52 protein-coding genes (1 of these 52 cut by a window edge) are annotated in these 57,409 nt (G+C 67.3%); 29 read left to right on the forward strand and 23 right to left on the reverse strand.

Annotated features, from left to right (window positions below):
- Positions 1-1,316: 1,316 nt before the first annotated feature.
- Complete coding sequence (locus tag A5759_RS26215; protein WP_231984492.1) at positions 1,317-1,985, reverse strand: hypothetical protein; 669 nt, start codon at positions 1,983-1,985, stop codon at positions 1,317-1,319.
- 449 nt (positions 1,986-2,434) lie between these two features.
- The gene (locus A5759_RS00495; RefSeq protein ID WP_082961896.1) at positions 2,435-2,848 is read right to left on the reverse strand and encodes a type VII secretion target; all 414 of its coding nucleotides are present in this window, start codon (positions 2,846-2,848) and stop codon (positions 2,435-2,437) included.
- A 308-nt stretch (positions 2,849-3,156) separates the two neighbouring features.
- On the opposite strand from A5759_RS00495, the gene A5759_RS00500 reads away from it, so the two are divergent.
- On the forward strand, positions 3,157-3,822 hold the full coding sequence (locus A5759_RS00500) for an O-methyltransferase (RefSeq protein ID WP_066848237.1): 666 nt from the start codon (positions 3,157-3,159) through the stop codon (positions 3,820-3,822).
- Here A5759_RS00500 and A5759_RS00505 read toward each other — a convergent pair whose 3' ends face one another.
- Entirely contained in the window at positions 3,823-4,494 is a 672-nt protein-coding gene (locus A5759_RS00505; protein WP_068192493.1) for an IclR family transcriptional regulator, read from the reverse strand.
- Between the two features lie 66 nt (positions 4,495-4,560).
- Between A5759_RS00505 and A5759_RS00510 the strand changes: the two genes are divergently transcribed.
- The 5 genes from A5759_RS00510 (at position 4,561) to A5759_RS00530 (ending at position 8,262) form a co-directional block, all read left to right on the forward strand.
- Entirely contained in the window at positions 4,561-5,898 is a 1,338-nt protein-coding gene (locus A5759_RS00510) for an FAD-binding oxidoreductase (protein ID WP_068192496.1), read from the forward strand.
- Between the two features lies 1 nt (position 5,899).
- Complete coding sequence (locus tag A5759_RS00515) at positions 5,900-6,673, forward strand: DAPG hydrolase family protein (RefSeq protein ID WP_068192499.1); 774 nt, start codon at positions 5,900-5,902, stop codon at positions 6,671-6,673.
- 25 nt (positions 6,674-6,698) lie between these two features.
- On the forward strand, positions 6,699-7,211 hold the full coding sequence (locus A5759_RS00520) for a hypothetical protein (RefSeq protein ID WP_068192502.1): 513 nt from the start codon (positions 6,699-6,701) through the stop codon (positions 7,209-7,211).
- 37 nt (positions 7,212-7,248) lie between these two features.
- The gene (locus A5759_RS00525; protein ID WP_068192505.1) at positions 7,249-7,656 is read left to right on the forward strand and encodes an SRPBCC family protein; all 408 of its coding nucleotides are present in this window, start codon (positions 7,249-7,251) and stop codon (positions 7,654-7,656) included.
- 138 nt (positions 7,657-7,794) lie between these two features.
- Positions 7,795-8,262: a hypothetical protein gene (locus A5759_RS00530; protein WP_369816148.1), complete on the forward strand. Its 468-nt coding sequence runs from the start codon at positions 7,795-7,797 to the stop codon at positions 8,260-8,262.
- Positions 8,263-8,292: 30 nt separating this feature from the next.
- Here A5759_RS00530 and ilvD read toward each other — a convergent pair whose 3' ends face one another.
- On the reverse strand, positions 8,293-10,023 hold the full coding sequence (gene ilvD, locus A5759_RS00535; RefSeq protein ID WP_068192508.1) for a dihydroxy-acid dehydratase: 1,731 nt from the start codon (positions 10,021-10,023) through the stop codon (positions 8,293-8,295).
- 80 nt (positions 10,024-10,103) lie between these two features.
- Here ilvD and A5759_RS00540 point away from each other — a divergent pair, with 80 nt between their 5' ends.
- Positions 10,104-10,718, forward strand: coding sequence for a DUF305 domain-containing protein (locus tag A5759_RS00540; protein WP_068192511.1), 615 nt, complete (start codon positions 10,104-10,106; stop codon positions 10,716-10,718).
- Between the two features lie 2 nt (positions 10,719-10,720).
- Positions 10,721-11,011, forward strand: a complete 291-nt coding sequence (locus A5759_RS00545) for a metal-sensitive transcriptional regulator (RefSeq protein WP_068192514.1) — start codon at positions 10,721-10,723, stop codon at positions 11,009-11,011.
- On the opposite strand, the gene A5759_RS00550 is transcribed toward A5759_RS00545, so the two are convergent.
- A complete protein-coding gene (locus A5759_RS00550; protein WP_068192519.1) occupies positions 11,008-11,301 on the reverse strand; it encodes an MTH1187 family thiamine-binding protein in 294 nt (97 codons plus the stop codon). The two genes, A5759_RS00545 and A5759_RS00550, sit on opposite strands and share 4 nt — an antisense overlap.
- A gap of 223 nt (positions 11,302-11,524) precedes the next feature.
- Between A5759_RS00550 and A5759_RS00555 the strand changes: the two genes are divergently transcribed.
- The gene (locus A5759_RS00555; protein ID WP_066848199.1) at positions 11,525-12,595 is read left to right on the forward strand and encodes a L,D-transpeptidase; all 1,071 of its coding nucleotides are present in this window, start codon (positions 11,525-11,527) and stop codon (positions 12,593-12,595) included.
- A 54-nt stretch (positions 12,596-12,649) separates the two neighbouring features.
- Here the strand turns inward: A5759_RS00555 and A5759_RS00560 are convergent, their stop codons facing one another.
- The gene (locus A5759_RS00560; protein WP_068192521.1) at positions 12,650-14,653 is read right to left on the reverse strand and encodes a M13 family metallopeptidase; all 2,004 of its coding nucleotides are present in this window, start codon (positions 14,651-14,653) and stop codon (positions 12,650-12,652) included.
- Complete coding sequence (locus tag A5759_RS00565; protein WP_156616758.1) at positions 14,650-15,963, reverse strand: glycosyltransferase; 1,314 nt, start codon at positions 15,961-15,963, stop codon at positions 14,650-14,652. Before A5759_RS00565 ends, A5759_RS00560 begins: the two co-directional genes overlap by 4 nt.
- A gap of 122 nt (positions 15,964-16,085) precedes the next feature.
- Between A5759_RS00565 and A5759_RS00570 the strand changes: the two genes are divergently transcribed.
- Together A5759_RS00570 and A5759_RS00575 are read left to right on the forward strand one after the other, a co-directional pair.
- Positions 16,086-16,676: a hypothetical protein gene (locus A5759_RS00570; protein WP_068192524.1), complete on the forward strand. Its 591-nt coding sequence runs from the start codon at positions 16,086-16,088 to the stop codon at positions 16,674-16,676.
- Positions 16,673-17,362: a hypothetical protein gene (locus tag A5759_RS00575; RefSeq protein ID WP_068192527.1), complete on the forward strand. Its 690-nt coding sequence runs from the start codon at positions 16,673-16,675 to the stop codon at positions 17,360-17,362. The genes A5759_RS00570 and A5759_RS00575 overlap by 4 nt, the downstream gene beginning before the upstream one ends.
- Positions 17,363-17,367: 5 nt before the next feature.
- Here A5759_RS00575 and A5759_RS00580 read toward each other — a convergent pair whose 3' ends face one another.
- From A5759_RS00580 to A5759_RS00590, 3 genes are read right to left on the reverse strand one after another with little or no spacing between them, the layout of a single operon-like run.
- The gene (locus A5759_RS00580; RefSeq protein WP_068192531.1) at positions 17,368-17,763 is read right to left on the reverse strand and encodes a CoA-binding protein; all 396 of its coding nucleotides are present in this window, start codon (positions 17,761-17,763) and stop codon (positions 17,368-17,370) included.
- Positions 17,764-17,788: 25 nt separating this feature from the next.
- Positions 17,789-18,310 (reverse strand): hypothetical protein, encoded by a 522-nt coding sequence (locus tag A5759_RS00585; RefSeq protein WP_068192534.1) that lies wholly within the window; start codon positions 18,308-18,310, stop codon positions 17,789-17,791.
- Positions 18,307-21,213 (reverse strand): MMPL family transporter, encoded by a 2,907-nt coding sequence (locus A5759_RS00590; protein WP_068192536.1) that lies wholly within the window; start codon positions 21,211-21,213, stop codon positions 18,307-18,309. Before A5759_RS00590 ends, A5759_RS00585 begins: the two co-directional genes overlap by 4 nt.
- A gap of 337 nt (positions 21,214-21,550) precedes the next feature.
- Here A5759_RS00590 and A5759_RS00595 point away from each other — a divergent pair, with 337 nt between their 5' ends.
- Complete coding sequence (locus A5759_RS00595) at positions 21,551-22,126, forward strand: hemophore (protein WP_082961893.1); 576 nt, start codon at positions 21,551-21,553, stop codon at positions 22,124-22,126.
- A 190-nt stretch (positions 22,127-22,316) separates the two neighbouring features.
- Positions 22,317-22,691: a heme-binding protein gene (locus tag A5759_RS00600; RefSeq protein ID WP_066848178.1), complete on the forward strand. Its 375-nt coding sequence runs from the start codon at positions 22,317-22,319 to the stop codon at positions 22,689-22,691.
- Between the two features lie 86 nt (positions 22,692-22,777).
- Here the strand turns inward: A5759_RS00600 and A5759_RS00605 are convergent, their stop codons facing one another.
- Genes A5759_RS00605 through A5759_RS00615 form a run of 3 tightly spaced genes read right to left on the reverse strand, consistent with a single transcriptional unit; the run spans position 22,778 to position 25,438 of the window.
- Complete coding sequence (locus A5759_RS00605) at positions 22,778-23,155, reverse strand: DUF3054 domain-containing protein (RefSeq protein WP_068192540.1); 378 nt, start codon at positions 23,153-23,155, stop codon at positions 22,778-22,780.
- Complete coding sequence (locus tag A5759_RS00610; RefSeq protein ID WP_068192542.1) at positions 23,142-24,392, reverse strand: M23 family metallopeptidase; 1,251 nt, start codon at positions 24,390-24,392, stop codon at positions 23,142-23,144. The genes A5759_RS00605 and A5759_RS00610 overlap by 14 nt, the downstream gene beginning before the upstream one ends.
- Positions 24,377-25,438, reverse strand: a complete 1,062-nt coding sequence (locus tag A5759_RS00615; RefSeq protein ID WP_068192547.1) for a YbhN family protein — start codon at positions 25,436-25,438, stop codon at positions 24,377-24,379. Before A5759_RS00615 ends, A5759_RS00610 begins: the two co-directional genes overlap by 16 nt.
- 75 nt (positions 25,439-25,513) lie before the next feature.
- On the opposite strand from A5759_RS00615, the gene A5759_RS00620 reads away from it, so the two are divergent.
- The gene (locus tag A5759_RS00620) at positions 25,514-26,647 is read left to right on the forward strand and encodes an AI-2E family transporter (protein ID WP_066848169.1); all 1,134 of its coding nucleotides are present in this window, start codon (positions 25,514-25,516) and stop codon (positions 26,645-26,647) included.
- A 19-nt stretch (positions 26,648-26,666) separates the two neighbouring features.
- On the opposite strand, the gene A5759_RS00625 is transcribed toward A5759_RS00620, so the two are convergent.
- From A5759_RS00625 to trmB, 3 genes are read right to left on the reverse strand one after another with little or no spacing between them, the layout of a single operon-like run.
- A complete protein-coding gene (locus A5759_RS00625; RefSeq protein WP_068192550.1) occupies positions 26,667-30,041 on the reverse strand; it encodes an MMPL family transporter in 3,375 nt (1,124 codons plus the stop codon).
- 50 nt (positions 30,042-30,091) lie between these two features.
- Positions 30,092-30,790, reverse strand: a complete 699-nt coding sequence (locus A5759_RS00630) for an NYN domain-containing protein (protein ID WP_066848165.1) — start codon at positions 30,788-30,790, stop codon at positions 30,092-30,094.
- A gap of 52 nt (positions 30,791-30,842) precedes the next feature.
- Positions 30,843-31,625 (reverse strand): tRNA (guanosine(46)-N7)-methyltransferase TrmB, encoded by a 783-nt coding sequence (trmB, locus tag A5759_RS00635; RefSeq protein WP_082961894.1) that lies wholly within the window; start codon positions 31,623-31,625, stop codon positions 30,843-30,845.
- Positions 31,626-31,766: 141 nt separating this feature from the next.
- Here trmB and A5759_RS00640 point away from each other — a divergent pair, with 141 nt between their 5' ends.
- From A5759_RS00640 to A5759_RS00650, 3 genes are all read left to right on the forward strand, one after another.
- On the forward strand, positions 31,767-32,774 hold the full coding sequence (locus tag A5759_RS00640) for a hypothetical protein (RefSeq protein WP_369816147.1): 1,008 nt from the start codon (positions 31,767-31,769) through the stop codon (positions 32,772-32,774).
- A complete protein-coding gene (locus tag A5759_RS00645; RefSeq protein ID WP_068192557.1) occupies positions 32,771-34,276 on the forward strand; it encodes a hypothetical protein in 1,506 nt (501 codons plus the stop codon). The genes A5759_RS00640 and A5759_RS00645 overlap by 4 nt, the downstream gene beginning before the upstream one ends.
- Positions 34,277-34,486: 210 nt before the next feature.
- Positions 34,487-36,310 carry a phosphoenolpyruvate carboxykinase (GTP) gene (locus tag A5759_RS00650; protein ID WP_068192563.1) on the forward strand — a complete coding sequence of 608 codons (1,824 nt, stop codon included), beginning with the start codon at positions 34,487-34,489 and terminating at the stop codon, positions 36,308-36,310.
- Positions 36,311-36,416: 106 nt separating this feature from the next.
- On the opposite strand, the gene A5759_RS00655 is transcribed toward A5759_RS00650, so the two are convergent.
- Positions 36,417-39,074 (reverse strand): adenylate/guanylate cyclase domain-containing protein, encoded by a 2,658-nt coding sequence (locus A5759_RS00655; protein ID WP_068192565.1) that lies wholly within the window; start codon positions 39,072-39,074, stop codon positions 36,417-36,419.
- A gap of 114 nt (positions 39,075-39,188) precedes the next feature.
- On the opposite strand from A5759_RS00655, the gene fadD4 reads away from it, so the two are divergent.
- Together fadD4 and A5759_RS00665 are read left to right on the forward strand one after the other, a co-directional pair.
- A complete protein-coding gene (fadD4, locus tag A5759_RS00660) occupies positions 39,189-40,715 on the forward strand; it encodes a fatty-acid--CoA ligase FadD4 (RefSeq protein WP_068192568.1) in 1,527 nt (508 codons plus the stop codon).
- Positions 40,712-41,626 (forward strand): enoyl-CoA hydratase/isomerase family protein, encoded by a 915-nt coding sequence (locus A5759_RS00665; RefSeq protein WP_068192570.1) that lies wholly within the window; start codon positions 40,712-40,714, stop codon positions 41,624-41,626. Before fadD4 ends, A5759_RS00665 begins: the two co-directional genes overlap by 4 nt.
- On the opposite strand, the gene A5759_RS00670 is transcribed toward A5759_RS00665, so the two are convergent.
- Both A5759_RS00670 and A5759_RS00675 read right to left on the reverse strand, forming a co-directional pair.
- Positions 41,596-42,333, reverse strand: a complete 738-nt coding sequence (locus tag A5759_RS00670; RefSeq protein WP_068192574.1) for a GntR family transcriptional regulator — start codon at positions 42,331-42,333, stop codon at positions 41,596-41,598. The two genes, A5759_RS00665 and A5759_RS00670, sit on opposite strands and share 31 nt — an antisense overlap.
- 3 nt (positions 42,334-42,336) lie before the next feature.
- Positions 42,337-43,485, reverse strand: coding sequence for an acyl-CoA dehydrogenase family protein (locus tag A5759_RS00675; protein WP_068192577.1), 1,149 nt, complete (start codon positions 43,483-43,485; stop codon positions 42,337-42,339).
- A 31-nt stretch (positions 43,486-43,516) separates the two neighbouring features.
- Between A5759_RS00675 and A5759_RS00680 the strand changes: the two genes are divergently transcribed.
- From A5759_RS00680 to A5759_RS00690, 3 genes are read left to right on the forward strand one after another with little or no spacing between them, the layout of a single operon-like run.
- Positions 43,517-44,509, forward strand: a complete 993-nt coding sequence (locus tag A5759_RS00680; protein WP_197505911.1) for a MaoC family dehydratase — start codon at positions 43,517-43,519, stop codon at positions 44,507-44,509.
- A 44-nt stretch (positions 44,510-44,553) separates the two neighbouring features.
- Positions 44,554-45,681 (forward strand): CoA transferase, encoded by a 1,128-nt coding sequence (locus tag A5759_RS00685; RefSeq protein ID WP_068192584.1) that lies wholly within the window; start codon positions 44,554-44,556, stop codon positions 45,679-45,681.
- Complete coding sequence (locus A5759_RS00690) at positions 45,675-46,979, forward strand: amidohydrolase family protein (protein WP_068192588.1); 1,305 nt, start codon at positions 45,675-45,677, stop codon at positions 46,977-46,979. The genes A5759_RS00685 and A5759_RS00690 overlap by 7 nt, the downstream gene beginning before the upstream one ends.
- Position 46,980: 1 nt before the next feature.
- Here A5759_RS00690 and A5759_RS00695 read toward each other — a convergent pair whose 3' ends face one another.
- Positions 46,981-47,883, reverse strand: a complete 903-nt coding sequence (locus A5759_RS00695; RefSeq protein ID WP_068192591.1) for an alpha/beta hydrolase — start codon at positions 47,881-47,883, stop codon at positions 46,981-46,983.
- 97 nt (positions 47,884-47,980) lie between these two features.
- On the opposite strand from A5759_RS00695, the gene A5759_RS00700 reads away from it, so the two are divergent.
- Genes A5759_RS00700 through A5759_RS00715 form a run of 4 tightly spaced genes read left to right on the forward strand, consistent with a single transcriptional unit; the run spans position 47,981 to position 49,795 of the window.
- Positions 47,981-48,487, forward strand: coding sequence for a hemerythrin domain-containing protein (locus A5759_RS00700; RefSeq protein ID WP_231984493.1), 507 nt, complete (start codon positions 47,981-47,983; stop codon positions 48,485-48,487).
- A 26-nt stretch (positions 48,488-48,513) separates the two neighbouring features.
- Entirely contained in the window at positions 48,514-48,705 is a 192-nt protein-coding gene (locus A5759_RS00705; RefSeq protein ID WP_066848112.1) for a ferredoxin, read from the forward strand.
- A 14-nt stretch (positions 48,706-48,719) separates the two neighbouring features.
- Complete coding sequence (locus A5759_RS00710; RefSeq protein WP_066848378.1) at positions 48,720-49,364, forward strand: metalloregulator ArsR/SmtB family transcription factor; 645 nt, start codon at positions 48,720-48,722, stop codon at positions 49,362-49,364.
- Entirely contained in the window at positions 49,361-49,795 is a 435-nt protein-coding gene (locus A5759_RS00715; RefSeq protein ID WP_066848109.1) for a hypothetical protein, read from the forward strand. The genes A5759_RS00710 and A5759_RS00715 overlap by 4 nt, the downstream gene beginning before the upstream one ends.
- Here the strand turns inward: A5759_RS00715 and A5759_RS00720 are convergent, their stop codons facing one another.
- A complete protein-coding gene (locus tag A5759_RS00720) occupies positions 49,796-51,964 on the reverse strand; it encodes an acyl-CoA dehydrogenase (protein WP_068192594.1) in 2,169 nt (722 codons plus the stop codon).
- Between the two features lie 150 nt (positions 51,965-52,114).
- Here A5759_RS00720 and A5759_RS00725 point away from each other — a divergent pair, with 150 nt between their 5' ends.
- Positions 52,115-53,338, forward strand: coding sequence for an alpha/beta hydrolase (locus A5759_RS00725; RefSeq protein WP_068192597.1), 1,224 nt, complete (start codon positions 52,115-52,117; stop codon positions 53,336-53,338).
- A gap of 26 nt (positions 53,339-53,364) precedes the next feature.
- Positions 53,365-54,783 (forward strand): wax ester/triacylglycerol synthase family O-acyltransferase, encoded by a 1,419-nt coding sequence (locus A5759_RS00730; RefSeq protein ID WP_068192601.1) that lies wholly within the window; start codon positions 53,365-53,367, stop codon positions 54,781-54,783.
- Positions 54,784-54,803: 20 nt separating this feature from the next.
- On the opposite strand, the gene A5759_RS00735 is transcribed toward A5759_RS00730, so the two are convergent.
- Positions 54,804-56,084, reverse strand: coding sequence for an alpha/beta hydrolase (locus A5759_RS00735; RefSeq protein WP_068192604.1), 1,281 nt, complete (start codon positions 56,082-56,084; stop codon positions 54,804-54,806).
- Positions 56,085-56,126: 42 nt separating this feature from the next.
- The gene (locus A5759_RS00740) at positions 56,127-56,936 is read right to left on the reverse strand and encodes a lysophospholipid acyltransferase family protein (RefSeq protein WP_064399990.1); all 810 of its coding nucleotides are present in this window, start codon (positions 56,934-56,936) and stop codon (positions 56,127-56,129) included.
- A 108-nt stretch (positions 56,937-57,044) separates the two neighbouring features.
- On the opposite strand from A5759_RS00740, the gene A5759_RS00745 reads away from it, so the two are divergent.
- Positions 57,045-57,409, forward strand: the 5' end (the start) of a protein-coding gene (locus A5759_RS00745; protein ID WP_068192607.1) for a serine/threonine-protein kinase. 841 nt of this gene lie beyond the right edge of the window; 365 of the gene's 1,206 nt are visible here — the first part of the coding sequence; its start codon is at positions 57,045-57,047; its stop codon lies off the right edge, out of view.

Below are 57,409 nucleotides of genomic sequence, written 5' to 3' on the forward strand. Positions count from 1 at the left end.
GATGTGTATAAGAGACAGGGAGTGGGTGGCGGGCCCAGCGGTACGGGTGGAGTGGGCGCACCGCCTGGTGAGGGAAGCGGCGCGACGGGCGCTTGGCCGGTCGTCGTCGGGCCCGCGGCGGGCGGGGCAGTGGTCTGGGATGGCGTTGTCGGGGGAGTGTCCGAAACTGGGGGAAGATTGGACGGCTGCATGGCCGATGCGGCAATCGGCGCGGATTGCGGTGGCGGAATCGGTGCCTGAGCAACAGCTTTGGCGGCCGATTCGGCCATGGTTGATTGGAAGTCGGCCATTGGCGTCTGAGTCGGCGCGGCGGCTGCGGGATTGACAGTGCTCGGCATGCTCGGCGAGGTGGACGCGGGCGGTGTGGCTGGGACCGACGGTGTCGACGAACCGGCGCTCGATAGCGGACTGGTTGGAGCGCTGATGCGCGGAGGTGCGGGTGCCGCGGGACCCGTTGGGGTAGCGGGTATTCCGGAGAAGGCTGGCGGAACTGCGCTCCCCGCGCCCATCTCTAAGTCAGTCGAGATTGCAGTCGGGTTTTGAGACGGAGCTGAAGGTGCGACGTCATTGACTGCAATGGTGTCCGGCGCGGGTGACGGTATAGCTGTCGGTAGTTCGTCTGGCGCACTAGGCTCGCTGGAACTGAGACCATCCGTCTCAACCCCACCCACGGCTTGTTCACCCGCGGGGGAATTCGGGATGCTCGCGGGACCCTGCGAGTCCACGACATTGCTGGCGGGGACAAAGGCAGGCTGCTGTTCCGCACCCATGTCCTGAAGCAGATGTAGATCATCCCTGTCCGAGCTATCGGAGTTGAGTGCTGAAGGTGCGCCTGAAATGCCGGCTCCGGCGGTCGCTATAAGCGAGATGTTCTCGCTGCGGATAGCGGCGATTCCTTCATTGATCGCAGCAGTCTTGGCGTCTTCAGGTATGTCCTCCCTAGTCCGAATCCAGTCGAGAATCTCATTTGCGATTTCGACGGTATGAGTTATTGCATTCTTGGTGCTGACCGTCGCGGAAACGCTTTCACCCAAGAGCTTCGCCGCGGTGTCCAGATTCCTCTTCGCTGACTCGAGAGCCGAAATACGGTCATTGAGAGTTCTTGACGCGATGTCGGCGGCGATACCAGACCATAAGCCGCTGCCACCGAACAATTGCAATCGTTCTCGGTGGGCATCGGTGAGTTGCGCGCCAACCCTACTTGAGACGTCTTCGAATGCGGTTGCGTTCGTCCGAAGGAGATCCTCGTCGACTTCGGGCCACGCCGGCGGCGCTGTCAAGTCATACGGATCGTATGGTCGAGGAATTCCCATGCCTTACGACTCGGCCGATTCGCAAGCTTCGTAGATCGCCGACGCCGCATTCCGAGAGGTGCTTGTCAAGAACGAATCCGCTGGCGTGTAAGAGGGCAACGCCGCTGCATAAGCCCGCCGGTATTGTGCGGAGAGCGTTGCGAAGTCTTGGACAACCGGGTTGACGCTAGTGCGTCCTATCTCTTCGATGCGGTCAGCAAAGCGCTCCATAGTAGGGATGGCAGCATCGGCGGTCGCACGCTCCTGTGGCGTCCAATCGCTTGCGGCCTTAGATGAATCGAGGGCTTGCCACGCCTTCGTATCATCGTTGAACTGGTTAAGAACACGCTCCCAGTCGGAACAGATTGGGTCGGGATTGAGCATGAATCGTTCAGAATCCCGTGGCGGCGAAAGTGGGGACAGCTTCGTCGGGGGCCCCGGAGTTCCGATCAGCGGCGCTCTTGCAGCGGCGGAGCCGTAGTCCGCTGCTGCGCAAATGTAGACAACCATGGCGCCCGTCGAGGTAAAGACGCGTGCAAGGTGGTCATCAACTGGCGTATACGACGGTACTGCATCGCTGTACGCCCGGGCATACGCGATGAATTGCTCATAACTTTCGCGTAGTACTCGATGCGGTGTTATCTGGGCGAGTCGTTCCGCTTGATCAGCGGCCTTGCGCGCCGCGTCGGCCACTTCTAGATGCTGCTGGCGTTCGTCAGCGGTCCATCGGGTGGACGGGACGGAGGGATCACGCCGATTCCAACCTCTTTTCTGGACGGAGGCAAACGTGTCGTTGATCGGCCCCCAAGCAGCGCAGCTCGGGTCCTCGGTAATGATATTTGCGGGGCCTGTGTCGTCGGCGCTTGCTAGACCGAAGGTCTCTCCCGACGGTGTCGCATCGTTGTCGCCTCCGCTGTCCGAGGTCACCGAAATCGTAACTGCCACAGTGACTCCGATGACAGCTAACAGCGCCACACCACCGAGCAGCCACTTCCAGGCGTTGCCACGCTTCTTCGGCGGCGGACCCGCTGGCCACTGCTGCTGCCACGGCGGCTGCTGTGGAGGCGGACCATACGGCCCCGAATAGCCCTGTGGCGGACCGGGATTGCCCGGTGGCGGACCTCCGGGCGGTGGAGGATAATTCACAGCGCCGGCCCCGGTCCCTCCCCGACCGAAGGCGTCGCGTCCGAGGATGACATCGTCCCCAACGCGGCACCCGACACACCGCCGACCGCGCCGCCCGCCCCTGCCGCATCACTGATCGATTCGACGCGCTTGCGTATGTCCTCGGCGATCTGGCGGTCAACCGCGTCATAGGTGTTGGCAGCGTTGACGACGTTCTGCGCGTACTTCGCCAACTCTGCCTTGACGACCGGCAGCTGAGCGATCGTCGGGTCGACCACTTCAGCCACCTTGGCAGCGATCGCCGTCGACAAAGCATCTTCACCCGCCGGCTTGAACGAAGCCGGCGGCTCGGGGATGGCATCCGCGACCGCACGCAACCGCCCACCGGCTTCGAGCACCAGGTCGGTATCGATTCGCAGCGTCTCAGTCATCGTCATTCCGCGCACGGATCAGCGTCGCGCCGATCGGTTGGCATGCCCCCTCAGGCGTCACCCGGCAAATGCTACCCGACCCCCAATACCAGCCATCGCACCAATTCTCACCACTCTGGCGCACCCGTTCTGACGTAGATTCCCACGCTCGACACCTCCTTCAAGCGTGCCTGCCACGCACGGCGAGCTACCGACCGACGCCGCGTCTGGCCCGAACCGTCACCGGACAACCGGACACAGCTACCGCCGCCAGCAAACCCCGACTACGCCCGTCGCCACCCGGAAGCACTTCCGCTATCGTTCCGCAGATGTCCGACCCCGACTCGAAGACGCTCGACGAGCTTTTCAACCGCATCCTGCACACCGAGGACGACGCCCTGCGCGCCGCGCGCGAGTCCGGCAACGCCGCAGGCATGCCGCCCATCGAGGTGTCCGGTCAGCACGGCAAGCTTCTCTACCTATTGGCGTCGCTGTCCTCGGCCACCCGCGTCCTGGAGATCGGCACCCTTGCCGGCTACAGCACCATCAACCTCGCCCGCGGCGTCGGGCCGGACGGCCACGTCGTCACCTTGGAGTACGACCCCAAGCACGCCGACATCGCCAAGGAAAACTTCGCCCGCGCGGGCGTACAGGATCGCATCGAGATCATCGTCGGCGCAGCCCTCGACACACTGCCGATGCTCGCCGACCGCGGCGACGTCTTCGATCTGGCCTTCATCGACGCCGACAAGGAGAACAACGTCGCCTACGTCGAGTGGGCCATCAAGCTCGGCAAGCCGGGCTCAATCATCGTGGTGGACAACATCGCTCGTTTCGGCCGCGTACTCGAGCCGGCAGCCGATGACGCCCAGGCCCGCGCCGTGCGCGAGATGCTCGAGATGATGGGCGACCATCCGCAACTGGAAACCGCCGCGATACAGACCGTCGGGCTCAAAGGCTGGGACGGCTTCGCCGTCGCCCGCATCGTCGAATAGTCATCTCGACCAGGGCGCCGTCGCGGCCGCCGCCGTCAGCGCGGCGACGATTCGCTTTTCGTGGGTCGCGAACCGTTCGGTCGGCGCGGGTACCGAGATGGCGACGACGTGTCCGCCGGCCGTACGCCCGGCCACGCCGGCGGCCGAAATCCCGACGGTGTGCTCGTCACGGTCGAACGCCACCTCGGTCGACCCGTTCAACAGCGCCGTCGCCGCCTTGCCGTTGGCCGTCGACTCCAGCGGAAAGCGCATGCCGACCGCCGACACCGCGCGCAGCCGATGCGCCGACTCCAGCTGGTCGATGAACAACATCTCGCCGCCCCGCAGCACCGACAGATCGACTGTCTCCTCAGTGGTCGTCGCGACCTGCTCGAGCGTCGGGCGGAACAACGCTGCCAGTCCCGCCACGTCGGCGCTTCCGAGGCCGAGCAGCCGATCCCCGAGCGAGAAGCGGCCCTGGTCATCGACCGCCGCGAAGCCGACCTCCACTAATCCGACGAGCAGTCGGCGCGCCGTCGACTTGGCCAGGCCCAGCTGAGCGCCTAGATCCACCAGCCGCAGGCGGCCGGGTGCCGCCGCGATCTCGTCCAGGGCGGCTGCTGCGCGGCGCAGCACCTGAATGCCGTCTTCCCGCCCCGCATCGGTTCGTTCATTTCGGTCCGGACGAGTCACGCCCTCACTATATTGATCCGCATACCGGTTCACAAAGATTCGGTATATGGACCAAGGAGGTCCCCGATGCCACTCCCATCTGGTCGTTCCTTCACCCGCTCCGACGACGGATACGAGGCTGCCCGGTGCGCGACCGTCTGGAATGCGCGCACCCCGGCCCGCTATCCAGAAGTGGTGGTCCAAGCCGCAGACGTCGATGACGTCGTCGCCGCGCTGCGCTATGCGGCCGCACACGACCTCCAAGTCGGCGTCCGCTCGGGCGGTCACAGCTGGGCCGGCAATCACGTGCGCGACGGTGGCATGCTGCTCGACGTCAGTCGCCTGAACGACTGCACCATCGACGCCGAGCGCATGACCGCGGTCGTCGGGCCCGGAAAAGGTGGCAGCCTGCTGGCCGCGGACCTGGAGGCGCAGAACCTGTTCTTCCCGGCCGGACATTGCAAGGGCGTGTGCGTCGGCGGATACCTGCTGCAGGGCGGATACGGCTGGAACAGCCGCATTCTCGGACCGGCTTGCGAAAGCGTCATCGGACTGGATGTGGTGACCGCCGACGGCGAGCGAATTCACTGCAGTCCGGACAGCCACCCCGAAATGTACTGGGCCGCACGAGGTTCAGGGCCCGGATTCTTCGGTGTGGTGACCGCATTCCACCTCAAGCTGTATGCGCGCCCTGCCATCTGCGGCAGCAGCCTTTACGTGTATCCGATCGAGTTGGTTGACGAGATCTTCACGTGGGCCAGGGCGATCAGCGCCGACGTCGACCGACGGGTGGAGCTGCAGATCGTCGCGTCGAAAAGCGTGCCCGGCGCCGGAATCGAGCAGCCCGGGATCGTCATGGCGTCACCGGTGTTCGCGGATTCGGAAGACGAAGCGTCGCAAGCGTTGGCGCTGCTCGATACCTGCCCGGTGCGCGACCGGGCCGTCGTCGCGGTCCCATACGCGCCCGCCGACCTCGCGACTTGGTACGAGGGGGTGATGAGCAACTATCCGACCGGCTACCGCTACGCCGCCGACAACATGTGGACGTCGGCATCCGCGGACGACCTGCTACCCGGGATCCGCCGCATCATCGACACTCTGCCCCCGCACCCGTCGCATTTCCTGTGGTTGAACTGGGGCCCTTCGCCGGCCCGCCAGGACATGGCGTACAGCCTCGAAGACGACATCTACCTCGCCTTGTATACGGTTTGGCGCGACGCCGCCGACGACGAGCGCTACGCGGACTGGGCCTGCTCGAACATGGCGGCCATGGCGCATCTGGCCACCGGCATCCAACTCGCTGACGAGAACCTCGGACAGCGACCGGCCCGATTCGCCACCGACGACGCGATGGCCCGCCTCGACCGCGTGCGCGCGCAGTACGACCCCGACGGGCGCTTCCACAGCTGGATGGGCAGGGTGTGACATGAAGTCCTACCTCGGTTACCGCGACGATGACCTCGGCGTCGAGTTCGCGGCGTTCTACAACCCCGAGATGTCGGCTCTTCCACGACATGTCGTCGGGGCACTGGAGCACGGCCCTCAGGCCGAGCCGACACTTCCGGCGTTCGAGGATCTCGTCGCGATGCGCGTCGACGGATACCAACAGACCGAGAACGGCTACGGCGTTCTGCGTGACGGCGGCATTCAGGTGTCGGTTCGCACCGACATGCCCAGGGTCACACCGGCCATGTGGGACTGGTGGTTCGGGTGGCACGGCCACGACTCACACCGCTACAAACTGTGGCATCCCCGCGCGCACGTGTCCGCCCGGTGGGACGACGGCGGCGGCGAAGGCGGGTACGTCGGTCGGACATCTCTAGTGGAGGAGTACCTCGGCTCGTCCTTCACCCGGCCTGCGATCCGGTTCGTGCAGCCGTCCGAACTGGGGCTGGGCGACCTGAGCGACGGTGTGGCGATCTGCGCGCGGCTCGGATCGGGCGACATTCCTGTCGATGTCGGCTGGCTGGTGCACCAGGTCCGCGGGACGCCGGACGGCGCCGAGATGCGTTCGCGGTTCTGGATGGGAGGCAGGCATGTCCGCGTTCGGCGCGGTAATCGATTGACTGACAGGGTCATTCGTCCGGTTGCGGCGCGACAGCTTCCGGATCCACGCGACTTGATGGTGCACTGCGCGCAGGAGATGAACCACCTCGCCGGATTCCTGCCCGAACTTTTCGATCGATTCTCCGGGCACTGATCTTCTCGACGTGTTACCCAGTCTTATGTCGAAAACCTTGCCGGCAGCCGTCTTTGCCGCCGCAGCCATGGTCGTGGCGCCCGTCGCACACGCGGACCGCGCCGAACCGCCGCCGCTGTACGGGTTCTACGACGTCTTCATCGACTTCTCGAAGCAGACCTTCAACGGTCGGCCGACGCCGATGAACCCGATCAACGTGCCCGTCGAGTTGACGACTCGTTGCGACGTCGACGGGTGTGTGGCGCGATGGAACAACGAGGACGACCATGCCCGCAACCCGGGCGCTCCGCAGTTCTATGAATATCGGTGGACCGGCGACCGTTGGTCGACAAGCGGTAAGTATCCCTACATGTGCGATCGCCACGACCCGAGCAGCGCCGTGAAAGCCACCCGCTCGGACTACCTGATGCCCAACCCGGACGGCAGCTTCTTCGGGGAGCGGACGCTCCTCATCGAGGGGGCCGGGTGCCCGGGAGAGGGTCCGGGCACTCACTGGCTGCCTTTCTCCCTGACTCCCATCGATCCGCCGCCCACCTAGTCGTTTAGCGCGCGACCGACCGGGGCATCAGCCAGAGATGGACTTCGGATTCCGACGCGGGATGCCGACGGTGGAATTACTCAGCGACGCTGCTCCCGAAGCCGTGTGGGACGTCATAACCGACCTCGAGACGTGGCCGAAGTGGGGTCCGACCGTGTCGGGCGCCGAACTGGACGAGGGCGGCGCCATGCACCTCGGCTCACAAGGCAGGGTGTTCACGCCGATCGGTGTGGCGCTGCCGTTCACCGTCACCGAATTCCGCCCCGGGCGCTGCTGGGCGTGGAAGGTCGCAGGCGTCGGCGCGACGCGCCACGAGGTGATTGCTGAAAACGGCGGATCCCGAATCGTGTTCGGGGTGCCGTGGTGGGCGACCGCGTACCTTCCTGTGTGTGCGATCGCCCTGCCGCGCATAGCCGGGCTGGCGTTCGCGCGCCAAACCCGCTGATTCGGCGACATCCGACGTTGCTCTGTGTTATCCAGAGCCCCTAGAGTTCTCAGTCCGCCGAGGGCTCCGGCCAAAGGAGCTCCGGTGAAGTCGAAAGCATTGTCCGTCGCCGTGGGCCTCGGCTGCAGCACGGTGGCACTGGCACCTCTTGCCAACGCCGACCGCCCCGAGCCGGTACCGATCTACGGCTACTACAACGCTCTACTCGATCACGCGAGACAGACGTTCAACGGTGCACCGGCTTCGGCGGGTCCGGCCACCCAGCTCGGCCTCTTCACCACGCACTGCGACGTCAACGGCTGCCTCTCCCGCTGGTTGAGGGAGACGGAAATCTCCCAAGACCCCAACGCGCCAGCGCAATTCGAATACCGGTGGAACGGCGACCGGTGGGAGTCCGCCGGTGATTACCCCTTCTACTGCAATCCCGACGGAAGCGGCGGCACCGTGACGACGCAGCGTTCGGACTGGCTCAAGCCCAACGGCGACGGCAGCTTCTCCGGTGAGCGCACATTCACCGTGCCCGCACCAGGATGCCCGGGCCAGGGGCCCGGCACGTACTGGCTGCCCATCGCGCTGACGCCGACCGATCCGCCGCCGCCTCGATAGCCGTTCGATAGCGCGCTCGAGCAGCCAGCGCTATCCGCAGACCGCGCCGACGGCTGCCGATCCGACCAGCTTGGTGTACTTGGCCAGCACGCCGGTGGTGTAGCGCGGTGGCAGCGGCTCGAAACCGGCCTTGCGGGAATCGAACTCGGTGGGATCGACGAGGATGTCGAGCGTCCCGTTGGCGACGTCGAGCCGGATGCGGTCACCGTCGCGGACGAACGCGATCGGCCCACCGTCGACGGCTTCCGGCGCGATATGGCCCACACACAGGCCCGTCGTGCCGCCGGAGAACCGTCCGTCGGTCATCAGCAGCACGTCCTTGCCCAGGCCCGCGCCCTTGATCGCGCCGGTGATCGCCAGCATCTCGCGCATCCCCGGCCCGCCCTTAGGGCCTTCGTACCGGATCACGACGACATCGCCGTGCGTGATCGTCCCGTCTTCCAACGCGTCCAATGCCGCCCGCTCGCGCTCGAAAACCCTTGCCGTGCCCTCGAACACGTCGGAGTCGAATCCCGCCGACTTCACCACTGCCCCCTCCGGCGCGAGCGAACCGTGGAGGATCGTGATGCCGCCGGTCGGGTGGATCGGGTTGTTCATCGCCCGCAGCACCTTGCCGTCCGGGTCCGGGGGAGCGATGTGCGCCAGGTTCTCGGCCATCGTCTGACCGGTCACCGTCAGGCAATCGCCGTGCAGCAGGCCGGCATCGAGCAGCGCGCGCATCACGACGGGCACACCGCCGATCTCGTCGACGTGCTTCATCACGTGCCGGCCGAACGGCTTCACATCGGCCAGGTGCGGCACCTTCTGGCCGACCCGGGTGAAATCCTCCAGGGTCAGCTTGACGTTGGCTTCGCTGGCGATCGCCAGCAGGTGCAGCACCGCGTTGGTCGAACCGCCGAACGCCATCACCACCGCGATGGCGTTTTCGAACGCCTCCTTGGTCAGGATGTCGCGGGCGGTGATGCCGCGGCGCAGCATCTCGACGACGGCCTCACCGGAGCGGCGGGCGAACTCGTCGCGGCGCTTGTCTATGGCCACCGGAGAGGCGCTGCCCGGCAACGACATTCCGAGAGCCTCGGCGGCTGAGGCCATAGTGTTGGCGGTGTACATGCCGCCGCAGGCGCCTTCACCCGGGCAGATGGCGCGCTCGATGATGTCGACGTCCTCACGCGACATCAGCCCGCGCGCGCAGGCCCCGACCGCTTCGAAGGCGTCGATGATCGTGACTTCCTTCTCGGTCCCGTCGGTCAGCTTGGCCGTGCCCGGCATGATCGAGCCGTTGTAGAAGAACACCGACGCCAGATCCAGCCGTGCCGCGGCCATCAGCATGCCGGGGATCGACTTGTCGCAACCGGCCAGCAGCACGGTGCCGTCGAGGCGCTCGGCCTGCACGACGGTCTCGACGCTGTCGGCGATCACCTCGCGCGACACCAGGGAGAAATGCATGCCCTCGTGGCCCATCGAGATTCCGTCGGACACCGAGATGGTGCCGAACTCCAGCGGGAAGCCGCCGGCGGCGTGCACGCCACCCTTGACCGACTGCGCGAGTCGCTGCAACGACATGTTGCACGGCGTGATCTCGTTCCACGAGGATCCGACGCCGATCTGGGGTTTGGCCCAGTCGTCGTCGCCCATGCCGACCGCGCGCAACATCCCGCGGGCGGCGGCCTTCTCCAGGCCGTCGGTGACGTCGCGACTGCGGGGCTTTATATCGGGCTCCGCCTGATGGCGGGCTTCGGTGCCGGGAGTTTCTGAGGGCATCAAACAAGTATGCCTCCGGTGTTTTGCCCCGGCCAAACCGTTATCGATACCCCGGTGGGGTATCCGGTACCCTCGACTTCATGACGTCGCTGATTGCTCGCCTCACCGCCATCCTGATCGCCCTCGCCACCGCGATGTTGCTCACATCGTGCACCAGCAGCCCGGCCTCTGACGGACATACCGACCACCAGCATTCCGACGAACCGGTGATCAGCGGCCAACCGGCCGGCTACAACGCCGACGATGTCGCGTTCGCGACGAACATGATCCCGCATCACGAGCAGGCCGTTGAACTGTCGGCGCTGGTTCCGGACCGCTCCACGAATCCGGAGGTGAAGGCGTTGGCCGACCAGATCTCGAAGGCTCAGGAGCCCGAGATCCGCACCATGCAGGTGCTGCTCGTGCAGTGGCAGGAGAACCCCGACGCCGACACCGGGCAGGGCGGCCACGAGGGGCACGGCGCGATGCCGGGCATGGTCGACGACGCCACCATGGCCAAGCTCCAGACGCTCTCGGGCCCCGAGTTCGACACCCTGTGGCTGGAGTCGATGATCGCCCACCACCAGGGTGCGATCGAGATGGCCCGCGCGGAGCTTGCCAACGGCGAGAACGTCGACGCCAAGCGGTTGGCTCAGACCATCGTCGATACGCAGCAGGCCGAGATCGACCAGATGAATCAGATGTTGAGGGGCTGAAGATGACTGCGGCGCACGGATATTCGCAACAGAAGGAAAACTACGCCAAAAGGTTGCGTCGGATCGAGGGTCAGGTTCGTGGCATCGCGAAGATGATCGAGGACGACAAGTATTGCATCGACGTGCTCACCCAGATCAGCGCCGTCAACAGCGCGCTGCAGTCGGTCGCGCTCGGCCTGCTCGACGAGCATCTCGGGCACTGCGTGGCACAGGCGGTCGCCGAAGGCGGTGACCAGGCCGACACGAAGCTGGCCGAGGCCTCTGCAGCCATCGCGCGGCTGGTGCGCTCCTAGCCGCCCAGGGCCTCGTCGATCCGCCTGACCTTCGCCGTCAGCTGATCGGTGTGGCCGGGGCGGATGTCGGCCTTGAGCACCAGGCTCACCCGGGGTGCGGCCGCGGCCACTGCGTCGACGGCCCGCTTCACGACGTCCATCACCTCGTCCCACTCGCCCTCGATGTTCGTGAACATCGCGTTGGTCTCGTTCGGAAGCCCCGATTCGCGAACCACCTTGACCGCATCGGCGACCGCGTCGCCCACGCTGTCGTCGCCACCCGTCGGGCTCACGCTGAAAGCCACAATCATGCGACCAGCCTGCCACCGGCAGGCCCGATCAAGTCATGCCTGTTGTCGGCGGGGCGAGCGATCCGGTAGCTGGGTGTTAACAGTGAGCGCCCATGACCGATGAACAAGGCAGGTCACGAGTGTGGATTGAGCGTTTGCCCAAGATGGAGAGGCCCGCCAATGGCCGGGGACGCCCGGGGCGTTATGCCACACTGGTTGGAGTTCTGCGACTGGGAGGTTGTGTATGCGCAGGGTAAAGCGCAGTCGGCTGCTCACTGCGATAGCGGCGGCGAGCGTCGTAGGGGGGATGCTCGCGAGCCCGTCAGCGCTCGCTCAGCCGGGTGTTCCGCCGCCACCACCGCCGGCGCCGGTCGATCCGGCCGTCGCCGCGGCACCGCCACCCGCGCCGGTATTTCCGCCGCCGCCGCCCCCACCGGCGGACCCGTTCGCTGCACCAGCGCCACCGGCGCCGCCGGCCCCGGCTGCCGAGGCTCCGCCGCCTCCGCCGCCGTCGAACCCGTTCTTCGCCCCGCCCGATCCGCTGGCTCAGCAGCAGCCGATTCCGGAGGGCACCCCGGCCGGACAGAATCCGACGCCGTATGTCGGCGCACCGGTGTTCGCGCCGCCGTCCTTCAACCCGACCAACGGGTCAATCGTCGGCGCGGCCAAGCCGATCTACATCAACTTCCAGCGGCCGATCGCCAACCGCAAGATGGCCGAGGACGCGATTCACATCTCGTCGGTGCCGCCCGTTCCCGGCCGGTTCTACTGGACCAGTGACACCCAGGTGCGGTGGCGTCCACAGGACTTCTGGCCCGCGGGCACGAAGGTCAACATCGACGCGTCGGGCACCAAGTCCAGCTTCACCGTGCCCGAGCAGCTCGTCGCGACCATCGACAACGACTCGCTGCAGATGCAGATCCACCGCAACGGGGAACTGGAGAAGACGTTCCCGGTGTCGATGGGCAAGAAGGGCCACGACACCAAGAACGGCACCTATTACGTGCTCGAGAAGTTCGCCGACATCGTGATGGACTCGTCGACATACGGCGTGCCCGTGGACTCACCCGAGGGCTACAAGCTCAAGGTGAAGGACGCGGTGCGCATCGACAACAGCGGTGTCTTCGTACACAGCGCCCCATGGTCGGTCGGTTCACAGGGCGAGAGCAACGTCAGCCACGGCTGTATCAACCTGAGCCCGGCCAACGCGAAGTGGTTCTTCGACAACTTCGGCAGCGGTGACGCCGTGGTGATCAAGAACTCGACCGGTATCTACAACCAGCCTGACGGCGCGTCCGACTGGCAGATGTTCTAAGGCGGTTTGGGTGTAGTTGGTCGCGGTGAGCGCGACCAACTACACCGAAATCCCCTAGTTCCAGATGTGTACTCGCTGTTCGGGTTCCAGGTAGAGCTTGTCGTCTTCGGTGACGTCGAACGCCTCGTAGAACGCATCCATATTGCGGATGACGCCGTTGCAGCGGAACTCCGGTGGTGAGTGCGGGTCGATCGCGAGACGCCGGATCGCTTCGGCGTCACGCGATTTCGTCCGCCACACCTGAGCCCAGCCAAAGAACACCCGCTGCTCGCCGGTCAGCCCGTCGAGGACCGGCGCGGGCTCACCCTTCAGCGACAGTCGGTAGGCCAACAGCGCGATCGACAGCCCGCCGAGGTCACCGATGTTCTCGCCGACGGTGAACGCGCCGTTCACATGCGGAACAGGGGAGTGCCCGTTTCCTAACTGCCGGGGCACGTATTCGTCGTACTGCTTGATCAACTTCTTTGTGCGCGCGCCGAACTCGGTGCGGTCCTCGTCGGTCCACCAGTCGACCAGGTTGCCGTCACCGTCGTACTTGGCGCCCTGATCGTCGAACCCGTGCCCGATCTCGTGGCCGATGACCGCACCGATGCCACCGTAGTTGGCGGCGTCGTCGGCGTCGGCGTCGAAGAAGGGCGGCTGCAAAATCGCTGCGGGGAAGACGATCTCGTTCATGCCGGGGTTGTAGTAAGCGTTGACGGTCTGTGGCGTCATGAACCACTCGTCGCGGTCGACGGGCCCGCCGAGCTTGCGTAGCTCCCGCTCGTACTCGAACGCGTAGCCGCGACGGTAGTTGCCGTAGAGGTCGTCGCGCTCGATCACCAGGCCCGAATAGTCGCGCCACTTCTTCGGATATCCGATCTTCGGCGTGAACTTGTCGAGCTTGGCCAGCGCCTTCTCCCGCGTCTGCGGCGTCATCCACTCCAGCGAGTTGATGCTCACGCGGTAGGCCTCGCGGACGTTGTCCACGAGCTCGTCCATCCGCTCCTTGGCGTACGGCGGGAAATGCCGCTCCACGTAGAGCTTTCCGACCGCGTCGCCCAGCAGCCCTTCCACCACCGACACCGCGCGCTTCCACCGGTCGCGGATCTGCTCGGTGCCCGAGAGCCTGCGGCCGTAGAACGCGAAGTCCTCGGCGACGAGGTCGTCGGTCAGCAGGAAGGCGCGGGCATGGATGACGCGCCACCGCAGCCAGCTCTTCCAGTCCTCCAGGTCCCCGCCGGACCACTCGGCGGCGAACGCGGTGAGGTAGTCGGGCTGTCGCACAACGACTTCGTCCGGCCGGCTGCGGTCCCCGAAAACGTCGGTGCCCAGCCCGGACACCCAGCCGGACCAGTCGAAGCCCGGCGCTTCGGTAGGCAGGTCGGCGAAGGCGCGCAGGTTGTAGGTGAGGTCGGCGTCGCGCCGCTTGACGACGTCCCAGTGCGCGGCGGCCAGCTTGGTCTCCAACGCCACGATCCGTGCGGCGGTTTCGGCGTGATCGCCTGCGCCGTACACCAACTCGAACATCGCCGTGATGTGCTGCGGATATGCGGCGAGGATTTCGGCGTGCTGTTCGTCGCGGTAGTACGACTCGTCGGGCAGGCCCAGGCCCGACTGGGTCAGGTGCAGCAGGTAGCGCGTCGAGTCCTTGGAGTCGGTATCGACGTAGACGCCGGTTCCGCCGCCGATTCCGGTGCGCTGCAACGCGCCGAGCACGCGCGCCAGCGACTCGGGGGAGTCGGCAGCGTCGATCGCCGCCAATTCCTCGAGCAGCGGTTGCACACCCCGCGCGGCGACGGCCTGCTCGTCCATGAAGCTGGCGTACAGATCGCCGATGCGCTGCTGGTCGCTGCCCGTCTCCGCGTTCGACGCCGCCGCCTCGGTGATCAAATCACGCACGTGCACCTCGGCGCGGTCGTACAGCAAGCGGAACGCACCGTCGGTGGCTCGGTCGCCGGGCATCTCGTACTCGGTCAGCCAGCGGCCGTTCACGTGGCCGAACAGATCGTCTTGGGGGCGGGCGTCGGCGTCGACGTAGCTGAGGTCGATGCCGGATCTGATTGCTTCTACCGTCACCCCACCAGGGTGCCAGAACGCGCGGCCGGCTCCCCTGGCCGCTGCGGCACCGCCAGACCCGCCAGCGCTTCGGCGATGCGGTCGAAGGCGTTCTCCCCGCGGATCTCGCGGCTCAACCGGCGCGCCGTGGCGCGGTAGGCGCCGGTGCCGAGGACCGCGTCGAGCGCGCCGACGATCTCGGCGCGGCCGGGCCGTGAGGTGCCCAGGTTGATGCCGGCCCGCGCGTAGCCCACGCGAGCGGCGACCTCCGGTTTGTCGGCCGAACCGCCCGCGACGATCAGGGGGATGCCGTGCGAGAGCGCCTGATGCACGCCACCGTATCCCCCGTTGGTGATCATCACGTCGACGTGCGGCAGGAGTTCGGCATAGGGCAGGAAGTCGGTGATGCACGCGTTGGCGGGCACGGGGCCGGGAAGCGTCGTGCGCCCCTCGCGCCCGGTCGTCGCCACCACCAGCAGATCTTCGCGGTCGGCGAGCGCCTCGACCGTGGGCACGACGAGCGCGTCGAGGTCGTCGTTGTCCCACGTGCCCTGGCTGACATGAACGACCGTGCGCGATTCGCCGGCCGGATCCCACGGCAGTCCCCGCTTCTGAGTGGCGGGTTTCGGTATCACCGGGCCGGTGTAGGAGACGTTCGCGGGCAGATCGCTGCGGGGATACTCCAGCGACGGCACCGTGAACTGCAGAAGCCGGTCGGCGAGCACGGGCCAGTCCGTCAGGAACACCGGAGACGGCGGAGCGCCGACGGCGGCGAGCGCGGCGTTCAAGTCGGCACGGACGTCGCCGAACAGCACCCGATGCGTCACCCAGGTCATCGGTTCGTAGTTGGTGTTCGAACGCGGCGCCCACGCGGTCCCGAACGGCGGCGCGTCGGCGCTCGACAGGGTCAACGGGCCGACCCCGCACACGAGAATCCACGGCCGCGGCCGGTGGCCGGTCAACAGCGGCAGGGCGCCGGTGAAGGCGACATCGCACAGCACCGCGTCGAAGTCGTCGCGCTGAAGCGCCTTACGCAACGACCAATACTGCGCAGCCAGTGGCTCGATGAACACCGAGCGCATCTCGGCGCGCCCTCGATACCAGCGGTCGAGCAACCCGGGTAGACCACACAAGCCGCTGTCATCTCGCTTCGGCCGAGCCGCATCGGGCAGCTCCAGCGCCCCCAGCCCCCGCTCGAGGACCGCACCTTCGTATTCGGCGCCCGTCAGCACGGTCACGCGGTGACCGCGCTCTCGCAGGTCGGCGCCGACGTGCAGCAGTGGCATGACATGCCCGGGGATCGGGCTGGCGGCAATCAGATAGTGGGCCACGCATCCCTTTCACTTCACCGGTCGCAAGCCTGCATACCCGTCTTGTCGAATCTCCAGCACCCGGTGGGTGTGACATTGACCGCTCACCGGCGTCCGGCCCACAGACCGGTACCCTCACGCGCATGCCCGAGGACGAGCCCACCGCAGTCGAGGACGGTTCCGTCTTCACCAAGTACGGCATCGCATCGGCGGTACTGGGACTGGTCGCGGTGGTGGCGGTCGCGCTGGCCGCCCTGATCTGGACCCAGCACCACGACCACACCGACGAGTTGCGTTACCGCGCCCGCGCCATGCAGACCGCGGTCGACTGGACCAACGTGCTGATCAACATGAACAAGGACACCGTGCAGGCCGACATGGTCCGGCTGCACGAAGGCACCGTCGGCCAACTGAACGCGGACTTCGACGCGGCCGTCGAGCCGTACCGCAGGCTCGTGCAGACCCTGCAGTCGCGCACCAGCGGGCAGATCGACTCGGTTGCCGTCGAGTCGATCTATCACCCGCCGCCCGGCCCGGACGACGCGCCGCCGCGCCGACCCCAACCCGAGATCTCGGAGTTTGCGTCGCGCACCGACACCGTCATGGTGGTGGCGACATCGGTCAGCGAGAACGTGGGCGGGGAAGAGCCCAGGACGGTGCGCTGGAATCTGCGGCTCGACGTCTCCGATGTGGACGGCACGCTGATGATCTCGCGCTTGGAGCCGATCCGATGAGGAACGTCTTGCGGGTCGCCGCGTTCGACGTGGCGCCTCCGCTGGCCGCGATCGCGGCGCTGGTGTACATCGGCATCGCGCTGGCGTGGCCGCTGTGGTGGGTTTCGGTCTGCTCGGTGCTGTGCTTGTTGATCGTCCAGGGCGTGGTGGTCAACGTGGTGCTGGCGCGCCGCGATGCGGTGACGGTCGGCACCGACGACGACGGTCCTGGCCTGCGGCTGGGAGTGGTCGCTGTCGCGACGGCGGCGGTGGTGGCCGCGGTGCTCGTCGGCTATCTGAAGTGGACGGTGCCCGATCGCGCGCTGCGCAACGACAGCACCGAGGTCGTCGGCATCGCCAGCAGTGTGGCCGAAGCGTCGGCGACGTTCACCCCGCAGAGTCCGACGGCGTCGATCGACCGGGCGGCGGCCATGATGTCTCCGGAACGCGCTGATGCGTTCAAGAATGAGTTCGCGACGGTGGCAAAGGATTTGGCGAACCGCAACGTGTCGGCCCAGGCCAGTACCGTCTCGGCGGGCGTCGAGGCGATCGGCCCGAGCGCCGCCAGCGTCGCGGTGATCCTGCACGCCACGCAGAGTTCGCCGGGGAAACCGGCGGACACCGCGGTGCTGGCGCTGCGGGTCACGTTGTCCAAGACCGACGGCCGGTGGTTGGTCGACAACGTGTCGCCGATCCACGCGCGGTGAAGGGGCTAGCGCAGCAGCCGGGCGTGGTCGACCTTGATGCAGCGGTCCATCACGACTTGTAATCCGGCCGCCTCGCCGTCACGGGCGACCTGCTCGTCCCACAGGCCGAGTTGCAGCCACAGCACCTTGGCCCCGACGGCGATGGTGTCCTGCAGCACCTCCGGCAGGTGTTCACGCCTGCGGAACACGTCGACGAGGTCGGGCACGACCGGCAGATCGGCCAGCGACGGGTAGACCGGGGTGCCCTCGATGTCGCTGACGGTCGGATTGACCAGAAACAGGTCGTAGTCGGCGGCCGCCTTGAGGTAGGTCCAGATCTCGTGGCTGGCGCGGTCGGGGTTCGGCGACGCGCCGACGATCGCCACCGTGCGGGTCTCCCGCAGAATCTCTTCGAGGTCCATTCCCGGCGTATACCCAACGGGTCCGTCAACCGTTGGGTCGGCTCGAACGCATCCGGGCGAACCGCTCGGACAGCCGCTTCATCCGCACCATCAACGCCGCCGACGGGCTCGTCTGGCCGCTGAGGAAGGACGCGAACTCATCGGGGGGCACGCCGATCCGCGATGCGAACTCCTGATGTCCCAGCCCGGAGTGCTCCAACAGTGCCTGGATGTGACGGGCCACCTCCGCGCGCTCGTTGGCCTCCAGATGTTCGCGCGTGCGGGTGAGCACCTCGGCCAACGCCTTGGACACGCCGTATGGCCGCGCGGTCTCGAGGACTTCCTCGACCTGACGCGCGGTACGGCCGAACGGGTCCCGCTTGATCGCCGCGACGATGCGTTGCCAGACGGCGAGGTCATCGGTCTCCAGGGCCGCGCGGATGGCCGCGGTCGGCCAGAATTCGACCGGGCGATCGTCGACGGACGGCGTCGCGGGCGGCCTCGTGCTCTGCTCCGCGGAGACAGCCTCTCGGCGGCGGGTATCCCGGATGTCGGGAGTCACCGTCACCTCGCCTCCTCCAGCATCGCGACCGCCACCGAAAGGCAGCGCTCTCGAACTTTTGCCCACTCGGCCTCCGCCTCCGGACCGGACATCCGGGTGTCGTGCTCGTCCGAAGGCGCAGGGTCGGCCAGTCGGCGCACCAGCTGAGTCGCCACCCACTGCTTTCTTGACTGTGAACCAGAGTAGTACCGGTCCATTGTGCTCAACACTTCCGCCGCCGTGCGCGCGTCCATGCACTCGACCAGATCGGCGAATTCCGCGTAGTCGCGTGTGGTGTTGCGGCACATGATGAGGTAACCCTTCAGCCGCAGCGTCTCCGCGCCCGTCGGGATCTGCAGCCGGTCGCCGGTTGGCAGTTGGACGTTGGTGGTTTCCATCGGGCTGCGCCGCTCCATCGTGGCGTGCTCGCACTCCGATGCGGTCTCCAGCGCGTCCAGGGCCACCGCCAACCGGCCCCGCCACATCGTCACCGGATGCACCGGGGGCGGGGCGGTGGCCAACGCGGTACCTCCGCCGCCGCCGCGGTGTCCGGCGTTGAGCCGACCGACGCTGCGCATCTTCGTGGTCGGCGCGTCCGGGCTGCAGCCGCTGAACGCCAGCGGATCGGCGACCGTGACAGCTTGCGGTACAAGGGTTTTCAACTTCGCCGCCGACTTGACGACGGTGCGTAGCTCGGAGCCCTTCGGTCCCAGCGACGAGAGGTCGTCGGGGATGATGATCAGATCGGGGGTGTCCACCTTGGGCAGGGGCTTCTCGAAATCCACCGACGGCAGGATGCGGGCCAGCCAGTGCGGCAGCCACCAGTTCCACTCGTCGAACATGGCCATCAGAGCCGGTACCAGGACCAGCCGAACGACCGTCGCGTCCACCGCGATCGCCACCGCGCAGGCCACCCCCAGCTGAGCGACCAGTGGCATGCCCGCGAACGCGAACCCGATGAACACCGCGATCATGATGAGCGCGGCGCTGGTGATGGTCCGAGCGCTGGTGCTCACGCCGTAGGCCACCGCGTCGCGCGTGTTGCGGGTCAGCAGGAAGCGCTCACGGATGCGGGTGAGCAGGAAGATCTCGTAATCCATGGACAGACCGAACGTCATCGCCAGGACCAGCGGCGGGATCGTGCTGTCCAGCGACGAAATCCGGTCGAAACCCAGGTCTTCGAGCCAGCCCCACTGGAACACCGCCACCAGGCTGCCGTAGGCGGCGGCCACCGACAGCACGGTCATCAGGACGCCCTTGAGCGCCAGGACCACCGAGCGGATCGCGATGAGCAGCATCAGGAATGCGATCAACGCCACGAAGAGGAACACGAGGGGCTGAGTGACGGAGACCCGGTCGTCGAAATCCTTGATCAGCGCGGTCGGACCGCCGACGTCGATCCGCACATTCTCGGTGCCGGGCGTCGACGGCAACTCCGCGCGCATCCAGTCGATCGTCTCGCGCGCGCCCATGTCCTCGGGGTCGACCGACAGCACCGCCGACAGCAGCGCGTGCCGGTAGTCCTCACCGAACGACGGCGGGCTCACCGACACCACGTTCGGGCCCTGCGCCATGCGCTGGCGAATCGCGTCGAGCAGCGGTTCCTTGGCGGGTGCCGAAGCGGCGTTGCCGTCGGGGAAGGCCACCAGCACCCGGACCGGGCCCAGGGCTCCGGGGCCGAGCGCCTCGGCCGCGGCGTTGACGCCGCCGCGGATCTCGTGGGTCGGCTCGAACTGACGCTGCATGCTGTTGCCGAGCATCATCGAGAACGCGGGCGCGGCCAGCGCGATCAGCAGCGCGGCGGCGGCCATCGCCGACAGCCACGGCCTGCGCATCACCCAACCGGTCCACCGCGTCCAGAACCGAGACTGGGTGGCTTCGGGGCGTCTCGACCAATGCAGGTACGACGAGCGTCGCGCAGCAGACCGGCCGAATGTCGCGAGCACGGCCGGCGTCAGCGTCGTGGAGGTGAGCACGGCCACCGCGACCGCGAGGATGGCGCCGGTGGCCATCGAGACCAGCACGGGCGTCTGGATGAGGTAGATGCCGGTGACCGACGCGATCACCGTCAGCCCGGAGAGTGTCACCGCAAGACCCGATGTGGCCATCGCGGCGTCTACTGCCTGATCCGGCTCGCGCCCGGCGCGCAGCTCCTCCCGGTAACGCATGAGGATGAACAGCGAGTAGTCGATCGCCAGCGCGATGCCGAACATCGACACCGTCGACGTCACGAACACCGACATCGTGGTGAACATCGACAGCAGGTAGACGAGCCCCATCGTCACCGCGACGGTGCAGACGCCGAGCACCAGCGGCACGGCCGCGGCGGCCAACGACCCGAACACCGCGAGCAGGACGATCAGGACGATCGGCAGGTTCCACCGCTCCGCCTGGGCGATGTCGTGTTTGGTGGCCTGCGTCGCGGCCGCGCCCAGAGCGCCCTGGCCGATGACGTACAGCTTGACCCTGCCGTTCTCGATCTCGCCGGGGTCCTCGCCGTCGATCCCGACCTTCTGACGCAATTGTTTGGCGACGTCGACCGCGCCGGTGTTGTCGAAGTCCAGCTGCAGCGTGATGACGTAGGGCCGATCGGGCTGCGGCGGGGGTTGTTGCGGGTTCGGAGCGATCTTCACGCTGGGCACCTCGGCGGCCAGGCGTTCCAGGTGTGCGACGGCGGCGTTCATGTCCTCGTACGAGGCATCTGCGCGCGGTGCGGCGACCAGCGCCAGCGGTGAGGCACCCTGGTCGGGGAAGTGCTCTTCGAGTTCGCGCTGCACGCGCAGCGACTGGGATCCTTCGACCTCGAAGCCGCCACCGGTGAGGTGGCTCGACTGGTTGAGCGCCAGCCAGATCGACGGGACGAGCAGGAGCACCCATACGGCGAAAACCGCCCAGCGATATCTGCGCAGTTTGCTACTCAAGCGCAACATGAATTGCTGGATTGGATCCCCCGCTTTCTCCCCGGCGTTTCGTAGCCGAAGCGTACAACAACCTGCGGTAAGGTGCCGGTCCCTTCGGCCTGCTCCCATACTGCCTGAGCGATCCGCAGCAACGCCTCACGATGTCCCAATTCGTTCTCGCGACCAAGCCGAACGGCGTTACGCCACCCGTGCGCATCGAGGCCGTTGGCCCTGCTGGATTGGCGGGGGTGAGGCGACCGGTGGCAGGATGTGGCTCGGCCGTTTTCGGCGTCGGGGACTGATTGCCGTCCATCGCGAGAGCATTTGCGGACCGGTCGAGATCGTCTGCGAATCGTTAGGAGTTGTCATGAAAACGACCACCGGGCTGATCCGTCGCCGCGCCGTCGGCATCGTCGCTGCCTCTGTCGCGGGCGGGGCCGTGTCGGCCGCGCTGGTGTTGCCGGCCCTGTCGTCTGCTCCGTCGGCGACCGCCGCCAAGGACCCGTGCGCGGCCAGCGAGGTCGCCAGGACGATCGGCGACGTCGCCACCTCGACCGGTGATTACCTCGACGCGCATCCGCAGACCAACCAGGCGTTGACGACGATCTCCAAACAGCAGGCCGGGCCGCAGTCGCTGGGCGCGCTGAAGGCGTACTTCGACGCCAACCCCGAGGTCGCCGAGGACCTGCAGCAGCTGCAGCAGCCGCTGGCCAGCCTGTCGGGTAAGTGCAAACTTCCGCTCACGCTGCCCCAGGTGATGGGTCTGATGCAGGCCGCGCAGCAGCAAGGCGCAGGTCTTCCGGCGGGTTTGCCGGCGCAGGCGCCGACCGCGAAGACCCCGCCGCTGACCGCGCCGGGGGCCACGGCCCAACCGCATGGGGCGTCACCGGTTTCCCAGGGCAACTCGCACGCACCGTCGTCGGCCATCGCGGGCCTGCCCTGACTCGAAACGACGCATAGCCACCCGCCGCGGGCACTTTCACCTGCAGATTTCGAGTTTTCGGCGACTCGTTGACCGCAAGGCAAGAAAGTCTGCGGACATTCTGCTTAGCTTTTCTTCGTTGGTCCCAGTTGGTAGACGTCGCTAACCACCATGGTTACGGCCACCCCACTCCCGATGAAGGAGCTCACCCATGTTTCTCTCGGCCCGTTCTGCGCGTCGTGCGGTTGCTGGCGCGGTCGGCACCGGCGCGATCGCCGGTGCGATGTTCCTCGGTGCGACGCCGCTCGCTGCCGCGGAGCCGCCCAACTGCACCGCGGCCGATCTCGCCGGTGTGGCCTCCGGCGTCTCGGCGTCGACGTCGGCGTACCTGTTCACCCATCCGGACGTCAACTGGTTCTTCACCAGCCTCGAGGGCCTGCCGCGCGAAGAGGTCCGGGGCAAGGTGCAGGAGTACTTGAACGCCAATCCTCAGATCAAGGCCGACCTGACGGGGATCCGCCAGCCGCTGGTCGACATCAAGAACCGCTGCGGCGACACCAACGGTGACGGTCTCGCCGACAGCTAAGCCGGCGTCCGCCTGACCCCCGGGCCGTCCTTGGCCGCTTCTCCCGCGGCCGGGGGCTCGGGGTCTGCGCGCGACCCGGGGCGGTGTCAGCGGCGAATCATGACGTGAATGGCCGCACGCCAGCCGAGTAACAGCACGGCGGTTGAGATCGAGGCCACCACAATGAAACTCGGCGCCACACCGGCAGACGTCAGCTTGCGCAGCAGCATGCCCACCACGATGGTGCACACCCACACCGCAAGGCCCGTCGGGATCAGCGAATACGGCCGTCGCCACCCCAGCGACAGCACCCAGCCGGCGAGGGCGCCCGAGACGAACGGCCACGCGGTCTCGGCGATGCCGACGAGATTCAGACCCTCGTCGTGGCTGCGCCGTCCGATCGCGGCGAACACGATCAGGCAGGCGACGTCGGTGGCCAGCGCCGTCAGGGCGGTCCGGGTCTGTTCGGAGCTATCGATCGGCATAGGTCATCACGTCCAGTTCCAATGGCATGGCGGTCTTTTCGTCACGAGCGGTGAAGCCGGGCTGAAGCTGCGCGGATGCACCCTCAAAAAGGGGTCCGTTGACGTCGTCATCGTCGACCATTCGCGCATCGACCCGGAAGTCGTCGAACACGAACGGCAATCCGTTGGAGCCCAACGGGTCCGGTGAGCTCATGACGTGGAAGTGCAGGTGTGGCGCCGTGGAATTGCCGGTGTTGCCGACCTTTCCGAGTACCTGTCCCGCAGTCAGTCGGTCACCGGGTTTGACCGCGACGGTCCCGGTCTTGATATGCGCGTACAGCGCGTAGTTCCCGTCGCCGAGGTCTTGTACGACGTGGTTGCCGGCGTACTGGTTCAGCGGTAGTCCGGTCGGGTTGCGGCCGGGCATCTGCTCGGGCAGGCCGTCGAGCACCGAGACCACCCGCCCGTCACGGACTGCGTGGATGTCGGCGCCGAAGAAGGCGAAGCTCTCGGGCTTCGACGGGTCGCCGGTGATCAGGCGTCCGTCGGGGTCGAGCTGGACGTAGTCGATCGCGAATCGTTCTGCGGCCCATAGGCGGCCGTTGATCGGGTTGAGCGCCGTGCGGTGGGCGCTGGTGCCGCAGCATCCGCCTGCGTCGACCCAACCGGCTCCTCTCAACGGGGGCCGGAGGACGACGGGTTCGCGGGGTTGCACTTCGACAGGGGCGATGTCGACGGTCTGGTCGGCGGGAAACAGTGGATCTTGCGGGTCGAGATTCGACAGCGCGACGGCGTGTGTCAACCGACTCGGCGTCTGCACGTTCTCGTCGAGCGCGACGTCGAACCAGACCACCGCCGTCTGTGCGGGACCGATTGCCGTTGTGGGGCTTGGTGTTCCGATGATCCGGGTCCATTGCGCCAATTGGTCGCCTTCGAGGTCGAGCAGCGCGACATCGCGGTCCAGCACGGTGATCGACTTCAGGGTCACCGGGTGCGGCAGCGTGTTGGTCAGGCTGACCTCGTAGACCAGATGTTTCCTGCCGTCGGTGGCGAGTACCGGCACGGGCTGGCTGATGGCGTCGCCGACGATCGGGGTGGCCACCGACGGGGCGGGACCTCGCAGCGGTCCCGGCGCCGTCGATGCCGTCGTGGTCTGGGGCGACGATTCGGCGGGCGATGTCGCTGCGGGAGGGTCGGTGCCCTGCGAACAAGCGGCGATCAGCGCCGCGACGCCGAGAACGGCTACTGCCGGTCGCATGCGTCGGGGTCGACGTCGGTGTCGGTGCGGAACATGAAGAAGAACACCACCCATCCGATAGCGGCGATGAAGATCCAGCTGATGAGCCGGTAGATCAGCATTGCCGAGATCGCTGAGGCCAGTGTCATTCCGCTCGACACCAGACCGGGCACCAGCACCGCCTCGACCACCAGCAGCCCGCCGGGCATGAGGGGGATCGAGCCGACCGCGCGGGCGGCGACGTAGGCCACGATGACCCCGAGCAGCGACGGGCGCCCGCCGGCCGCGTAACAGGCGAACAGCAGCGTGCCCACGCCGGTGACCAGGGTGAACATCGACCAGGTGGACGCGACGCCGAGCTGGCGCCTGCTCAGCTTGACCGACTCGAGCTGAGCCAGCGTCTCGCGCCATTTGGTCAGCCCGTTGTGGGCGGGTTTGGCGCGCACGTAGTTCACCCACGACAGCACCCGCACCCCGATGCCGTCGAGCAGATCGGGTCGCGAGGCCACCGCCTGCGCCAGCACGATCAGCATGATGAAGCCGGCCAGCGTGAAGATCAGCGAGAACGGGTTGTGCTTGGCCCCGAGAAAGAAGGCGCTGCCCAACCCCAACAGCGCCAGGCTGATCACCTGCAGTGCGCCCGACATCACCAGCTGCCAGGAGGCGATCACCGGCGTTGCGCCCCAGAGCCGCTGCTGGCGGTAGATGAACGTCGCCGACAAAACCGGTCCGCCGGGAAGCGTCGTGCTCAGGGAGTTGCCCGCATAGAACGCGGCCTGCGAACGCCATTGGCGCACAGGCACTCCCGCGGATCGCAACAGCTTGCGCTGGATGTCGCCGAAGAAGTGCATCGACGCCAGCGCTGTACCCACCGCCGCCAGCACCCACCACCACTGTGCGGTGTAGAGGCTGTGCCACGCCTTGGCGAGCTGATCCCACACCAATCCGAGTTCGACGCTGAGCACGACGACCGCCACGGCGAGGACGGCCCACCGCAGCCACCAGTACTTGCCGCGGAGGGTGCGCCCTTGGCTGTGGGCTGCACTCGCAGGCGCGTCGTGTGCCACGGAGTAAGGGTAAGGCGTGGTGCTGCGGTTTCGAGAGATCCGTCGCTGCAAGTGGCAGGCCGTTACGCTATCGGGATGCCTGGGGCCCCATCTGTTGATGACGAGTCCGTCTCACCTCTCGTTCGCAAAGGGGCAGCCTGGTCGTGGCGGCTGCTCGTCATCCTCGCCGCCGTCGTCGCCCTGCTGTGGGTGTTCAAGCGGCTGGAGATCATCGTCGTACCGGTCGCGCTGGCGACGATCCTGGCGGCCCTGCTGATGCCGGCGGTGGACTTCCTCGACCGGCGTGGGGCGCCCCGGGCCGGGGCGGTGGCGCTGATGTTGCTCAGCGGGTTCGCCGTGGTCGGCGGGATCATGTCGTTCGTCGTCACCCAGTTCATCGAGGGCGCTCCCGAGCTGACCCAGCAGGTCAGCCGCAGCATCGACGGTATGCGCAACTGGTTGATCGACGGCCCGCTACATCTGAGTCGGGATCAGATTGACAATGCGGGCAACGCCGCGATCGAGGCCCTTCAGAACAACCAGGAAAGGGTGACGACGGGCGCGCTGTCGACGGCGGGCACGGTCACCGAGATCGTGACCGGTGCCGTGCTGGTGTTGTTCACGCTGATCTTCCTGTTGCAGGGCGGACGCAACATCTTCGCGTTCGTCACCCAGATCTTCCCGGTCCACGTCCGTGACCGGGTGCGCGAGGCGGGCAAGGCCGGCTTCCATTCGTTGATCGGATACGTGCGTGCCACCTTCCTGGTCGCGCTCGTCGACGCCGTCGGCATCGGCACCGGCCTGGCGATCATGGGTGTGCCGCTGGCGTTGCCGCTGGCCTCGCTGGTGTTCCTCGGCGCGTTCATCCCGCTGGTCGGCGCCGTGATAGCCGGTGCGCTCGCGGTGGTCGTCGCGCTGATCGCCAAAGGTTTCATCTACGCGCTGATCACGCTCGGTTTGGTCATCGCGGTACAGCAGCTGGAAGGCCACGTACTGCAGCCGTTGGTGATGGGCCGCGCCGTGTCGATTCATCCGCTCGCGATCGTGTTGGTGATCGCGGGCGGCGGTGTCCTGGCCGGAATCGTGGGCGCGCTTCTGGCGGTGCCGGTGTTGGCGTTCCTCAACAGCGCCGTGCGGGTGCTGACGGCGCGGGATCCCGACGCCGAGACGGAAGCCCTCGAAGCCGACGAGGGTCCGCTGGTCAAGGCCGAAAGCGACGACGTCGACTGAACTTTCGCGACGAAGCGTCCTACAGCCGGCCTTCGCGCCGCAGCAGGTCCTGTGCGCTGACGCCGCCGCCGCGGCGCTGACGCTCGTCATCCTCGCGGGTGTTGAGCTTCTCGGTCGCCGCTTCAGCGTCGTCGCCCTGCTTGCCCGGGGTGGGGATGGCGGTCGTCGCGTCGGGGTCCTGCGTGGGCTCGGGGTCAGTCGGTTGTGACCGCGGTGTCGGGATCGCCGTGGTCGGCTCGTTGCCGGGCGTGGGAGGCGCCACGCGCGGGCGCTGTCCCCGGCCTTCCGGCGCGGTCGGCATCGCCCTGGTGGGTTCGGCCGACGGCCGTTGCGGGGCGGGCGCCGGCGGGGTGGGCGGTGTGCCGGTGCCGCGCAGTTCGCCCAGCCACGACTCGATTTCGCGTTCCTCCCGCGGCGGGCGGCCCCCACCCGGACGCGGAGCCGCCGGAGCGGGTGCGGGCGGGGCGGGCGGCGCCGGTGGCCGGGCGGCCTGTCGCGCCGTCGCGGCGGCGTTGCTCACCGCGTTGCGAACGGCGTTCTTCGCGATCGACAACCGTGTGGTCTGCGGTTCGTCGGCCGGTGCGGCCGGTGGCGTGGTCGTGCTGGGGATGCGTGTCGTGCCGGTGGCCGACGGGACCCGCTGCGGCACCGCGCGGGTCGCGCCGGGACGCGGGCCCGAGACGGCGGGGTGCGTCGGATCGTGCGGCGGGCGCGGCCGAGGCGGCACCGGTGCGCCGGCACCGACCAGCGCCTCGGGGTCCTCGACGGTCTCGCGCACCGCTGGACGCTTGCGTTCGTCGGGCAGCTCGGTCTCACCGAGGCCGAGGCGCTCCTGGATGCGCTTCATCCACCGCGGCGCCCACCAGCAGTCGTCGCCGAGAAGCTTCATCACCGCCGGCACCAGGAACATTCGGACGATGGTGGCGTCGAGCAGCAGCGCGATCAGCAACCCGAACGCCAGGTACTTCATCATCACCAGGTCGGAGAACACGAACGCTCCTGCGACCACCGCGAGCACCAACGCCGCACCGGTGATCAACCGGCCGGTGGTCGCGGTGCCGACGCGGATGGCTTCGGCGGTGGACAGACCGCGCTCCCGGGCCTCGACCATGCGCGACACCAGGAAGACCTCGTAGTCGGTCGACAGACCCCAGATGACCGCGATGATCAACCCGATCATCGGCGCCATCAGCGGCTGCGGCGTGTAGTTCATCAGCCCGGAGCCGTGACCCACGACAAACATCCACGTCAACACGCCCATCGTCGAACCCAACGTGAGCGCGCTCATCACCGCGGCCTTGATCGGCAACACCACCGATCCGAACGCCAGGAACATCAGGATCGTCGTCGTGACGATGAGGATGGTCACCATCAGCGGGAGCTTGTCGAACAGGCTGTGAATGCTGTCCTGTTCCAACGCCGGGGTGCCACCGACCGAGATCGACAACCCGCGCGGGGGCACGATGGCGCGAAGTTCCTCGACCTTCTTCGCCGCGTCGTTACGGTTCACCAGGCCGTTCTGGATCACCCGGACCGAGGGGTCCTGCGAGCCGCCGTCCTGATACGGACGCGGCTGCCACATCTTGGTCGGGTCGTCCTCGGGTTGGATGAACCCCGGGATCGTCAACGCCTTGCTGCGGATCTCGGCGACCTGCTGATCGGTGACCGGTTCGCCGTTGTCGTTCTCGATCACCAGCGTCAGGGGTTCGGTGCGAAAACCGGGGAACGACCTGTCGAACGCCTCCTGCGCCTGGCGCACGGCGTTGTCCGGCGGCAGGTACTTCTCGCTGATGCCGCCGAGCGAGAGCTGACCCAGCGGGATGATCATCAGGATCATCACGATGACGATGGGTGCGGCGAACGCGATCGGCCGCTTCATCACCCGGTTGACCAGCTTGCCCCAGAAACCCTTCTCGACCTCGGCGCGTGTCTTGGTCTTCTGGGTCTTCTCCGCCAGCCAGTTCAGCCACCACACCGTCGGCTTGCGGACCAGCGGGCTCATGCTCGCCGCCGACAGCACCAGGATGGTGCCCGCCACGAACACGGCGATGGCCATCAACAGCCAGAAGATTCCCGTGCCGAGGGTGTCCTTCGCGGAGAACAGGCCGACGAAGATCCAGGCGAACGAACCGACATAGCCCAGCACCAGGCCGATCTGGGCGTAGTTGGCGCCCTTGTCATAGGTCCGGCGGATCTGCGCTCTGGCGATGTGCCCGACCGGAATCGCGGCGAACGGTACGAGCACACCGAGCGGGATCGAAGCGATCGCCAGCGGGTTGGTGCGGTCGGTGGTCTCCGCGGGCGACGGGGCCGGATAGGGCTTGGTGAACCGCAGCAGCGTGCGCACCCCGAGCGCGTCGACGTTGGGCCCGAGCAGGGCCAGGGCCGCGGCCAGCACCGTCACCGACAGGATCGCGGCCAGCATGACCGAGGCGATGATCGCGTAGGTGATCGACTTCAGGAAGCCCTGTGGGAACAGCAGCAGCGGCACCGACGACGCCACCAGGATGACCGCCGAGAACATGATCGTGCGGCCCGACGTCATCACGGTGCGGCGGACCGCGGCCTCGGTGTCGTAGCCCTCGGCGATCTCCTCACGGAACCGGCTCACCATGAAGAGGCCGTAGTCCACCGCGATACCGAGGCCCATCAGCGTCACCACTGGCTGGGCGAAGAAGTGCACCGGCATGAACTCCGCGAGCAGGCGCATGATGCCCAGCGCGCCGGCGATCGTCAGACCGCCGATGAGGCCGGGAAGGGCGGCGGCGACGACGCCACCGAAGACGAAGAACAGCACCACACAGACCAGCGGGATGGCCGCGACCTCGGCGCGCCGCTGGTCCTCGCCGATGCTGCCGGTCAGTTCACTGGCCAGCGGGTTCAGGCCGGCCAACTCGATGCGGCCGTCGTTGAGCTGCTGCAGGTCAGATTCGACGGCCTGGTAGTTCTTCAGGATCTCGTCGTCGGTGTTGCCCTGCAGGGGGATACTCACGAACGTCTTCGACAGATCGCTGGTCTTCATCTGCTGGACGGTCGCGTTCGCGGCGTCGGGCGCCCGCAGCCAGCCGACCCAGCTCACCACCTGGTCGGGATGGTCCTTGACGAAGGTGTCGAGTTCGCCGACGACGTCACGCTGCCACTGCGGGTTGTCGACCTTTTCCCCGTCGGGCGGGGTGAGGATCGCCACCACGTGGCTGGTCCGGTCGCGACCGAAGGCCTCGTCGGCCACCACCGAGGCGTGGACCGACTGGCTGCCTTCGTCGTAGAAGCCGCTCTGGGTGACGTGATTGCCGAGACTGATCCCGAAGATGCCGCCACCGAGGCAGAGCGCGACCATGACGCCGATGACGATGTATCGATATCGGTACACCGTTCGACCCCACCAGGCGAACACGTAAGCTCCTTACTCGATTTTCTCGAAGTCGATGGCGACCCCTGAGCGGTTCAGTTGTTGACCCGCGAGGTCAATAGCGAGGACAGCGGCCGGAACGGCTGCAACCATGCCCCCTGCTCGGGCAGCGAATCGAGGCCGATTCGCGGTAGCGGCTCCCGGAAAACACCAGGGATGTCCTCCAGGTCGACGAACTCCAAGGTATCCGACGCTAGCGCCCAGCTCGCATGTTCGCGAAATCCGAGCACCTGGACGGGGATGCCGTCACGGGCGATTTCTTCCAGCGGTTGTTTGAAGGCCTGCCCGTCGGCAGAAGCCAGCAGCAGACCGGCCAGACCCTCGCCGCGGCGCAGCGCGATGTGGTCCAGCATGTCGCTGTCGACGTCGCTGTCCTCGTCGATCTTCGGCTTGGCGAAGACCGCGAACCCCACGTTGCGCAGCGCCTCCACCCACGGCCGGACGACGTCGGCGCTGCCGGGTGCGATGTTGGTGAAGACCGTGGCCTCCGGCTCCAGCGAAACCTCGGGACGGCCGGCGGACAGCTCGGCGGTGCGCGTCAGCAGCCAGCGGCCCAGCGCGTCGAAGCGCGGCCGGTGCGCGGCCGTCGGCCTGCCGCCCAGGATCGAGCCGAGCCCCATGTCGAGGTTCGGCGCGTCCCAGACCAGCAGCACGCGGGCCGTCGCCTCGGCCGGGGTCGGCGTCTCGGGGGGCGCCACATCCTCGATCTGACCGATGTCCTCGGTGAGGCTCATGATCGCCTGCTCTCCCCGTAGGCGTTACCCGCAGGCGGGCGGTACACCCACATCACGTTCTCTCCCACAGCAGTTCGGCGACCGCGCTGCCGGCGTGCTGCGCCTTGCCTTCGTATTTGGTGACCGGTCGTTCGACGGAGATCGGAAGCGCGTCGGACGGGCTCACCCGGCGAAGCCGCGGTTCCGCGTCGCCGACCTCGGCGATCTGCTCGGCGTACCCGGCGTGGTCCGTCGCCGCGTGGAGGACGCCGCCGGGGCGCAGCCGGTCGGCGATCAACGCGACGGTGGCCGGCTGCAGCAGCCGACGCTTGTGGTGGCGCGCCTTGGGCCACGGATCGGGGAAGAAGACCCGCACACCGGTCAGTGAACCGGGTCCGAACATGTGCTGCAGCACGTCGACGCCGTCGCCGCGCACGAGCCGGATGTTGGGCACCCCGTCGCGTTCGATGCCGGACAGCAGCTGGGCCAGTCCCCGGCGGTACACCTCGACCGCGACGACGTCGAGATCAGGCTCGGCCTTGGCCATCGCCAGCGTCGAGGTCCCGGCCCCGCAGCCGATCTCCACCACCACGGGCGCCGACCGCCCGAACCACGCGTCGGTGTCCACCAACGGAGCGGGGACATCGCCGTCGCGCGCCTGCATGCCGATCTCGGGCCACAGCCGATTCCACGTGGCCTGCTGCGCGGCAGACAACGTGGTACGCCGCGTGCGGAAGCTGGTGACGCGGGGATAGCGGTGCTGCTGGCCGGCCGGTGGACGGGAAGCCTCGGGTCCCGAAGTCGACCCCTCGGCGACGTCGGGCCCGGGCAGCTGCATTCGTCCATGGTCGCTCATCGACAGTGGAGTACCCGCATCGTGGTACAGATTGATACCCAACAGTTGCCTTCGGCTGGTATCAGCGGCTATCCCCAGGGGCAGGCACGGCCGCTCCCACGACGCTGTGTGAGGTGTCACGATCGTCGAAGGCGGACCGGGGTGAGGTCGCCGCACCCACGACAAGGGGAAGGTCACCAGATTTTCGTCGACGCGCTGCTGCAAATCTCTGAAGAGCGCCGCGATCCGCGGCTGACGGCGATCATCAAGCGCCTCTGCGCGCCGACGCGGGTCGCGGTGTGGGGTCGCGAGGGCGTCGGCCGCGCGACGGTGGCCGCGGCGTTGACTGCCGCGGGGGTAGGGGTCGCACCAGACGGTGTCGCCGACGTCGATGTGCTGGTGATCGCCGAAGCCCTCAAACCCGAGGACCGGGCGCTTCTCGACGGGTCCGGCAGGCCCGCCGTCGTCGTCCTGAACAAGGCCGACCTCACAGGCTTCGGCGGGGCGGGGCCGATGGCGCACGCGTATCACCGGGCCGCGCGGTGTCGAGCCTTGACCGGGCTGCCGACGGTGCCGCTGGTCGCGCTGCTCGCCGACGTGAACCTGACCGGCGAACTGCACGATGCGCTGCGGACTCTGCTCGCCGAGCCTGCCGACGTGTCGTCGACCGACGCGTTCGTCGAGGCGCCCCATCCGCTGCCGCGGGAGGTGCGCGAGCGGCTGTTGGGCGCGCTGGACCGGTTCGGCATCGCCCACGCGGTGCTCGCGCTGGACCGGGGCGCGAGCGTCGATTCGCTACCGAACCACCTACGCAAGCTCAGCCAGCTCGACCGGGTCATCGAGCACATCGATGCGGCGGGCGCACCGCTGCGGTACCGGAAGTTGCATACCGCGGTGGCCCAGTTACGCGCGCTGGCAACGCAATCGGACGATCCACGGTTGAGCGACCTGTTGGCGGCCGACGACGCCGTCCTCGCGGCGATGACGGCGGCGGTGGGCGTCGTCGAGGCTGCAGGCGCGCGAGTCGACCGGGGCGACGACGCGGACGCTCATCTGCGCCGCGCCGCCCAGTGGCGGCGGTACGGCAACGGTCCCGTCAACGCGTTGCACCGGGCCTGCGCCGCCGACATCAGCCGCGGTTCGCTTCGCCTGCTCGGGCGGTCGCGATGACGGCGGACGTTACGAGCACCGATCAACTCGCGGCGGCCGATGCGGTGGTCGCCGACATCGAGCCCGGACTCGCCCCGCCTGCGGTGCGCGCCCGCGACGTCGTGCTGGTGACGGGTCCCTGGCTGGCGGGCAGCACCAGCGTGGTCGCGGCACTTCGGGAGCGGATGCCCGAGCACACCTTTGTCGAGGCGGATGATCTCGCCCAGACCGAAGCGCCCGCAGCCGTGGTATTCGTCGTGTCGGCGGTCTCGCCGCTGACCGAATCCGACTGTGAGCTCATCGATTTGGTGTCACGCCATACCGATCTGGTGGTCGGTGTGGTGTCGAAGATCGACACGCACCGCAACTGGCGCGAGGTGCTGGCTGCTGATCGCGCGCTGCTGGCCGAACGGTCGCCGCGCTACGCTCCCGTGCCGTGGGTGGGGGCGGCCGCCGCACCCGATCTGGGGGAGCCGCGCGTCGACGAACTCGTGGGCCTGCTCCGGCAGCGGCTGGCCGACCCAGAGCTGGTGCGACGGAACCGCTTGCGGGCGTGGGAAACTCGGCTCGAGTCGGTGATAAGCCAATACCGCGCCGACGGCGACGGCGCCCATCGACGCGCCCGCGTCGCGGCGCTGCACCAGAGTCGCGACGACATCGTGCGCAATCGGCGGGTCGCGAAATCCGAACGCAGCATGGCACTGCGCACCCAGATCCAGCAGGCCCGTATCCAGCTGGGGTACCTGGCGCGTAACCGCTGCACGTCGGTGCGGGCCGAACTCGCCGAGGATGCGTCCGCGCTGGGCCGCAGGGCACTCGGGGACTTCGAATCGCGGGTGCGTGAACGTCTCGGCGTGGTCGTCGGAGAGGTTGAGCAGGGCGTCAGCGCGCAGCTGGCCGACGTGGCGGCCCAAGTTGCGTTGACGGCTCCCGTGGTGTCCGACGCGCCGGCGGTCCCCGAGATCGCCCCGCCGCGGTTGAAGTCGCGGCGGCTGGAGACGCAGCTGACGATGATCCTCGGCGCCGGCTTCGGTCTGGGGGTGGCGCTGGGGGTCACCCGGTTGTTCACCGGCCTGGCCCCCGGTCTGACCGTTGCCGGTCTGGTGGCCGGTGGTCTGGTGGGGCTGGCGCTGACCGTGTGGGTGGTCGGCATCCGCGGGGTGCTGCAGGACCGGGCGGTACTGGACCGCTGGCTCACCGACGTCACCGGCGCGGTCAAGGCGGCGCTCGACGAACGTGTGGCGACGCGGGTGCTGGCCGCCGAGAGCGCGCTGGCAGCGGAGCTGGCCACCCGGGACGAACGCGAGGCCGCCACCGCTGCCGAACGGATCGCCGCGATCGACGCCGAACTGCGCCAGCACGCGCTCGAGACCGCACGGGCCGCCGCCGAGCGTGACCGCAGGCTGCCGTCGCTGCAGCGGGCACTCGACGCCGTTCGCGCGGATTTGTACGGGCGTGCGGATCCGGCGGGGAGCTCGGCGGACGGCCCCCTAACGAGCCGGGGTACCGATTTGTACAGTTGACACGCGTCAACTCACGGCGCTCGGGACGCAAAACGCCTGTGAAACAGGCTTCTGAATCGTTCCTGTGAGTGATCGGACACACTCCCGATTCACCGCGGGCTTCCCACCCGCGATAACCTCGGTATAGGGAGACCGCAGCGCTGCCTGTCCCTGTCTGGGCGGCGCATACGGAGCCTTGGGGCCTGGCAGCAACAGACACAGGAGATTTTCATGACCGCAGCGACCATCCCGGGTTTGGACACCGCACCGACGAAGCACAAGGGTCTGCTCGCTTGGGTTCAAGAGGTCGCCGAGCTGACGCAGCCCGACCGCGTGGTTTTCACCGACGGTTCTGACGAAGAGAACGCCCGACTGTGCGATCAGTTGGTGGCGGCGGGCACCTTCAAGAGGCTCGACGACAAGAAGAAGCCGAACTCGTACCTCGCGCTGTCCGATCCGTCCGACGTGGCCCGCGTGGAGTCGCGGACCTTCATCTGCACTGAGCGCGAAATCGACGCCGGTCCTACCAACAACTGGAAAGACCCCGCCGAGATGCGTGGCATCATGACCGATCTGTACCGCGGCTGCATGCGTGGCCGCACCATGTACGTCATCCCGTTCTGCATGGGTCCGCTCGGTGCCGAAGACCCCAAGCTGGGCGTTGAGATCACCGACTCCGAGTACGTCGTGGTGTCGATGCGCACGATGACCCGGATGGGTAAGGCCGCGCTGGACAAGATCGGCGACGACGGCTTCTTCGTCAAGGCGCTGCATTCGATCGGCGCGCCGCTGGAGCCGGGGCAGAAGGACGTGCCGTGGCCGTGCAACGACACGAAGTACATCACCCACTTCCCGGAGACCCGCGAGATCTGGAGCTACGGTTCGGGTTACGGCGGTAACGCGCTGCTGGGCAAGAAGTGCTACGCGCTGCGGATCGCCTCGGCGATCGCCCACGACGAGGGCTGGCTCGCCGAGCACATGCTGATCCTCAAGCTGATCTCACCGGAGAACAAGGCGTACTTTGTCGCCGCGGCGTTCCCGTCGGCGTGCGGTAAGACCAACCTCGCGATGCTGCAGCCCACGCTGCCGGGCTGGCGGGCCGAGACCGTCGGTGACGACATCGCCTGGATGCGGTTCGGCAAGGACGGTCGCCTGTACGCGGTCAACCCCGAGTTCGGCTTCTTCGGCGTCGCGCCCGGCACGAACTGGGACTCCAACCCGAACGCGATGAAGACCATCGAGGCCGGCAACACCGTGTTCACCAACGTCGCGCTGACCGACGACAACGACGTGTGGTGGGAAGGCCTCGAGGGGGACCCACAGCACCTGATCGACTGGAAGGGCCGCGACTGGGAACCGGGGTCGTCGGAGAAGGCCGCGCATCCGAACTCGCGCTACTGCACCCCGATCTCGCAGTGCCCGACGCTGGCGCCGGAGTGGGATGACCCGCAGGGTGTGCCTATCTCGGCGATCCTGTTCGGAGGCCGTCGCAAGACCACGGTGCCGCTGGTGACGCAGGCCCGCGACTGGCAGCACGGCGTGTTCATCGGCGCGACGCTCGGTTCCGAGCAGACCGCCGCCGCCGAGGGCAAGGTCGGCACCGTCCGCCGCGACCCGATGGCCATGCTGCCGTTCCTGGGCTACAACGTCGGCGACTACTTCGCGCACTGGATCGACATCGGCAAGCAGTCCGACGAGTCGAAGATGCCGAAGATCTTCTTCGTCAACTGGTTCCGCCGCGGCGACGACGGCCGTTTCCTGTGGCCGGGCTTCGGCGAGAACAGCCGCGTGATGAAGTGGATCATCGACCGTATCGAGCAGAAGGCGGGCGGCCGCACCACGCCGATCGGCATCGTGCCCACGGCCGAGGATCTCGACCTGTCGGGTCTGGATGTCGACGCCGCCGATGTGGACGCCGCGCTGGAGGTGAACGTCGACGAGTGGCGTCAGGAGCTGCCGCTCATCGAGGAGTGGTTCGAGTTCGTCGGCGAGAAGCTGCCCACCGGCATCAAGGACGAGTTCGACGCGCTCAAGCACCGCCTCGAGGCCGAGTAGCCCCTCGCGTCCTCCCTCCCTCCCGCCATCGCGAGCGTGCGCGTCTGCACATGACACGCCGCGCAATAGCGACACTTTGAGCACGCTCACCGCAGGGTGAGCGTGCTCAAGTGTCTGTCGGCGCCTTCTCGGACCGCCGGATCCGGTCGATGGCCTCGAGCGCGTACGCGGCCATCGCCGCGTTGCTCATGGCTCGGCCCTCGCGCGCGAGCGACTCGTACCGCTCACGGCCCAGCGTCTCGCGCAGAGCCGTCACTGTGTCGTGGATCTCCGGGTACGTCGAGCTGGCATCCGATTCGGCCACGAACGCGGCAGTCGTTGTAGCGGCCTCGTGATGCCCGAGTCGGTAGAGCAGGTTCGCCAAAATCAAGACGGGTGCCGACATCATGTAGAAGCCGCCCGAGTCGAAGTAGTTGCGGATGGCTTCGGACAGAAACCCGCACGCCCTTACCGGGTTTCCGCGAATCGTGGCGATCCGGCCGAGACTCACTGCGTGGATCGATGCGATCTGCCGGTTTCCGGTGTCCTGCGCGATCGACAGGCCGCGCAGGTGGGCGTCGTATGCGGCGTCGGGATCGACGTCACGGTAGGCGAATCCGTATGCGAGGAGCCCCGCGGAGCGTAGATGGGGGTTGTCCGTGGCTTCCGCGTCGGCGAGCAGGCCTTCGGTCTCGGCGATCGCCTCATCGACGCGACCGGAGATAACGAGAGCGAAAACCAGCGATTGCCTTGTGTACAGGCGGTTTTCGGGATCAGATGCGAGCAGTGCCCGGCAGCGTTCGACGCACCACCCAGGGTCTCTCATCATGTAGCCCGCGTGGATGGTGGCCTCCATCGAATCCGGCACCGGGTCGTACCGGCCGCTCTCCATGGCGGCGAGGGCGGCCCTCGAGTACCGGAGGTAATCATCGCTTCTCCCGCTTACCGAGCATTGGGCCGCTGCGACGTAGAGCATCGCCAGTTGCGGATGCTCTTCTTGGCGCGCCGGTTCGAGAACCTCCTCCGCCCACGAGACGGCCTCGAAGATCTCGGCCCAGTAGCCGATGAATGTGGTGAGTACGACGATGTCCACAGCCGCATCGAGGTCGGAGTGGTCGCTGGCCCAGCGAAAGGCGCTGCGCAGGTTGGGTAGTTCGGTGTTGAGCCAGGCGTGCGCCTCCCGCTGCCGGGGTCCGTCCCAGATGGCGATGAGATCCCGTCTGCGACCGGCGAAGTATCGGGCGTGCGCGGCGTGGGCGTCGTCTGCTCCGCCGGAGCTCACAAGCTGCTCCTCGGCGAATTGCCGGATCGTCTCCAGCATCGAGAACCGCGTCCGCCCCGAGGTCTGGTCGGCAACCAACAGCGATTTGCGGACCAGCGACTCGAGTGGGTCCAAGGTCGCGAACTTGTCGCGCGTGTGCGCCACCGCCGCTGCGCCGTCGAGGTCGAATCCCCCTGCGAATACCGAGCATCGGACCAGCAGGTCCTTCTCGTCTTCGTCGAGCAGATCGAAGGACCATTGCACGGCGGCGCGCAGGGTCTGGTGGCGTTCGAGGCCGCGCCGGGAGCCTACGAGCACCCGGAACCGATCGTCGAGATGATCGCGCAGTTCCGTGACGGTCACCGACATCAGCCGTGACGCCGCCAATTCGATCGCGAGCGGGATTCCGTCGAGTCGGCGGCAGATGTCGACGACGGCGTCGGCATCGGGTTCGAGCGTGACCGTCGGCGAATCCGCGGATGCCCTCTCGACGAAGAGCGTCGGGCCGCTCGACCGGACGTCGAGGGGTGGCACCGGGCGTAGTTGTTCGTCGTTGAGCCGCAATCCTTCCCGGCTCGTGGCGAGTACCGTGACGCTGTCCGTCGCATCGAGGATCTTGCCGATGATGTCGGCCGCCGCGTCGAGGACATGCTCGCAGTTGTCGAACAGCAGGAGCCGTATGCGCCCCTCCAACGCGGAGGCCACGCTGTCTGCGACGCTCAGCCCCGGCTGCTGGCTGAGACCGAGGACCGCGGCGACCGCGTCGGGTGCGGCGGCGGGATCGGTGACCGGACCCAGCTCGATCATCCACACCCCATCCGGAAACTCCGGTTGCAAACGGGCCGCGACTTCCTGTGCCAAGCGCGTCTTGCCGACGCCGCCGACGCCCGTGAGAGTCACCAGGCGATGCGATTTCAACGCGGTGGCCACTTCGGCCACTTCGGATTCTCGGCCCACGAAGCTGGTCGCGGGCGGGCGCAGGTTGCCCTGGCTCGTGTCGAGCGTTCTGAGCGGCGGGAATTCCGACCGCAGTCCTTCTGCCACGACCTGGAAGATGTCGACGGGCTTGGCGATGTCGCGTAGCCGCCGTGGACCGAGGGCGACGAGGTCGACTCCGGAGACGAGATCGGCCGTCGTCCGGTCGATCAGGAGTTGTCCACCGTGGCCGGCCGCCATCAGCCGCGCGGTGCGGTTGCACACCGCGCCGAAATAGTCGCCCTCCCGACATTCGGCTTCGCCCGTTGCGATGCCCATCCGCACCGGCAGGTGCAGCGACCGTTGAGCATCGACGGCCGCATCCACCGCTTGACGTGGCGAGGAGAACGCCGCACAGATGCCGTCGCCTGTGTGCTTGAACAACCAGCCGTCGTGCACCTCCACCGCATGGCGCATCGTGTCGTCGTGGGTGGCCAGGGCACGCCGCATCGCATCGGCGTCGGCTTCCCAACGTCGGGTCGACCCTTCGATGTCGGTGAACAGGAAGGTGACAACGCCGGAGGGTGCCGCTTGGAGCCCGCCATTCATCCGGTCACCGCCGCACCCCCATGTCCTGCGGATTCATGCTAAGTCGGTCGGCCCGGTAACGTACAGAATCGACCACTTGACACCTGTCAACTCGGCGCATCGTAGAGTCAGCCCATGCAGATCCGCGAACATGCCGAGGCGACGCCCGACAAACCCGCCGTCATCATGCATCCCAGTGGCACCACGGTGACGTTCGGCGAGCTCGAGGCGCGCGCCAACCGGTTGGCCCACCACTTCCGGCAGTCGGGGCTGGGGGAGGGGGACACCGTCGCTGTCCTGATGGAGAACAACGAACATCTGCACGTCGTCATGTGGGCGGCCCGGCGCAGCGGTCTGTACTACGCGGTGATCAACACGCACCTGACCGCAGCCGAGGCGGCCTACATCGTCGAGAACAGCGGCGCCAAGGCAGTCATCGGATCGCAGGCGATGCTCAAGGTGTGCGAGGAGCTGGAAGAGCACCTGCCCAACGGACTACCGGAGCTGCTGCTCATCGCCGACGACAACCTCGACGGCTGGCAGCGCTATCCGGAATGCGTCGCCGATCACCCGGAAACCCCCATCCCCGACGAGATCGAGGGTGACCTGCTGCAGTACTCGTCGGGAACCACCGGACGCCCCAAGGGGATTCGGCGCGAGCTGCCCCATGTCTCCCCCTCGCAGGCCGGCAATTTGCTGTCCGCCCTGTTGATGGCCATCCAGATGGACAGTGATTCGGTGTATCTCAGCCCGGCGCCGCTGTATCACACCGCGCCGTGTATGTGGACGATGTCCGCGCAGGCCATGGGCGCTACCACGGTGATCATGCGGAAGTTCGAGCCCGAGGAGGCGCTGATAGCCATCCAGAAGTACGGGGTCACCAGCGGGCAGTTCGTGCCAGCCATGTTCGTCCGAATGCTCAAACTGCCGGCCGAAATCCGTGATTCGTATGACCTTTCGTCCATCCGCAGAGTCGTACATGCCGCCGCGCCCTGTCCGGTCGACATCAAGAAGCAGATGATCGACTGGTGGGGTCCGGTCATCGATGAGTACTACTCCTCCTCCGAGGGCGCGGGCATCACCTTCATCACCGCCGAGGACTGGCTCAACCACCCGGGCTCGGTGGGCAAGCCGCTACTGGGTGAGGCGCATGTGCTCGGTGAGGACGGCGAGGAACTGCCGCCGGGACAGCCCGGTCAGATCTATTTCGACATGGGCCCAATGAGTTTCGTCTACCACAACGATCCGGTGAAGACGGCCGAATCGCGTGAGAAGCACGGGTGGGTGACGGTCGGCGACGTGGGCTATCTCGACGAGGACGGCTACATGTTCCTCACCGACCGCAAGCACCACATTATCATCTCCGGCGGGGTGAACATCTACCCGCAGGAGGCCGAGAACCTGTTGATCACTCATCCGAAGGTGTTGGACGCGGCGGTTTTCGGGGTTGACGACGAAGAGATGGGCCAGCGTGTCAAGGGTGTGGTGCAGACCGTCGAGCCCGCCGACGCGACCGACGAGTTCGCCGAGGAACTGCTCGAATGGCTGCGTGAACGCCTGGCGCACTACAAATGTCCGCGGTCCATCTCGTTCGAGGCCCAACTGCCACGTACGGAGACCGGCAAGATGCTCAAGCAGGAGCTGATCAAGAAGTACTCGTGACACACGTCGAGTTGCCATCGGGCATCGTCGTGGCGATCGAATCGCCCACGGACGACGCCACATTCACCCTGTCCGAACAAAACTCCGACGACAGCCGGGTCGTCACGGTGACCTCGGTGGCCGACGCCCTCGCCGAAGTGACGGAGCGGTGCGCCCAGTGGCCGCACGCCGCGGGCATCTGCGACGACGTCCTTCGCGCCGTCGACCCGGCCGCCCCCGCGTTCGGCGGCGTCATCACCGAGTCGCTGGCGTACTCCACGCTGCAGGCTGGGCCGGAGTTCGCGCGTTGGCTCGACGAGCGCGGACCCTCGCAGGTCCCCGAGATCCCCGATCCCGTTGTGGCCGAACGTATCGACGACACCGTCTATGTGCGGTTCAACCGGGTGCGGCGGCACAACGCGTTCTCCACCGACGCCCGCGGCGCGCTGCTGGAGGCGCTCGAGGTGGCGCGCGTCGACCCGTCGGTCACCGAGGTGGTCCTGTCCGGCAACGGGCCGTCGTTCTGCAGCGGTGGGGATCTCGCCGAGTTCGGGAGCTTCCTCGATCCCGCGAGCGCACACTTCGCCCGCACCCGCTACAGCCCCGCGCTGGTGCTGGCCGAGCTGACCGACCGCCTCGGCAACCGCTGCCGCGCGCGAGTCCACGGTCAGGTGCTCGGCAGCGGATTGGAGATGGCGGCGTTCTGTGGCCACATCGAGTCGAGCCCGAGCGCCCTTTTCGGGTTGCCGGAACTCAGCCTCGGGCTGATCCCCGGCGCAGGCGGAACGGTGAGTATCACTCGCCGGATCGGCCGTTGGCGCACAGCGTATCTGGTGTTGTCGGGCCAAACCATCGATCCGCCGACGGCGTTGCGGTGGGGGCTCGTCGACGAGATCGCTGGTCAACCCGAGCGGCGCAACGTCACCCGGTAGGTGTACTGCTCGGGCAGAAAATGGCTGACCGACAACTCGATCGGTCGGCCTTGCGCGTCTGAGTACAACCGGTCGACGCGCAACATCGGATGACTGGGCTCGCACCGGACGGCGTCCGCCACCTCGGCATCGGCGGGTGCGACGGTGATCGACTGTGCGGCTTCGACGATCGGTGCGCTCAGATGCGGCTCGAGCAGTCCGATGACGGTCTGCGTGCCGACCGCTCCGTCGGCCAGTTCCGGCGAGTCCGCCACCGCCGCCGCGACCGTCGGCGCCAGATGCACCGTGGTCAGCACGAACGGCACCCCGGGGTCGGTGCCGTGCAGCCGCCGGAACACCACCGTGTACACGATGTCGTCGTCGAGCCTTAGCCTGCTGGCGGCTTCGACGTCGACCCTGCGTCGCAGTCCGTTGAGCACCTTCATGGTGGTGTCGTCGGACAGGCTCATCAGGTCCTCGATCGAGCCGAACTGGCGCAGGTACCGCCGTCCCGAACCGCTTGCGTACGTGCCGCGGCCCGGCACCCGGTACACCACACCATCGGCGACCAGATCCTGAAACGCCCGGCGCACAGTCTGTCTCGACAAGCCGTGAGCAGCAACGAGTTCCGATTCCGTCGGCAACCGCGCGCCGTCGCGGTAGCGGCCGGCCGCGATCTGTTCGCGCAACTGGTCGCGCAGGGTTCGGTACGCCGGCGCGGGCTTCATCGCCTACAGGCCGCCTCGTGCCACCAACTGTGAGGCGATGACGTTGCGCTGGATTTCGTTGGTGCCCTCGCCGACGATCATCAGCGGCGCGTCGCGGAAGTACCTTTCGACGTCGTACTCGGTGGAATAGCCGTAACCGCCGTGAATGCGGACCGCGTTCAGTGCGATCTCCATCGCGACCTCGGAGGCGAACAGCTTGGCCATCCCCGCCTCCATATCGCAGCGTTCGCCGCTGTCATAGCGCTCGGCGGCATACCGCGTCAGCTGGCGGGCAGCCGTGAGCTTGGTGGCCATGTCGGCCAGGTAGTTGCCGATCGACTGGTGCTTCCATATCGGTTGGCCGAAGCTCTCGCGCTCCTGGGCATACCGCAGCGCATCCTCCAACGCGGCCGTCGCCACGCCCAGCGCTCGCGATGCGACCTGAATACGCCCCGTCTCAAGGCCTTTCATCATCTGCGCGAAGCCCTTGCCCGGCTCCCCGCCGAGGATCGCCGACGCCGGAACACGGCAGTCCTCGAAGATCAGTTCGCACGATTCGACGCCCTTGTACCCGAGCTTGGGCAGATCCCGCGACACCGACAGCCCCGTCATACCCTGCTCGACGAGAACCACCGAGATCCCCTTGTGGCGCGGGGTCGCCCCCGGATCGGTCTTGCACAACAGTGCGATCAGCCCGGATCTGCGCGCATTGGAGATCCAGGTCTTGGATCCGTTGATGGTCAGGCCGTCGCCTTCGGACGGCAGCGCCGTCGTCGACATGTTCTGCAGATCGGACCCGCCGCCCGGTTCGGTCAGCGCCATCGTGGCGCGGATCTCACCCGTCGCCATCGGGGGCAGGTAGCGGCGCTTCTGCTCTTCGGTGCCAAACAGCACCAGCAGCTTGGCGACGACGGTGTGCCCGCCCATCGCCCCGGCCAGGCTCATCCAGCCGCGTGACAGCTCCTGGGTCACCTCGACGTAGCAGGGCATCGACACCGGCGAACCGCCGTACTCGTCGGGGATAGCCAGACCGTAGATGCCGATCTGCTTCATCTGCTCGATCCACGCCTCGGGATATTCGTTGGCGTGTTCGACGTCGCGCACTTGCGGTTTGACCTCGCGGTCGATGAAGGCCCGCACGGTGGCGACCAGCATCGTCTCTTCCTCATTCATGTACGGCCATATTGACACTTTGTGCGGCCCAATGCCAGAGTGGGCTCCCGTGAGCGGCCCGTACTTCGACGACCTGCACGTGGGGCAGGTTTTCGACACCGCGCCGCCGATGACGTTGACGTCGGGTGCGGCCGCGGTGCATCAGTCGATCGTCGGCGATCGTCTGCGGCTGGCGCTCGACGGCGAGTTGGCGACGGCGGTCACCGGTGCGGCCGGTCCGCTGGCGCATCCGGCGCTGGTCTGTGACGTCGCGATCGGCCAGACCACGCTCGTCACCCAGCGGGTGAAGGCCAATTTGTTCTACCGCGGCTTGGTCTTTCACCGGTTCCCCGTCATCGGCGACACCCTGTTCACCCGCACCGAAGTGGTCGGACTCAAGGAGAACTCCGTCAAGCCGGACCGGGCGCGGACCGGATTGGCCGCGCTGCGGATGACGACCGTCGACGAGCTCGGCCGCCTGGTGCTCGATTTTCACCGCTGCGCGATGCTGCCGCTGCGCGACGGTGCCGGCGAGACGGGGCACGCCGACGACCTGTCGACGATCGGCGCTGAGACCCCGCCCGTACCCGATCCGACCTCGGACTGGGACGCCGAGGCCTACCGCGCGAAGGTACCTGGGGCCCACTTCGATCCCGGATTCGCGGGGGCGGTGCTGCACAGCACCGGCGACGTGGTGAGCAGCGCACCCCAGCTGGCTCGACTGACGTTGAACATCGCTGCGACACACCACGACTGGCGGGTCAACAACCGTCGGCTGGTCTACGGAGGCCACACGATCGGGCTGGCGCTGGCTCAGGTGACGCGGCTGTTGCCCAACCTTGTCACCGTCCTCGGCTGGCAGTCCTGCGATCACACCGGGCCGGTGTACGAAGGGGACACGCTCTACAGCGAGGTGCACATCGAGAAGGCCGAGCCGCTTGCGGACGGTCGCGGTGGCGTGCTGACGGTGCGGTCGGTGGTGTATGCGGTCGATGACCAGGATCGCAACGTGCTCGATTGGCGCTTCACCGCGCTGCAATTCTGAGCCGCGCCCACCCCCGGCGGCACCCGGTTGTGAAGTTGGCGACAATGGGGAGCGTGACGTCGACGATGTTGGCTGTCCCCACCGCCGTGCTCGACCGGGCCGGACGGGTAGCCGACGCCTTCGCAACCTTCACCGGCGTCGAGGTCGACGCCGCCGAGCTGATCGGCGGGCGTGCTGCGCTGCTGGGCCTTTCGCCTGCCGGTCAGGTGTCGGCGGGCGGCGCGACGCGCCTGATGCGCAGCCATGACAGTTGGTGTGCCCTCACGTTGGCGAGGCCCGACGACATCGCCGCGGTTCCCGCGCTGATATCGGCCGACGAGGTCGACGATCCATGGCAGGCGGTCCAGGACTGGGTCGCCGAGAACGACTGCGCCGACATGACCGAGCGCGCCCGCCTGCTCGGCCTGCCGGCGGCGGGCCTCGCCGAGACCCCTCCCCAGGCTCCGCGGGTGTACCCGTTCGGCGCGGCCACAGCGACGCGGGGCCCTGCTGATCTCTTGGTCGCGGACTTGTCCGCGATGTGGGCCGGACCGCTGTGTGGACGGTTGCTCTCGTCGGCGGGTGCGACCGTGGTCAAGGTGGAGAGCGCCGCACGACCCGACGGCGCCCGCAACGGGCCGCAATCGTTCTTCGACTGGATGAACACCGGAAAACTCTCCTACAGCGTCGATTTCGACGAGCCGTCCGGTTTACGGGCGCTGCTGGCCGCCGCCGACGTCGTGATCGAGTCGTCGCGGCCGGCAGCGTTGGCTCGTCGCGGCCTCTCCCCGACGGACGTGGCACCGCGTGACGGCCGGGTGTGGCTGCGGGTTACCGGCCACGGCACCGACGGCGACCGCGACAACTGGGTCGCGTTCGGCGACGACGCCGCCGTGTCGGGCGGCCTGGTCTGTGGCGAGCCCGACGAGCCGGAGTTCTGCGGCGACGCGATCGCCGACCCGCTGACCGGGCTCGAGGCAGCACTGGCCGTCGCGCAGTCGTTGCGCAGCGGCGGAGGGGAGCTGATCGAGATGTCGATGGCCGCAGTCGCCGCCACCTATGCGCAGTTACCGCGGGACGACCAATCACCCTGTGGCGCAGCGCCGCAACTGTCGGCAGCCGCGCAACCGCTCGGGGCGGACAACGAGGAAGTGGAGCAGCTGATCGACCAGCGACGGCCTGCGTCTTGCTGATCCAGCGCGCGACGCTTCTCGACGGCACTTCCGTCGACATCCGGGTGGCCGAAAAGATCGTCGCCGTCGAGCCGGAGCTGGCGCCTATTCGCGGCGAGCCGGTCTACGACGCGGCCGGTCGCACTGTCATACCGGGGCTGCACGATCACCATGTCCATCTGCGTTCCGCCGCAGCGGCTTTACGCTCCGTGCGGGTCGGTCCTGCCGAGGTGCGCAACCGGGCGGAACTGGCCCGTGCGTTGGCGGATGCGAAGCCCGGTGCCGATGGCTGGGTCAGGGCGGTGGGCTATCACGAGGCGGTCGCGGGTCACCTGGTCCGCACCGTTCTCGACGAGGTGGCGCCGTCGGTTCCGGTCCGCGTGCAGCACCGCAGCGGTGTGCTGTGGACGCTGAATTCGGCGGGACTGGTCCGTGTGGGAATGGCTGAACACCCCGACGGACGCTTGCGCAGTGCCGACCGCTCCTGGTCGGATAGTCTGCAGCGCAACGAGAGCGGTCTGGGTGAGGTGAGCGAGCGGCTCAGCGGCCTTGGCGTCACGGGCGTCACCGACGCCACCCCCGACCTCGAGATCGACGACATAGTGCGGCTTTTGGAGGCCCACCGCCACGGGGAACTGCGCCAGCGCGTGCTGTGCCTCGCACCGGGCAAGCGGATTCTGCACGATACCGACCTCAGCCTCGACGGTCTCACCTCGTGGATCTCCGAGCGGCACGGCGAGGGTGCACCGGTCGCCGTGCACTGTGTGACCGCCGCACAACTCGTCGTCACGCTCTCCGCGCTACAGGCGACCGGAACGCTTCCGGGGGACCGTATCGAGCACGCATCCGTCGTGCCCGACGACGGCATCGGCGCCCTCGCCGCGAGCGGCGTGACCGTGGTGACGCAGCCGAACTTCGTCGCCGAGCGCGGCGATCAGTACCTCGACGACGTGCCCGTCGGCGAACACCATGAATTGTGGCGCGTCGCTTCGCTGTTGCGTGCGGGCGTGCCGCTCGTGCTGTCGACCGACATGCCGTTCGGCGAGGGCGACCCGTGGGCGACGATGCGTGCCGCGGTGCGACGGATGACCGGCAGCGGCGCGGTGCTCGGCGCGGACGAACGCATCACCGCGCTGGAAGCGCTCGGCATGTTCTTCGGTACCGGGCATGACCCGCTGCAGCGCCGAACCGTCGCGCCCGGGCAGCCGGGCGATCTGGTGGTGCTGGAACCGTCGCCGCGCGACGTGCTCGAGACATTGGCGTCGGACATGGTCGCCGCCACCGTGATCGCGGGCGAGGTGGTGTTGGACCGCGGGTGACTCAGGCGGCCGCGGGTGCCAACGCCCGCTGTAGCATCGCGCACTGACTGTCGAAGAACTGTTGTGAAACAGAGGCTTTGGGCGCGATGCCGTCGAATCCGTGGAACGCGCCCTCGACGATCTCGACGTCGCACGGCACTCCGGCGGCCTTGAGTCGTTCGGCGTACTCGAGATCCTCGTCGTGGAAGAGGTCCAGCGTTCCGACCCCGATCCACGCGGGCGGCAAGCCGGCCAGGTCGTTTCTGCGCGCGGGCACGGCCACGGCGGGATCGGCGTCGCCGAGGTAGGCCGCCCAGCCGAACTTGTTGCTCGACTTGTTCCACAGTCGAATCCCGGGGTTGTCCAGTTCGCGGCGGTCCACGGTGCGGTCGTCGAGCATCGGATACACCAGCAGCTGGGCCGATGGCGTGACCTCTCCGCGGTCGCGCGCCAGCAGCGCCAACTGGGCCGCCAAACCGCCGCCTGCGCTGGCGCCCCCGATCGCGACACGGCTTGAGTCCACCGACGGCAGCGCCACCAACCACTTCAGCGCCGAATAGCAGTCCTCCACCGCGGCCGGGTAGGCGTATTCGGGCGCCAACCTATAGTCGACGGAGGCCACCGTGACCCCCAGGCGCCGGGCGAACCGCCGGCACAGCTCGTTGTCCTGGCCGGGATGGCCGATGAGATAACCCCCGCCGTGAATCCACAACAGCGCGGGGCCCTTTCGCATGGCCCCTGGCGGCCGGTACAGCCAGACATCGACTCCCGACGGCAGGGTCAGTGCCTCGACATCGCGGGGCACTTTGCGCCACATGCGCCGGGTCACCATGCGCACGATCGGCAGCGTCGCGGGTGTGATCACCTGCTTGGGGGCGAGGCGGGCGGCGCGGCGCAGGTCGGGATGGAAGTCGGTGAACGGCACCCGACAAGTATTACGTCACCGGCAGCCGAGGGGTGCGCCATATTGTTTATACAAACAGACTTGTATAAACTAACGGCAGCTCGTGGTAGGAGACGCCGTGACGCACAAGTCAGCCCCTTATGTCGCACTGGAGCATGAACACCGCGAGATCGACCGCGCGATCGAGGACTTCGTGGGCAAGCTTCGGGCCGGCGTCCTCGAAACCGAAGTGCTCACCTGGGCGCTGGACAAGCTGCGCCGCCACATCTACCTCGAAGAGGTCATCGTGTTCCCGCCGATCCGTGAGGCCGGGATGGTGATGCCGATCTTCGTGATGATGCGTGAGCACGGCCGATTGTGGCGGACCATGGACACATTGGACGGCCTGCTCGCAGCGTCTGACACCGACCGGATCGAGGCGGCCTGCGGCGTACTGCTGGATCAGTTGCACGAGCACAACTCTAAAGAAGAGCCAATTATCTACCCGCACATAGACATTGATCTCACCGCGCATATGCGCGCGGAGTTGACTCGGTCCGTCGAATCGGGCCGCGCTCCCGGGGGATGGGTCTGCCGGCACGCCAGTGTTGTGGGCGCAATGTCCGGTCCGGCCGATGAGAACTGAACTGCTGATCAAGTCAAGGAGGCGTCATGCGTGTCGTAGTGGATCGCGATCGGTGTGAGGGCAATGCGTTCTGCGTGAAATATGCGCCCGAAGTGTTCGAACTCGACGACGACGATTACGCGGTGGTGATCGCCGACCCGGTACCGCCCGAGTTCGAGGCGCACGCGGCCAAGGCCGTCGACGAATGCCCGCGCGCGGCGATCACCCGCCACGACTGAGGACCTTCCGGTCGATGACACGACGCGATGAGGTACTGGCGGCGCTGCGGGCCGCGGGGACGCCCTTGAGCGTGCTCGACGTGGCCGCGCGGTTGTCGATCCATCCCAACACCGCGCGCTTCCATCTGGAGGCCTTGCTCGAGCGCGGCCGGGTCGAGATGATCAAGCCCAGCCGCACGAAACCGGGCCGGCCCCCGCTGATGTTCCGCGCGACAACGGGTATGGACCCGGACGGCCCCCGCGACTACCGCGTGCTGGCCGGGGTGCTCGCCGATGCATTGGCGCGCCAGAACGACCCGCAACGACGTGCGGTCGCTGCCGGCCAAGCATGGGCGAAGAAAGAGGCTGCCACCAACGGCGCCGTTCAGCCGCTGGACCGGGATCAGGCCTTCGAGCGCCTCACGAGTCTCCTTGCCGAAATGGGATTCGCCCCGCAAAAGCGCTCGCGCAACGACGATCTTGATGAGATCGGATTGCACAATTGCCCGTTCCTCGACCTGGCGGACACCCACCGCGACATCATCTGTCCCGTGCATCTCGGTCTGATGCAAGGGGCGCTGGCGGCCTGGGATGCGCCGGTCACCGTGGAAGCACTGGTCCCGTTCGCCGAGCCCGGTCTCTGTATCGCGAATCTGACACCGAGAAGGAGAGTCTCATGACCGCTGCACACTCCATCGCAACCGCGCTCGCGTTCGTCTGGCTCGGCATGGTGCTCGCGATCTCGTTCATCGAGGCCCCGCTGAAGTTCCGGGCGCCGGGGGTGTCCCTACAGATCGGACTCGGCATCGGCCGGTTGGTGTTCCGCGCGCTCAACAGCATCGAGGCCGCGCTGGCTGTGGTCATGGTGATCATCATCGTGATGGACCGACCGTCGACCGGTGCCACCGTCGCCCTCGGCGCAGCCATTGTCGCGTTGGCTGTTCAGTTGATCGCGGTCCGTCCCGCATTGAACCGGCGCTCCGATGCCGTCCTGTCGGCGCCGGCGGGAACGACCCCGGCAGGGCGGTCACGCATCCACTACGTCTACGTCGCCCTGGAGGCCGTGAAGGTTGTCGCGCTGATTGTCGGCGGAATCACGTTGCTGGCCTGACTATTTCAGCAACGGGTCTCGCGGTAGGCCGAGGATGCGCTCGGCGATCGTATTGCGGGTGATCTCCGAGGTGCCTCCGGCGATCGTCATGGCCCGGTTGCCGAGGTAAGCCAGCGTCAGCGTCGGGGTCTGCCCGACGACGGCCGCGGAACCGGCCAGCTCCATGGCCAATTCGGTCATCCGCTGCCCCGATTCGGCCACCAGGAGTTTGGTGACGTTGCCCTCCGGGCCGGGGTCCGAACCCGCGATCGCGCGGGTCACCCGCCGCAGGTTCAACAGCCGCAACGTGTGCGTCTCGGCGATCACCTCGCCGGCCCGCCGCAGATACGTCGTGCGCTTCTCGGGAGACGCATTGTCGAGCAGCTTCACCAGATCGGTCGCGGTGAACCCGGTGGTGCCGCCCGAACCGCCGCCGATCGAGATGCGCTCGTTGCCCAGCGTCGCGCGGGCCACCAGCCAACCCTTGTTCACGTCGCCGACCACGTCGGCGTCAGGGACGAAGACGTCGTCGAAGAACACCTCGTTGAAATGTGCGTGGCCGGTCAGCCCGCGAAGCGGATTGACCGTCACCCCAGGCGCTTTCATGTCGATGGCCATCATCGTCACGCCGGCGTGCTTGGGGGCGTCGGGGTCGGTGCGCACAGTGGCTAGGCCCCACTGGCACTGGTGGGCCAGGCTGGTCCACACCTTCTGGCCGGTCACCCGCCAGCCGCCGTCGACCTTCTTGGCCGACGTCCGCACGGCCGCGGCATCCGAGCCCGCGCCGGGTTCGGAGAACAGCTGACACCACATCACCTCGCCGCGCAGCACCGGTTCGACCCAGCGTTCCCGTTGGTCGTCGGTGCCCGCCTGGGCGATGGTCAGCGTCACCCAGCCGGTGATGCCCAGGTCGGGCCGTTCGACGTCGGCGAACTCCTCCTCGATGACCAGTTGTTCGAGCACGTCGGCGGCGCGTCCCCACGGTTTGGGCCAGTGCGGCACCAGGTAGCCGGAGTCGACGAGGAAGTCGCGCTGCTGGTCGGCGGGCAGGGAATGCAGCGTGGCGACGGCCTCTCGCGCCTGCTCGCGGAACTGCTCGGCTTCCGGCGGCAGCGTGAACGTCGCACCGCGCGCCTGGCCACTGCGCTGAGCTTCGACGACGTCGAGCAGCGGATCGCCGGCCTCGGCCATCAACGCCGCGAGCGTCCTTGCGCGCCGCAGATACAGGTGGGCATCGTGCTCCCAGGTGAAGCCGATCCCGCCGTGTAGCTGAATGTTGGTCTCTGCGTTGAAGACCTGTGTTCGGATGGCGTGCGATGCGGCGACTGCGGCGGCGAACGACGCGCTGTCCAGGTCGTCGGCGCGGGCGGCATCCCATGTCGCGGCGGTCGTCACCTCAGCGTCGACGAGCATATTGGCCGCGTGGTGCTTGACGGCCTGGAATGTCCCGATCGTTCGGCCGAACTGCTCACGGACCTTGGCGTATTCGACGGCCATCTCCATGCTGGCCCAGCTGACACCGACCGCCTCGGCCGACGCGAGGATGCGAAAGACCGTGTGCGCCTTGCGTGCCGCACCGCGAAGCAGTCGTTCCTCGGTGACCGTCAAACCGCTCAGCGCGACCGAGCCGAGGCTGCGCGAGGTGTCCATCGATTCGAGCGGGCTGATCGTGACGCCCTCGGCGACAGAATCGATGACGACGACGTCCTCACCGGCGACGACGACCAGCAGGTTCGCGTCCGGCGCACCCAGCACCGCGAGACTCTCACCGGTCACGACCAGGTCGGATCCGACCGTCACATTGCCCGAGACCGCGAGCGCACCGACTGTGCTGCCGTCGGCGAGACCTGGAAGCAGTTGTGCGCGAGCCGAATCGGAGGCACACCGGTCGATCACCACAGCCGCGGCCACGGTGGGCAGGAACGGACCAGGGCACAGTTCGCGTCCCTGTGCTTCGAGCACCACCGCCAACTCCGCGAGCCCGAAGCCGGACCCGCCGTGTTCCTCGGCAATGGCCAGGCCGGTCCATCCCAGGCCCGCCGAGGCCGACCAGATCTCGGCGGGATGCGACGAGCCGCCCTGAAGCGTCGATCGGGCGGCCGCCCGGCTGTTGACACGGTTGAGCTGGCCGATTGCCGCATCGGCGAGGTCGACGTGCTCTTCTGTGATGGCGAGCGCTGACTTACTCACGTGAAAGTCCTCTGCGAAGTTGACGGTCGGCAAGTCACGCTAGACCATCTGCGCAGGTCACGGTATAGGTGACCGAGATCCCGAAATGTCTCCGGTAGACACTTCGAAAAGATGACATGTGCCGAACATGCCTCGCGGTACAGTCGCGCAATGGCGGTGCGACCGGATGCCCGGTACCCAGGTCCGACGTTCTGGACACGTGCGCGATGGTTACTGAACGCCGGCCCGTCGGATTACATGCTGGCGACGAGCGTGGCCGCGGCTTCGCTACCCGTCATCGGAAAGCACCTGGAACCGTTGGGCACTGTGACCGCGGTCGGCGTATGGGGTTTCCGTCACCTGCCCGATTTCCTGGGTTCGACGGTCAGATCGTGGCTTAGCCCGGGCGATGCCGAGTTAAGGCAGTCCGAGCGCGACAGCACCAACGCTGTCACCGAGGCCGCGCTGCGCGGTGTGGTCAACGCCAAGGACCTCGCCGTCGACTGGCCTGCGCCGGAGTCGGCGCCGCCGTTGTGGAAGCTGCGGGAGCATCGGCGCAGCGTGTACCGCACCTCGGTGCAGTACGGGCCCCGGTCTTCACAACTGCTCGACGTGTGGCGGCCCAAGGAGTTGCCCGCCGAGCCGGCGCCGGTGCTGATCTTCGTGCCGGGCGGGGCGTGGGTGCACGGCAACCGGATCCTGCAGGGGTACGCGTTGATGTCCCACCTCGCCGAGAAGGGCTGGGTGTGCCTGTCGATCGACTACCGGGTGGCGCCGCACCACCGGTGGCCGGCCCATATCCACGACGTGAAGACCGCCATCGCGTGGGCCCGCGCCAACGTCGACAAGTTCGGCGGCGACCGTGACTTCGTGGCGGTCGCGGGCACGTCGGCGGGCGGTCACCTCTCAGCGCTGGCAGGACTCACCGCCAACGATCCGGAGCTGCAGGCCGAGCTGCCGGAAGGCTCCGACACGTCGGTGGACGCGGTGGTGGGCATCTACGGTCGCTACGACTGGGAGGACAAGTCCACCGTCGAGCGGGTGCGCTTCGTGGACTTCCTCGAGCGCGTCGTCGTGGGACACAAACTCGCCAAGCGTCCGGACGTTTACCGCAAGGCGTCCCCGATCGCCCAGGTGCATCCCGAGGCACCGCCGTTCCTGATCGTCCACGGCACCGGCGACAGTGTCATCCCGGTGGCGCAGGCCCGTTCGTTCGTCGAACGGCTGCGCGCGGTGTCCCGGTCGGTGGTCAGTTACGTCGAACTGCCCGGCGCCGGGCACGCGTTCGACATGACCGACGGGGCCAGGACCGGCTCGGCCGCGATGGCAATAGGATTGTTCCTGAACCAGATTCACCGAAACCGGACGCTGGTGGGGGCCAAAGAGGTTATATAGGCTCCTCCGGAGGGAGGGGTCGCGACGTGAGAAGGCTCAGCGGCTGGGACGCGATCCTGCTGTACAGCGAAACTCCGACGGTGCATATGCACACGCTCAAGCTGGCGGTGATCGACCTCTCCGAGTTGGGTGACCGTCCCTTCGGCATCGAGGAGTTCCGCCGCGTCATCCACGGGCGGCTCTACAAACTCGACCCGTTCCGATACGAGCTCGTCGACATCCCGTTCAAGTTCCACCACCCGATGTGGCGGGAGAACTGCGAAGTCGACCTCGAGTACCACGTGCGGCACTGGCGGGTGGACAGCCCAGGCGGTCGCAGGCAACTCGACGAAGCAATCGGCCAGATCGCCAGCACGCCGCTGGACCGCAGCAGGCCGCTGTGGGAGATGTATTTCATCGAAGGTCTGGCCAACGGACGAATCGCGGTGCTCGGCAAGATTCACCACGCCCTCGCCGACGGGGTCGCGTCGGCGAATCTTTTGGCCCGCGGGATGGATCTGCAGCAAGGCCCGCAAGCCGAGCGTGACTCGTACGCAACGGATCCGCCGCCGGGCAAGGCGGAGTTGGTGCGGACCGCGTTCGCCGACCACATGCGCCAAATCGGCCGGCTACCGAGCGTCATGCGCTATACGGCGCAGGGTCTGCAACGTGTGCGCAAGAGCGCGAAGAAACTCTCACCCGAACTCACCCGGCCGTTCACGCCGCCGCCGTCGTTCATGAATCACCGCGTCGACGCGCAACGCAAGTTCGCCACCGCCACCCTGGCGCTCGCCGACGTCAAGGAGACGGCAAAGCATCTGGGCGTCACCATCAACGACATGGTGCTCGCGATCTCGGCGGGCGCGTTGCGGGAACTCTCCCTGAAGTACGACGGTCAGGCCGACCATCCGCTGTTGGCTTCCGTGCCAGTCAGTTTCGACTTCTCACCGGATCGGATCTCTGGAAACTACTTCACCGGTGTGATGATGACGGTCCCCATCCAGCTCGAGGATCCGCTGCAGCGGGTCCAGGCGGTGCACGATGCCGCGGTGGAGGCCAAGGAAACGCATCACCTGATGGGCCCGGAGCTGGTGAGCCGGTGGTCGGCGTACTTCCCGCCGCGCCCTGCCGAGCGGCTGTTTTCCTGGCTGGCCGAAAAAGACGGCCAGAACAAGGTGTTGAACCTGCCGATCTCCAACGTGCCCGGTCCGCGGCAACCCGGTCGCGTGGGCGGCGCGCTGGTCACCGAGATCTACTCCGTCGGACCGCTGACCACCGGCAGCGGGTTGAACATCACGGTGTGGAGCTACGTCGACCAACTCAACATCTCGGTGCTGTCCGACGGCGCGACGCTCGAGGACCCGCACGAGTTGACCGACGCGATGATCGCCGCATTCGTCGAGATCCGCGGGGCCGCAGGGCTTTCGAGTGAACTTACGGTGGTCGAGTCCGCCATGGCGCAGTAGGGCGGCTTCGGCTCAGACTTCTACGCACCCGCGGATTCAGCCTGCGGCAGTTGACCGCTCGGCGCGTGGCGCTGCGCGTGCACCCAGGACAGGAAACGTTCGACGGCCTGCGCCGTGTAGTGCGCCCGCGGTGACCCGTAGAAGTCGAATGCATGCTGGGCGTGCGGGATTTCGGCGTAGGCCACGGTGGACGTCGACACCTTGCGAAGCGCCTCGACGAAATCGCGTCCCTCCTGCACCGGAATGATCGAATCGTCCTGACCGTGAAGCACGAAAAACGGTGGGGCGTCGCGACGCACCCGCATGATCGGGGAGGCGTCGACATAGGTCTGCTTGTTCTCGCTGATGGGCTTTTTCACGACGAACTTCTGCAGGAAACCGATGAACTCCTTGCGGCCGGAGCCTCGTGCCGACACCCAGTCGTAGCGTCCGTAGATCGGGACCGCGGCCGCCACCGACGTGTCGGCGTCCTCGAAGCCCGGCTGCCACTGCGGATCATCCGGCGTCAGCGCGGTCAGCGAGGACAGGTGCCCGCCCGCCGAGCCGCCGGTGATCGCGACGAAGTCGGGGTCCCCGCCGTAGTCGGCGATGTTCTCCTTGATCCAGGCCAGGGCCCGTTTGACGTCGACGATGTGCGCGGGCCAGGTGTGCCGCGGGCTGACGCGGTAGTCGATCGAGACGCACACCCAGCCCCGCTCGGCCATGTAGCTGAGCAGGGGATAGGCCTGCGGCCTGCGCATGCCGATCGCCCACGCACCCCCCGGCACCTGCAGCAGCACCGGCGCCTTGCCGTCGCGCGGCAGGTCGGCACGCCGCCAGATGTCGGCGCGGTTGACCCGGCCGTGCGGGCCGTACTGGACGGTGTTGGCCCGCTCGACGTAGCGGCGGCGCAGCAGTTCGTTCGGGGGAACGCCGACGTTAGCGAGCCGACGCCGCCTGCCGGGTTGCGACGACGAAGCCACCTGCTTGTAGTCGTCGCCGAGCGCCTCACGCAGCGGTTCCTCGAAATAGCGCTTCGACGTCGCGTTGCGGTACATGATCAGGCCGAGCAACGCCCATGCGATCGCGGTGAGCGCCAACGCGATACGGCCCCGCGCACCGCGGAAGTCCCCACGCAGGCCGCGCCGTATGGCGTCCAGCACCGAACCGGTCAGGTACAGCGGCGCGGCCTCGGTCGTCGGCCAGCCGAATGCGAACACCGGCAGCGTGATGTAGCCCTCGCGCCCGAGCGGCTGCACACCGTTGGCGGCATTGGCGAGTTCGGCCGCCGCGCGCAGCAGCGGAAAACGGCGTCTAGTCATCGAGGTCCGTCATATCCCCCAGACGGCTGTCCAAAACAAGTCTCAGCCGAGGATCGGGAGGCGGCGCTCGGTGGCCAGCTCGTCGAGGGCCCGCTGCATCACCCGGCGGACGTGGGCGTCGACCTCGTCGATGTCGGGGTCCTCGCCGAACTCGGCGACGATGTCGATCGGCGGCAACACCTGCATGACGATCTTGGACGGCAGCGGGATGTTGGGCGGCACCACCAGTGACAGGCCGAACGGGAAGCCGAATGAGACCGGCAGGATCTTGGTGCGCGCCAGGCGCGCGATCGGGCCGAGACGCTCGGCCAACCAGGTGCCGCGCGACAGGAAGATCTGGGTCTCCTGGCCGCCGATGCCGACGGTCGGGACGATCGGGACACCCGCGTTGAGGGCGGCCTTGATGTAGCCGGTTCGCCCGCCGAAGTCGATGACGTTCTCCGAAAACGTGGGCCGGTACACGTCGTAGTCACCGCCGGGGAACACCACGACCAGACCGCCGGAGCGCAGTGCCCGGTCGGCATTCTCGTGGTTGGCGCTGATGTAGCCGATCTTGCGGAAGAACTCACCGGTCGGTCCGACCATCAGCATGTCGTGGCTGAGCGTGTAGATGGGCCGGTCGTAGCCGTGATGCTCGTAGAAGTCCGCCGCCAGGATCGGCACGTCCATCGGCAGCATGCCGCCGGAGTGGTTGGACACCAACAGCGCACCGCCCGCGGGGATGTTCTCGAGTCCGCGCACCTCGGAGCGGAAGTAGCGCTTGAGGAGCGGGCGGGTGACGGCGAAGAAGCGCTCGGTCAGGCCCGGGTCCCATTTTGTGAGCTGCGACGGCTCGGCGTCTCCGGTGGCCACCGCACCCCCTCTGATCGGAACTGAAACGTGTTCTAGTTTAGCGGAGCGCCCCTGTGCAGGACAAACGGCGAGCGTTTGCGCTCAAGGGGGTGCGGCTACCTTATCCGCATGGACGGCCGCGACCTACTTGCGGACCGCTACGAACTACGAGGTGTACTCGGTCGCGGCGGGATGGCGGAGGTTCACGACGGCTGGGACACCCGGCTGCACCGGCCGGTGGCGATCAAGCTGCTCTATCCGGCGTTCACCACCGACACCGATATGCGGCGACGGTTCGAGGAGGAGGCCCGCGCCGCCGCGGGGCTGAACCACCCCAACATCGTGTCGGTGCACGACAGCGGCGAGCATGACGGCAGCCCGTTCATCGTCATGGAGCGCCTGCCGGGACGGACGCTGCAGGACGAGATCGAGACGGGGCCGATGCCGCCACCGCGTGTCCGGTCGATGCTGCACGACGTGCTCGGCGCGCTGGG

Origin of the sequence: Mycobacterium sp. 852014-52144_SCH5372336 (assembly GCF_001665615.1) — a bacterium.
GTDB classification, from domain to species: domain Bacteria; phylum Actinomycetota; class Actinomycetes; order Mycobacteriales; family Mycobacteriaceae; genus Mycobacterium; species Mycobacterium neumannii_A.

Excerpts from the sequence above, each read along its gene's own strand:
- A5759_RS00600 (WP_066848178.1), top strand. The coding sequence starts at position 22,317 with ATGTTTCTCTCGGCCCGTTCTGCGCGTCGTGCGGTTGCTGGCGCGGTC.
- A5759_RS00495 (WP_082961896.1), bottom strand. The coding sequence starts at position 2,848 with ATGACTGAGACGCTGCGAATCGATACCGACCTGGTGCTCGAAGCCGGT.
- ilvD (WP_068192508.1), bottom strand. The coding sequence starts at position 10,023 with ATGCCCTCAGAAACTCCCGGCACCGAAGCCCGCCATCAGGCGGAGCCC.
- A5759_RS00650 (WP_068192563.1), top strand. The coding sequence starts at position 34,487 with ATGACCGCAGCGACCATCCCGGGTTTGGACACCGCACCGACGAAGCAC.
- A5759_RS00610 (WP_068192542.1), bottom strand. The coding sequence starts at position 24,392 with ATGCGACCGGCAGTAGCCGTTCTCGGCGTCGCGGCGCTGATCGCCGCT.
- A5759_RS00510 (WP_068192496.1), top strand. The coding sequence starts at position 4,561 with ATGCCACTCCCATCTGGTCGTTCCTTCACCCGCTCCGACGACGGATAC.
- A5759_RS00655 (WP_068192565.1), bottom strand. The coding sequence starts at position 39,074 with ATGAATGGCGGGCTCCAAGCGGCACCCTCCGGCGTTGTCACCTTCCTG.
- A5759_RS00525 (WP_068192505.1), top strand. The coding sequence starts at position 7,249 with ATGGACTTCGGATTCCGACGCGGGATGCCGACGGTGGAATTACTCAGC.
- trmB (WP_082961894.1), bottom strand. The coding sequence starts at position 31,625 with ATGAGCGACCATGGACGAATGCAGCTGCCCGGGCCCGACGTCGCCGAG.
- A5759_RS00620 (WP_066848169.1), top strand. The coding sequence starts at position 25,514 with ATGCCTGGGGCCCCATCTGTTGATGACGAGTCCGTCTCACCTCTCGTT.
- A5759_RS00630 (WP_066848165.1), bottom strand. The coding sequence starts at position 30,790 with ATGAGCCTCACCGAGGACATCGGTCAGATCGAGGATGTGGCGCCCCCC.
- A5759_RS00590 (WP_068192536.1), bottom strand. The coding sequence starts at position 21,213 with ATGTTGCGCTTGAGTAGCAAACTGCGCAGATATCGCTGGGCGGTTTTC.
- A5759_RS00645 (WP_068192557.1), top strand. The coding sequence starts at position 32,771 with ATGACGGCGGACGTTACGAGCACCGATCAACTCGCGGCGGCCGATGCG.
- A5759_RS00545 (WP_068192514.1), top strand. The coding sequence starts at position 10,721 with ATGACTGCGGCGCACGGATATTCGCAACAGAAGGAAAACTACGCCAAA.
- A5759_RS00520 (WP_068192502.1), top strand. The coding sequence starts at position 6,699 with ATGTCGAAAACCTTGCCGGCAGCCGTCTTTGCCGCCGCAGCCATGGTC.
- A5759_RS00680 (WP_197505911.1), top strand. The coding sequence starts at position 43,517 with ATGCCAGAGTGGGCTCCCGTGAGCGGCCCGTACTTCGACGACCTGCAC.
- A5759_RS00685 (WP_068192584.1), top strand. The coding sequence starts at position 44,554 with ATGGGGAGCGTGACGTCGACGATGTTGGCTGTCCCCACCGCCGTGCTC.
- A5759_RS00705 (WP_066848112.1), top strand. The coding sequence starts at position 48,514 with ATGCGTGTCGTAGTGGATCGCGATCGGTGTGAGGGCAATGCGTTCTGC.
- A5759_RS00670 (WP_068192574.1), bottom strand. The coding sequence starts at position 42,333 with ATGAAGCCCGCGCCGGCGTACCGAACCCTGCGCGACCAGTTGCGCGAA.
- A5759_RS00570 (WP_068192524.1), top strand. The coding sequence starts at position 16,086 with ATGCCCGAGGACGAGCCCACCGCAGTCGAGGACGGTTCCGTCTTCACC.
- A5759_RS00710 (WP_066848378.1), top strand. The coding sequence starts at position 48,720 with ATGACACGACGCGATGAGGTACTGGCGGCGCTGCGGGCCGCGGGGACG.
- A5759_RS00540 (WP_068192511.1), top strand. The coding sequence starts at position 10,104 with ATGACGTCGCTGATTGCTCGCCTCACCGCCATCCTGATCGCCCTCGCC.
- A5759_RS00605 (WP_068192540.1), bottom strand. The coding sequence starts at position 23,155 with ATGCCGATCGATAGCTCCGAACAGACCCGGACCGCCCTGACGGCGCTG.
- A5759_RS00675 (WP_068192577.1), bottom strand. The coding sequence starts at position 43,485 with ATGAATGAGGAAGAGACGATGCTGGTCGCCACCGTGCGGGCCTTCATC.
- A5759_RS00595 (WP_082961893.1), top strand. The coding sequence starts at position 21,551 with ATGAAAACGACCACCGGGCTGATCCGTCGCCGCGCCGTCGGCATCGTC.
- A5759_RS00555 (WP_066848199.1), top strand. The coding sequence starts at position 11,525 with ATGCGCAGGGTAAAGCGCAGTCGGCTGCTCACTGCGATAGCGGCGGCG.
- A5759_RS00580 (WP_068192531.1), bottom strand. The coding sequence starts at position 17,763 with ATGGACCTCGAAGAGATTCTGCGGGAGACCCGCACGGTGGCGATCGTC.
- A5759_RS00575 (WP_068192527.1), top strand. The coding sequence starts at position 16,673 with ATGAGGAACGTCTTGCGGGTCGCCGCGTTCGACGTGGCGCCTCCGCTG.
- A5759_RS00715 (WP_066848109.1), top strand. The coding sequence starts at position 49,361 with ATGACCGCTGCACACTCCATCGCAACCGCGCTCGCGTTCGTCTGGCTC.
- A5759_RS00515 (WP_068192499.1), top strand. The coding sequence starts at position 5,900 with ATGAAGTCCTACCTCGGTTACCGCGACGATGACCTCGGCGTCGAGTTC.
- A5759_RS00500 (WP_066848237.1), top strand. The coding sequence starts at position 3,157 with ATGTCCGACCCCGACTCGAAGACGCTCGACGAGCTTTTCAACCGCATC.
- A5759_RS00550 (WP_068192519.1), bottom strand. The coding sequence starts at position 11,301 with ATGATTGTGGCTTTCAGCGTGAGCCCGACGGGTGGCGACGACAGCGTG.
- fadD4 (WP_068192568.1), top strand. The coding sequence starts at position 39,189 with ATGCAGATCCGCGAACATGCCGAGGCGACGCCCGACAAACCCGCCGTC.
- A5759_RS00725 (WP_068192597.1), top strand. The coding sequence starts at position 52,115 with ATGGCGGTGCGACCGGATGCCCGGTACCCAGGTCCGACGTTCTGGACA.
- A5759_RS00735 (WP_068192604.1), bottom strand. The coding sequence starts at position 56,084 with ATGACTAGACGCCGTTTTCCGCTGCTGCGCGCGGCGGCCGAACTCGCC.